This is a genomic window from Bradyrhizobium sp. S3.12.5 (genome assembly GCF_040548225.1).
Lineage (GTDB): Bacteria > Pseudomonadota > Alphaproteobacteria > Rhizobiales > Xanthobacteraceae > Bradyrhizobium > Bradyrhizobium cytisi.
The window spans coordinates 168,535-223,381 of the sequence record NZ_JBEPRF010000011.1; the positions used below are offsets into that span (position 1 = coordinate 168,535).

The 54,847-nt window shown below is 63.0% G+C and carries 58 protein-coding genes and 1 pseudogene (2 of these 59 running past the window's edge); 31 read left to right on the forward strand and 28 right to left on the reverse strand.

The features are described from left to right. Nucleotides 1–1,721 carry the 5' portion of a patatin-like phospholipase domain-containing protein gene (locus tag ABIC09_RS18180; protein WP_354110101.1) on the reverse strand. The gene continues 1,024 nt to the left of window position 1, outside the view, so only the first 1,721 of its 2,745 coding nucleotides appear in the window; it begins with the start codon at nt 1,719–1,721; its stop codon lies off the left edge, out of view. On the opposite strand from ABIC09_RS18180, the gene ABIC09_RS18185 reads away from it, so the two are divergent. The 4 genes from ABIC09_RS18185 to ABIC09_RS18200 are packed head-to-tail and all read left to right on the forward strand — an operon-like array spanning nt 1,693 to nt 4,652. Continuing rightward, nucleotides 1,693–2,166 (forward strand): TIR domain-containing protein, encoded by a 474-nt coding sequence (locus tag ABIC09_RS18185; protein ID WP_354110102.1) that lies wholly within the window; start codon nt 1,693–1,695, stop codon nt 2,164–2,166. The genes ABIC09_RS18180 and ABIC09_RS18185 overlap by 29 nt on opposite strands. 8 nt (nt 2,167–2,174) lie before the next feature. Beyond that, nucleotides 2,175–2,804, forward strand: a complete 630-nt coding sequence (locus ABIC09_RS18190) for an Nmad2 family putative nucleotide modification protein (protein ID WP_354110103.1) — start codon at nt 2,175–2,177, stop codon at nt 2,802–2,804. Between the two features lie 22 nt (nt 2,805–2,826). Then, complete coding sequence (locus tag ABIC09_RS18195) at nt 2,827–3,981, forward strand: nucleoside triphosphate pyrophosphohydrolase family protein (protein ID WP_354110104.1); 1,155 nt, start codon at nt 2,827–2,829, stop codon at nt 3,979–3,981. Continuing rightward, on the forward strand, nt 3,978–4,652 hold the full coding sequence (locus ABIC09_RS18200; RefSeq protein ID WP_354110105.1) for a uracil-DNA glycosylase: 675 nt from the start codon (nt 3,978–3,980) through the stop codon (nt 4,650–4,652). The genes ABIC09_RS18195 and ABIC09_RS18200 overlap by 4 nt, the downstream gene beginning before the upstream one ends. Before the next feature lie 55 nt (nt 4,653–4,707). Here the strand turns inward: ABIC09_RS18200 and ABIC09_RS18205 are convergent. Continuing rightward, nucleotides 4,708–4,827: pseudogene (locus tag ABIC09_RS18205) on the reverse strand (peptide deformylase); the annotation flags it as partial. Between the two features lie 482 nt (nt 4,828–5,309). On the opposite strand from ABIC09_RS18205, the gene ABIC09_RS18210 reads away from it, so the two are divergent. Beyond that, nucleotides 5,310–6,536 carry an MFS transporter gene (locus tag ABIC09_RS18210; RefSeq protein ID WP_354110106.1) on the forward strand — a complete coding sequence of 409 codons (1,227 nt, stop codon included), beginning with the start codon at nt 5,310–5,312 and terminating at the stop codon, nt 6,534–6,536. An 18-nt stretch (nt 6,537–6,554) separates the two neighbouring features. Here ABIC09_RS18210 and ABIC09_RS18215 read toward each other — a convergent pair whose 3' ends face one another. From ABIC09_RS18215 to ABIC09_RS18240, 6 genes are all read right to left on the reverse strand, one after another. Then, nucleotides 6,555–6,941, reverse strand: a complete 387-nt coding sequence (locus ABIC09_RS18215; RefSeq protein WP_354110107.1) for an ester cyclase — start codon at nt 6,939–6,941, stop codon at nt 6,555–6,557. Between the two features lie 56 nt (nt 6,942–6,997). Next, nucleotides 6,998–7,870, reverse strand: coding sequence for a GNAT family N-acetyltransferase (locus ABIC09_RS18220; RefSeq protein ID WP_354110108.1), 873 nt, complete (start codon nt 7,868–7,870; stop codon nt 6,998–7,000). 158 nt (nt 7,871–8,028) lie between these two features. Beyond that, the gene (locus ABIC09_RS18225) at nt 8,029–8,976 is read right to left on the reverse strand and encodes a hypothetical protein (RefSeq protein ID WP_354110109.1); all 948 of its coding nucleotides are present in this window, start codon (nt 8,974–8,976) and stop codon (nt 8,029–8,031) included. Between the two features lie 10 nt (nt 8,977–8,986). After that, the gene (locus ABIC09_RS18230) at nt 8,987–10,303 is read right to left on the reverse strand and encodes an HlyD family type I secretion periplasmic adaptor subunit (RefSeq protein WP_354110110.1); all 1,317 of its coding nucleotides are present in this window, start codon (nt 10,301–10,303) and stop codon (nt 8,987–8,989) included. Next, nucleotides 10,300–12,042 carry a type I secretion system permease/ATPase gene (locus ABIC09_RS18235; RefSeq protein WP_354110111.1) on the reverse strand — a complete coding sequence of 581 codons (1,743 nt, stop codon included), beginning with the start codon at nt 12,040–12,042 and terminating at the stop codon, nt 10,300–10,302. Before ABIC09_RS18235 ends, ABIC09_RS18230 begins: the two co-directional genes overlap by 4 nt. A 124-nt stretch (nt 12,043–12,166) precedes the next feature. Then, the gene (locus tag ABIC09_RS18240) at nt 12,167–12,469 is read right to left on the reverse strand and encodes a hypothetical protein (protein ID WP_148754233.1); all 303 of its coding nucleotides are present in this window, start codon (nt 12,467–12,469) and stop codon (nt 12,167–12,169) included. A 1,178-nt stretch (nt 12,470–13,647) separates the two neighbouring features. Between ABIC09_RS18240 and ABIC09_RS18245 the strand changes: the two genes are divergently transcribed. From ABIC09_RS18245 to ABIC09_RS18255, 3 genes are all read left to right on the forward strand, one after another. Continuing rightward, nucleotides 13,648–15,312: an acetolactate synthase large subunit gene (locus ABIC09_RS18245; protein ID WP_354110112.1), complete on the forward strand. Its 1,665-nt coding sequence runs from the start codon at nt 13,648–13,650 to the stop codon at nt 15,310–15,312. A gap of 208 nt (nt 15,313–15,520) precedes the next feature. Further along, nucleotides 15,521–15,868 carry a Lin0512 family protein gene (locus ABIC09_RS18250; RefSeq protein WP_148754235.1) on the forward strand — a complete coding sequence of 116 codons (348 nt, stop codon included), beginning with the start codon at nt 15,521–15,523 and terminating at the stop codon, nt 15,866–15,868. A gap of 4 nt (nt 15,869–15,872) precedes the next feature. Next, complete coding sequence (locus tag ABIC09_RS18255) at nt 15,873–16,565, forward strand: GNAT family N-acetyltransferase (RefSeq protein ID WP_354036023.1); 693 nt, start codon at nt 15,873–15,875, stop codon at nt 16,563–16,565. 31 nt (nt 16,566–16,596) lie between these two features. On the opposite strand, the gene ABIC09_RS18260 is transcribed toward ABIC09_RS18255, so the two are convergent. Continuing rightward, nucleotides 16,597–17,145 carry a hypothetical protein gene (locus ABIC09_RS18260; protein WP_148754237.1) on the reverse strand — a complete coding sequence of 183 codons (549 nt, stop codon included), beginning with the start codon at nt 17,143–17,145 and terminating at the stop codon, nt 16,597–16,599. A 245-nt stretch (nt 17,146–17,390) separates the two neighbouring features. On the opposite strand from ABIC09_RS18260, the gene ABIC09_RS18265 reads away from it, so the two are divergent. The 4 genes from ABIC09_RS18265 to ABIC09_RS18280 all read left to right on the forward strand — a co-directional run bounded on the left by ABIC09_RS18265 (nt 17,391) and on the right by ABIC09_RS18280 (nt 20,455). After that, nucleotides 17,391–18,581, forward strand: a complete 1,191-nt coding sequence (locus ABIC09_RS18265) for a serine hydrolase domain-containing protein (protein WP_354110113.1) — start codon at nt 17,391–17,393, stop codon at nt 18,579–18,581. Nucleotides 18,582–18,730: 149 nt separating this feature from the next. Then, nucleotides 18,731–19,396 (forward strand): DUF429 domain-containing protein, encoded by a 666-nt coding sequence (locus ABIC09_RS18270; RefSeq protein WP_354110114.1) that lies wholly within the window; start codon nt 18,731–18,733, stop codon nt 19,394–19,396. A gap of 108 nt (nt 19,397–19,504) precedes the next feature. Beyond that, complete coding sequence (locus ABIC09_RS18275) at nt 19,505–19,648, forward strand: hypothetical protein (RefSeq protein WP_187435202.1); 144 nt, start codon at nt 19,505–19,507, stop codon at nt 19,646–19,648. 102 nt (nt 19,649–19,750) lie between these two features. Continuing rightward, nucleotides 19,751–20,455 (forward strand): glutathione S-transferase family protein, encoded by a 705-nt coding sequence (locus ABIC09_RS18280; protein WP_354110115.1) that lies wholly within the window; start codon nt 19,751–19,753, stop codon nt 20,453–20,455. A gap of 101 nt (nt 20,456–20,556) precedes the next feature. Here the strand turns inward: ABIC09_RS18280 and ABIC09_RS18285 are convergent, their stop codons facing one another. After that, a complete protein-coding gene (locus ABIC09_RS18285) occupies nt 20,557–20,928 on the reverse strand; it encodes a tRNA-binding protein (protein ID WP_148754241.1) in 372 nt (123 codons plus the stop codon). 120 nt (nt 20,929–21,048) lie between these two features. On the opposite strand from ABIC09_RS18285, the gene ABIC09_RS18290 reads away from it, so the two are divergent. Then, entirely contained in the window at nt 21,049–21,408 is a 360-nt protein-coding gene (locus tag ABIC09_RS18290; protein WP_148754242.1) for an ArsC family reductase, read from the forward strand. A 3-nt stretch (nt 21,409–21,411) separates the two neighbouring features. Here the strand turns inward: ABIC09_RS18290 and ABIC09_RS18295 are convergent, their stop codons facing one another. Then, the gene (locus tag ABIC09_RS18295; RefSeq protein ID WP_354110116.1) at nt 21,412–22,062 is read right to left on the reverse strand and encodes a PAS domain-containing protein; all 651 of its coding nucleotides are present in this window, start codon (nt 22,060–22,062) and stop codon (nt 21,412–21,414) included. Between the two features lie 339 nt (nt 22,063–22,401). Between ABIC09_RS18295 and ABIC09_RS18300 the strand changes: the two genes are divergently transcribed. The 7 genes from ABIC09_RS18300 to ABIC09_RS18330 all read left to right on the forward strand — a co-directional run bounded on the left by ABIC09_RS18300 (nt 22,402) and on the right by ABIC09_RS18330 (nt 28,891). After that, entirely contained in the window at nt 22,402–23,157 is a 756-nt protein-coding gene (locus ABIC09_RS18300; RefSeq protein ID WP_354110117.1) for an ABC transporter ATP-binding protein, read from the forward strand. Then, entirely contained in the window at nt 23,150–23,896 is a 747-nt protein-coding gene (locus ABIC09_RS18305) for an ABC transporter ATP-binding protein (protein WP_354110118.1), read from the forward strand. Before ABIC09_RS18300 ends, ABIC09_RS18305 begins: the two co-directional genes overlap by 8 nt. 49 nt (nt 23,897–23,945) lie before the next feature. Continuing rightward, nucleotides 23,946–25,166, forward strand: coding sequence for an ABC transporter substrate-binding protein (locus tag ABIC09_RS18310; RefSeq protein WP_354110119.1), 1,221 nt, complete (start codon nt 23,946–23,948; stop codon nt 25,164–25,166). Nucleotides 25,167–25,237: 71 nt separating this feature from the next. Then, nucleotides 25,238–26,101 (forward strand): branched-chain amino acid ABC transporter permease, encoded by an 864-nt coding sequence (locus ABIC09_RS18315; protein ID WP_354085229.1) that lies wholly within the window; start codon nt 25,238–25,240, stop codon nt 26,099–26,101. A gap of 1 nt (nt 26,102) precedes the next feature. Continuing rightward, a complete protein-coding gene (locus ABIC09_RS18320) occupies nt 26,103–27,071 on the forward strand; it encodes a branched-chain amino acid ABC transporter permease (protein ID WP_148754248.1) in 969 nt (322 codons plus the stop codon). Between the two features lie 156 nt (nt 27,072–27,227). Continuing rightward, nucleotides 27,228–27,872 carry a DUF47 domain-containing protein gene (locus ABIC09_RS18325; RefSeq protein WP_148754249.1) on the forward strand — a complete coding sequence of 215 codons (645 nt, stop codon included), beginning with the start codon at nt 27,228–27,230 and terminating at the stop codon, nt 27,870–27,872. A 14-nt stretch (nt 27,873–27,886) separates the two neighbouring features. Further along, on the forward strand, nt 27,887–28,891 hold the full coding sequence (locus ABIC09_RS18330; protein WP_148754250.1) for an inorganic phosphate transporter: 1,005 nt from the start codon (nt 27,887–27,889) through the stop codon (nt 28,889–28,891). Here ABIC09_RS18330 and sugE read toward each other — a convergent pair. Next, nucleotides 28,884–29,198, reverse strand: coding sequence for a quaternary ammonium compound efflux SMR transporter SugE (sugE, locus tag ABIC09_RS18335; RefSeq protein WP_148754251.1), 315 nt, complete (start codon nt 29,196–29,198; stop codon nt 28,884–28,886). The two genes, ABIC09_RS18330 and sugE, sit on opposite strands and share 8 nt — an antisense overlap. A gap of 175 nt (nt 29,199–29,373) precedes the next feature. Between sugE and ABIC09_RS18340 the strand changes: the two genes are divergently transcribed. The 7 genes from ABIC09_RS18340 (at nt 29,374) to der (ending at nt 36,844) form a co-directional block, all read left to right on the forward strand. Next, a complete protein-coding gene (locus ABIC09_RS18340; protein WP_354110120.1) occupies nt 29,374–30,993 on the forward strand; it encodes a peptide chain release factor 3 in 1,620 nt (539 codons plus the stop codon). Nucleotides 30,994–31,109: 116 nt separating this feature from the next. After that, nucleotides 31,110–31,688, forward strand: coding sequence for a UCP034077 family protein (locus tag ABIC09_RS18345; protein WP_354110121.1), 579 nt, complete (start codon nt 31,110–31,112; stop codon nt 31,686–31,688). Nucleotides 31,689–31,757: 69 nt separating this feature from the next. Then, on the forward strand, nt 31,758–32,342 hold the full coding sequence (locus tag ABIC09_RS18350; protein ID WP_354110122.1) for an NnrU family protein: 585 nt from the start codon (nt 31,758–31,760) through the stop codon (nt 32,340–32,342). A 73-nt stretch (nt 32,343–32,415) separates the two neighbouring features. Then, entirely contained in the window at nt 32,416–34,011 is a 1,596-nt protein-coding gene (locus ABIC09_RS18355; protein ID WP_354110123.1) for a class I adenylate-forming enzyme family protein, read from the forward strand. A gap of 173 nt (nt 34,012–34,184) precedes the next feature. Further along, complete coding sequence (locus ABIC09_RS18360) at nt 34,185–34,838, forward strand: tetratricopeptide repeat protein (protein WP_354110124.1); 654 nt, start codon at nt 34,185–34,187, stop codon at nt 34,836–34,838. A gap of 30 nt (nt 34,839–34,868) precedes the next feature. Further along, nucleotides 34,869–35,411 carry a hypothetical protein gene (locus ABIC09_RS18365; protein WP_354110125.1) on the forward strand — a complete coding sequence of 181 codons (543 nt, stop codon included), beginning with the start codon at nt 34,869–34,871 and terminating at the stop codon, nt 35,409–35,411. Between the two features lie 50 nt (nt 35,412–35,461). Further along, on the forward strand, nt 35,462–36,844 hold the full coding sequence (gene der / locus ABIC09_RS18370; protein ID WP_354085222.1) for a ribosome biogenesis GTPase Der: 1,383 nt from the start codon (nt 35,462–35,464) through the stop codon (nt 36,842–36,844). 188 nt (nt 36,845–37,032) lie between these two features. Here der and ABIC09_RS18375 read toward each other — a convergent pair whose 3' ends face one another. From ABIC09_RS18375 to ABIC09_RS18405, 7 genes are all read right to left on the reverse strand, one after another. Then, nucleotides 37,033–38,271 (reverse strand): ABC transporter substrate-binding protein, encoded by a 1,239-nt coding sequence (locus tag ABIC09_RS18375; protein ID WP_354085221.1) that lies wholly within the window; start codon nt 38,269–38,271, stop codon nt 37,033–37,035. 163 nt (nt 38,272–38,434) lie between these two features. Continuing rightward, entirely contained in the window at nt 38,435–39,613 is a 1,179-nt protein-coding gene (locus tag ABIC09_RS18380) for an NHL repeat-containing protein (RefSeq protein ID WP_354110126.1), read from the reverse strand. 78 nt (nt 39,614–39,691) lie between these two features. Beyond that, entirely contained in the window at nt 39,692–40,435 is a 744-nt protein-coding gene (locus ABIC09_RS18385) for an SDR family NAD(P)-dependent oxidoreductase (protein WP_354110127.1), read from the reverse strand. 159 nt (nt 40,436–40,594) lie between these two features. Continuing rightward, nucleotides 40,595–42,106: an amidophosphoribosyltransferase gene (purF, locus tag ABIC09_RS18390; RefSeq protein WP_354085219.1), complete on the reverse strand. Its 1,512-nt coding sequence runs from the start codon at nt 42,104–42,106 to the stop codon at nt 40,595–40,597. A 27-nt stretch (nt 42,107–42,133) separates the two neighbouring features. Further along, complete coding sequence (locus ABIC09_RS18395) at nt 42,134–42,763, reverse strand: CvpA family protein (protein WP_148752913.1); 630 nt, start codon at nt 42,761–42,763, stop codon at nt 42,134–42,136. A gap of 168 nt (nt 42,764–42,931) precedes the next feature. Continuing rightward, nucleotides 42,932–44,380 (reverse strand): DNA repair protein RadA, encoded by a 1,449-nt coding sequence (gene radA / locus ABIC09_RS18400; RefSeq protein WP_354110128.1) that lies wholly within the window; start codon nt 44,378–44,380, stop codon nt 42,932–42,934. 345 nt (nt 44,381–44,725) lie between these two features. Further along, complete coding sequence (locus tag ABIC09_RS18405; RefSeq protein WP_354110129.1) at nt 44,726–45,637, reverse strand: LysR family transcriptional regulator; 912 nt, start codon at nt 45,635–45,637, stop codon at nt 44,726–44,728. 131 nt (nt 45,638–45,768) lie between these two features. Between ABIC09_RS18405 and ABIC09_RS18410 the strand changes: the two genes are divergently transcribed. Next, a complete protein-coding gene (locus tag ABIC09_RS18410; protein ID WP_354110130.1) occupies nt 45,769–46,560 on the forward strand; it encodes an alpha/beta fold hydrolase in 792 nt (263 codons plus the stop codon). Nucleotides 46,561–46,595: 35 nt separating this feature from the next. On the opposite strand, the gene ABIC09_RS18415 is transcribed toward ABIC09_RS18410, so the two are convergent. The 9 genes from ABIC09_RS18415 to ABIC09_RS18455 form a co-directional block, all read right to left on the reverse strand. After that, complete coding sequence (locus ABIC09_RS18415; protein ID WP_354085216.1) at nt 46,596–47,063, reverse strand: metallophosphoesterase family protein; 468 nt, start codon at nt 47,061–47,063, stop codon at nt 46,596–46,598. Between the two features lie 36 nt (nt 47,064–47,099). After that, nucleotides 47,100–47,825 carry a sulfite exporter TauE/SafE family protein gene (locus ABIC09_RS18420; protein WP_148752918.1) on the reverse strand — a complete coding sequence of 242 codons (726 nt, stop codon included), beginning with the start codon at nt 47,823–47,825 and terminating at the stop codon, nt 47,100–47,102. A gap of 100 nt (nt 47,826–47,925) precedes the next feature. After that, nucleotides 47,926–48,372, reverse strand: a complete 447-nt coding sequence (gene rpiB / locus ABIC09_RS18425; protein WP_148752919.1) for a ribose 5-phosphate isomerase B — start codon at nt 48,370–48,372, stop codon at nt 47,926–47,928. A 67-nt stretch (nt 48,373–48,439) separates the two neighbouring features. Beyond that, nucleotides 48,440–49,234, reverse strand: coding sequence for a transporter substrate-binding domain-containing protein (locus ABIC09_RS18430; protein ID WP_354110131.1), 795 nt, complete (start codon nt 49,232–49,234; stop codon nt 48,440–48,442). Nucleotides 49,235–49,254: 20 nt separating this feature from the next. Beyond that, a complete protein-coding gene (locus ABIC09_RS18435) occupies nt 49,255–50,013 on the reverse strand; it encodes an amino acid ABC transporter ATP-binding protein (protein WP_354085214.1) in 759 nt (252 codons plus the stop codon). Between the two features lies 1 nt (nt 50,014). Next, nucleotides 50,015–50,683: an amino acid ABC transporter permease gene (locus tag ABIC09_RS18440; protein WP_354110132.1), complete on the reverse strand. Its 669-nt coding sequence runs from the start codon at nt 50,681–50,683 to the stop codon at nt 50,015–50,017. Between the two features lie 7 nt (nt 50,684–50,690). Then, the gene (locus tag ABIC09_RS18445; RefSeq protein WP_354110133.1) at nt 50,691–51,374 is read right to left on the reverse strand and encodes an amino acid ABC transporter permease; all 684 of its coding nucleotides are present in this window, start codon (nt 51,372–51,374) and stop codon (nt 50,691–50,693) included. A 10-nt stretch (nt 51,375–51,384) separates the two neighbouring features. Further along, nucleotides 51,385–52,323: an NAD(P)-dependent oxidoreductase gene (locus ABIC09_RS18450; RefSeq protein ID WP_502917678.1), complete on the reverse strand. Its 939-nt coding sequence runs from the start codon at nt 52,321–52,323 to the stop codon at nt 51,385–51,387. After that, nucleotides 52,320–53,060, reverse strand: a complete 741-nt coding sequence (locus ABIC09_RS18455) for a FadR/GntR family transcriptional regulator (protein ID WP_354036065.1) — start codon at nt 53,058–53,060, stop codon at nt 52,320–52,322. Before ABIC09_RS18455 ends, ABIC09_RS18450 begins: the two co-directional genes overlap by 4 nt. Before the next feature lie 179 nt (nt 53,061–53,239). Here ABIC09_RS18455 and ABIC09_RS18460 point away from each other — a divergent pair, with 179 nt between their 5' ends. The 3 genes from ABIC09_RS18460 to ABIC09_RS18470 form a co-directional block, all read left to right on the forward strand. After that, the gene (locus ABIC09_RS18460) at nt 53,240–53,548 is read left to right on the forward strand and encodes a hypothetical protein (RefSeq protein WP_148752926.1); all 309 of its coding nucleotides are present in this window, start codon (nt 53,240–53,242) and stop codon (nt 53,546–53,548) included. A gap of 88 nt (nt 53,549–53,636) precedes the next feature. Continuing rightward, nucleotides 53,637–54,005 (forward strand): GFA family protein, encoded by a 369-nt coding sequence (locus ABIC09_RS18465; RefSeq protein ID WP_354036066.1) that lies wholly within the window; start codon nt 53,637–53,639, stop codon nt 54,003–54,005. A gap of 96 nt (nt 54,006–54,101) precedes the next feature. Continuing rightward, a protein-coding gene (locus ABIC09_RS18470) for a DUF4886 domain-containing protein (RefSeq protein WP_354036177.1) crosses the window boundary here: on the forward strand, nt 54,102–54,847 show its 5' portion. Its footprint extends 70 nt past the window's final position; the window shows 746 of its 816 coding nt (coding positions 1–746); its start codon is at nt 54,102–54,104; its stop codon lies beyond the right edge, outside the window.

Sequence of the window (54,847 nt, forward strand, 5' to 3'; positions counted from 1 at the left end):
TTGTGCAACGATGTTGAGTTGACGTCTAACGCCGCGGACAGGACGGTTGCCAGCGCAACGACGAAGAATACGAAGCATGCGGCATAAACAACGCCAGCGATCTGAAATTGATGGTAGGCGACGGTTTCTGCGAGAGCCAGCGCGAGAATGCAGAGGGTCGACAAAATGATTGGCCTAGAAAGTGCGATACGCGCAAAAGCTGCGGCGAGAATAACGAGCAATGAGCCGAAGACTGTCCACTCCACGACCAGTTGCGCGATGGCAGGTTGTGCATCAGAACGAAATGGCGTTAGGAAGGCCTCAAACAGGGTGTGGATGCCGCCTACCGCGACCCACAACGGAGGAACAACGAGCACGGCGCCAACTGAAGCCATCCAGCGTCCCTCACTCGCCAAGGCTCTTCCTCGCCAACCTCGGATGAGCGGTATCGCGAGAAACAACGCAACAAGTAATATTGACGAGTACAGAGCTAGGTTGTTCCAAGTTGAATCGGGGATGAAAAAGCGGAGCAAATAATCAACGAAGGCGATAAGTGAGATGGTGGATAGAACGATGAAGAGATTTATGAATATCCCCTGCGCCTGCGCTATACCGAGTGTAAAGCGCTCCCAGGCAACGCCTGAGAGATAGCTCGCGCCCTGCCTGAACCGCCGAAGAATCTCTGACTCGCCTTCCCCCCGCTTGAAGGGCAGTTCTGTTCTACGAAGACCCAAGTTCCTTCTCAGTGTTCCTGCGCCAAGCAACTGAGTTATAAGCGAGCCCGCATACCCTCCACCGGAGACGGTCGAGAGGTAATCGAATTGTTGAAGCAAGTTTCGCTTTGAAAGCGCAACCATGACGCCCATTGCGAAAGTTGCACTCCTAATGCCTCCGCCAGAAAGGGCCAGACCGACGGCCCATCCTCTCGCGTCGACATCATAAAATCGCCTTCGGTCCTTGACTTTCCGTTCCTCGTCGCTGCTCAACTCGGAGCGAATTACGTCCTGAGCTTCTCCCAGTGGACGCCAGGCTACGCCACGGGTCATTTCGTCCCGAATCGATTGAGCGATAGCATCGCTGGCGACGGAAGCCGGAAATCCTTCGCGATCGCGGATTAAGTTTAGGACCCTGTCGAGTGAAATTAGTCGCTCTTGTAGTGGCTGAAGCTCGGCGCGAAAAACGTCGCTATTGTCAAGCGCGGCCAACTCGCCAGTAGTGCTCTTGACGTGCCATTTTGCCGTGAACGGCCTGACGTGTGTATTCAATACGTGCCACACGATAACTTCGAAAGTCTGGCAGTCGGGCTCCTTTTGTGTCAGCGCCCTGGCAATGCCGAATAGTTCAAAGATGCTTGTCAGTGCGCGCTGCTCTACGCCACTTGAGTAGCCCAAAGGTTGCGTGGCTACGCGCGAGATCAGTTCAACGTGGAGAGCATGCGCGGCAAATTTGTCTCCACCTGATGGATTCCAAGCCCAATCGCCGAACCGAGCGAAAAACGTCTGGTCCAATATGAGCGAGGAATTGCTGCCCAGCCCAGCGAGACGGTCCCGCCAAGTATCAGTGGAAATCGATGTACTCAATCGAGGCTCTCCAACGACGCGATTGTTGCGTTGCATCAATTTTAGTGTGCAACTTATTCTTGTGTAACCCAAAAATTGTGCGAAATTCGAGTAATTTCCAACGGAAGAATCATTTGAGAGGCGATTTTCAACAATGGCAAACGTCACAAAGAATGTCTTCATCAGCCACATCCACGAGGACGATGCAGGCCTTGGCAACTTGAAAGAGTTGCTCGCAAAGAATGGGATGGATATTCGAGATTCTTCGATTAATTCTAGTAATCCGAATAATGCCCAAGATCCGGACTACATCAAGAATAAAATCCTGGCCCCGCAAATTCAGTGGGCGGGCACCCTCGTGGTTTATGTATCTCCCCAGACCAAGGACAGTGAGTGGGTCAACTGGGAGATCGAATATGCGGCTCAGCTGGGCAAGCGGATTGTGGGTGTTTGGGAGCAGGGCGCCCAAGACTGCACTTTGCCGGAAGCATTAGACGAGTATGGCGACGCTATGGTTGGATGGAATGGCAGCTCGATTGTCGATGCAATCATTTCAGGCAACGACGAATGGGAAAAGCCAGACGGTAGTCCATCGGCGCCGGTCTCTCTGAAGCGCCATCCATGCTGAGTCCCTAGATGTCGATTTATTCCTATGTCGTTAGATACGACAGCGGTTTCGCGCCGAATCCATTCTACGAATTTTGCACGCTCGCAACTTGCAAGCCGGGTATCCGTCAACATGCAAAAGTGGGTGACTGGGTAATCGGGGGTGGTAGCGGCAACAAGAGCATTCAGAGAGCAGGATATCTTGTCTACGCTATGCGAGTGTCTGAGACGTTGTCTTTCGACGAGTACGATAGCGATCCGCGCTTCATTAAAAAGAAGCCGTATCGTAACGGTAGTAGGAAGCAAAGCTGCGGAGACAATATCTATTCTCGTAGCAAGGTCCCGGGGCCTTGGTGTCAGAGGGATTCATTTCACAGCTTGCTGGATGGCAGTACCAATTCAAAGCACGTAGGGCGTGACACGAGAGTCAATCGAATTCTGGTCAGCAACGATTTTATCTATTTTGGAGGCGCTGGCCCGTTTGTGCCGCTAAATCTGAAAGACCTGCATGGTAGGCAGGTTGTGCACAAGGGCGTGGGGCAGTCTCGTTTTGACGATGCTCAACTCGTCGGGCAATTTGAGTGTTGGGTTCGCTCGCTCGGCGATATGGGATACCGGGGGGCCCCATATGAGTGGCTTACAATCCGCAATCACAGATAAGGTCCGGCTGCTGGAGCAGAGCATGCAAACTTTCGCGAAGTTGGGGTTGGACGAATATCAGCTGCGCACGGTAGAGACCGACAGACTTCCGCGACAGGATTTGAACCTCCCAACACTTGGTCTTATCGGCGAGATCGGTAGCTTATCAAGCGAAGTAAAGAAAAAGCAGCGCGACAGTTCTGCGTATGTCAACTACGAGAGCGCTGTTCTGGAGGAATTTGGAGATTCGCTCTGGTATCTCGCCACTATCGCTCGGATCGCTGGAGTATCGCTTGCCTCGCTCTTCCCTGAACATGCGAATTCGGCCAACGGCGAGGTGTCGTTTTCGGACCTTCAGCCTCAGCATGAGTTCCAGCTAAATACTCCAGTCGCACAGTTCGAACGAACGCTTCTTCGTCTTGCAGCTGCGGCGGGAACATTGGCGGGTGGAATTGAGGAGGGCTGGTACGCTTCTGATAAGCAGGCGCTTGCAGCGCAGCTGCGTAAAATCTGTGCCCTCTTGATTGTGGCCTCGAACGAAGCTGGTGTGACCTTAGACAAGGCCGCGTCGATGAGTCTTAAGAAGTCCGCCGATCGGTGGCCTAAAGAGAGGAACTATCCGGCACTCTTTGATGGCGAATTTCCTGTGGAGGAGCAGCTTCCGAGATTTCTGTCCATCGATATTTATGAGCGAGAGGCGAAGAACGGGAAACATTATGTCCTCCAGCGTTGCAATGATATCTTTATCGGTGACAGGTTGACCGACAACATTATGGCCGCTGACGACTATCGGTTTCACGACGCATTTCACTATGCCTATGCAGCCGTGTTGGGTTGGTCGCCGGTTACACGTGCGCTGTTGCGTCGGAAGCGAAAGAGCGACGCCCGCGTTGACGAGGGCCAGGACGGTGCTCGCGCAGTCCTTATTGAGGAAGGAGTAGCCACCTACATCTTTGGCATTGCCAAGGAGTTTGACTTTTTCGAAGGACAAAATCCAGGAGAGCTGAGTTTTACGTTTTTGAAGAATGTCCGGCAGTTCGTGCGTGGCTACGAGGTCGATCAATCTCCGTTGTGGTTGTGGGAAGAAGCGATTTTGCAGGGAAATCGTGCGTTCAGGTTCCTGCGGGAACGTCGGCGTGGTACTTTGAAGGTTGATTTGGGGAATCGCACGATGCAGATCGAGGAGTTGGCGAAATGAATTCGACCAGCTTTGTGAAAAGGCTTGCCAAGTTGCAGTTCAAAGACACGTTCAATCCCTACACTGACGGTTGCGAGGAGTTTGATCGAGGCGACGCGCCGCGTATTCGCAAAGCAAACCTTGAGCTGGTCATCGATGCGGCCTTGGATGTCTCGGTGGATTCTTTGTGGATTGCACGAGACCTGGGATATCGCGGGGGACGTCGGACGGGCCTTGCGTTGACAGACGAGGCCCATCTAACCGACCATGCCCATCTTTACGGCAGCCTTCCGTTGAGGCGGGCGACGCGGGGGCCGGCTGTCTCTGAAAGGACGGCTAGGGTTGTCTGGCAGACCATTAAAGAGATCAATCAGCCGATCTTTTTGTGGAATGTGTTTCCTCTCCATCCGCATGAGCCGAATGATCCCTTATCCAACAGATGCCACACTCGTTCTGAACGCGAAGCTTGCCGTCCGCTGTTGACCTGGTTGATTGCAAATCTGCAGCCAAAATTGATCGTGGCGATAGGTCGGGACGCTGCAGGCGCCTTAGCAGATATGGGGGTTACGGCGGAGCAGGTTCGCCATCCGAGCTACGGTGGCCAAGGAGAGTTCATTCAAGGGATTCGTTCCCTTTATGGGCTGTCGCGCACAGACGGCGCTGTCGCACAGTTGTCGATGTTCTCAGATTGACTCGGAGTGCCCTTGGGAAGAGTTGTACTAACTCGATGTTCCGTGTTGGTTGGATTCACTCAATCCGCGACAACTTCTCGAACCTCTTCACCAGCCGCTCGCGCTTCAGCCGCGACAACCGCTGGATCCAGAACATGCCGTCGAGCTGATCGGTCCCACGCTGGTGGCAAACGGCACGCTAGGCGGATGTAGCAGGGGTGATGCGACGTTGTTTGCGGAATGATGGCATCATGCCGGTGTTTTGCCCGACGTGTCAAATTGAGAGCTAGCTCCCTTTGGATCAGTTCACGTCCGACACGCTTCGGCGGTTCGTTCCGCAGCACGATTGCGGTGGTGACCGAACTTCTTGATCCACGGTCTCCTGCGTTTCCTGCCGGGGCCGGGGGGCGGCCGTACCGGAAGAGCGCTTCCGCTTTCCGTCGCTGATCGTGGCCAGCACCAATGATCCCTACGCATCTCTGCCATACGGAATGATACTTCCGGTGCACCGCCAGTAAGTCATTGATCCCGCAACGGCCGGCTACTGTGCATGGGGTTGTTTTCGACGTTTTGCTTTGGCGGCACATCATCCGCACGGCATAATTTAATCGCGCCGCCCTGTCTGCTTTCGCCGGTTCCATTCGTCTTCCACCCAGACAGACCTGACGGGAGACAAAGATGACTGCTTCCCCTTATCGCTGGGTGATCGTCGCCGCCGGCGGCCTGCTTGGCTGCGTCGCGATCGGCGGCATGTTTTCGTTACCGGTGTTCCTGCAGCCGATCGCCAGGGACACCGGCTGGTCGATGACCGGCATCTCCAGTGCGATGACGATCGGCTTCCTCGCGATGGCCTTCACCAGCATGGCCTGGGGCACGGTGACTGATAGGTTCGGGCCGCTGCCGGTGGTGCTGACGGGATCGATCGTGCTGGCGCTGAGCCTGTTCGCCGCGAGCCACGCGACCTCGCTCATCGTGTTCCAGTTCGTGTTCGGCCTCCTGGTCGGCGCCTCCTGCGCCGCGATCTTCGCGCCGATGATGGCGACGGTCACGGGCTGGTTCGAAACCCAGCGCGGCCTCGCAGTCTCGCTGGTGTCGGCCGGCATGGGCGTGGCGCCGATGACGATGGCGCCGCTCGCCGCCTGGCTGGTTTCCCATCATGACTGGCGCACCGCGATGCAGATCGTGGCGCTGGTCGTCGCTGCCATCATGATCCCGGTCGCGCTCCTGGTCCGCCGTCCGCCAGCGCTCGCGCATCCGCCGGTCGCGGTAGCCGGTCAAGGCGGCCCGCAATCCGAGATGACGGTGGGCGAAGCGTTGCGCTCGCCGCAATTCCTGATCCTGCTCGCCGCCAATTTCTTCTGCTGCGCCACCCATTCCGGCCCGATCATCCACACCGTCAGCTATGCCGTGAGCTGCGGCATTCCGCTGATCTCGGCGGTGACGATCTACAGCGTCGAGGGGCTGGCCGGCCTCGGCGGCCGCATCGCCTTCGGCGTGATGGGCGATCGGCTCGGCGCCAAGCGCGTGCTGGTCTCGGGCCTGCTCGCGCAAGCCTTTGGCGCGCTCGGCTATGTCTTCGCCCATGAGCTCACGACCTTCTACATGGTCGCGACGGTGTTCGGCTTCATCTATGCCGGCACCATGCCGCTCTATGCGGTGATCGTCCGCGAAAACTTTCCGCTCAAGATGATGGGCACCGTGATCGGCGGCACGGCGATGGCCGGCAGCCTCGGCATGGCGACCGGCCCGCTCGCCGGCGGCCTGATCTACGACGCGTTCTCCAGCTATGCCTGGCTCTATATCGGCTCCTGGGCAATGGGCCTCGGCGCCTTCCTGATCGCGATGACGTTCCGGCCGTTCCCTAAGCCGCAAGCCGAACCGACGCCGGCACCGGTGGCCGCATGACGAGAATGAGGCGCAGCCTCAGAGCTGCGCCTCAATCGCCGCCTTGTCGACGATCGACCACACCTGGTGGATCTTTCCGTCGCGAAATTCGTAGAACACGTTTTCGCAGAAGCAGACGCGCCTGCCGTTGACGGCCAGCCCAAGGAATGTCCCGACCGGCGCGCACTCGAATTTGAGCCGGGCAGCGACGTTGGGCGGCTCGGAGATCACCATCTCGATGTTGAAGCGCAGATCCGGAATCTCGCGAAAATCCTGCTCCAGCATCGTGCGGTAGCCCGCGAGCCCGAGCGGCCGCGCATTGTGGGCGACCTCGTCGTGCACGAACCGGCCGAGCGCGGGCCAATCCTGCCGATTCAGGCAAGCGATGTAGTTGCGATAGATATTGGCGAGTTCGGCTGGCGTCATGTCGATATTCCCTCGTCTTCCAGCCTAACGCGGCAGCAGGGGAATCGACGCGCCGCTCACAGGCGTTTTTCGAAGAACAGATCCGGATACGGGTCATCGTTGAAACGCGGGATCTCGCGCCAGCCGGTGGTGCGGTAGAGCCGGCCGGCTTCCGGCAGCGCGCTGTTGGTGTCGAGCCGCAGCAGCGCAATGGCGAGCCTGCGCGCGGCATCCTCGGCGGCATCCATCAGGCGCTTGCCGAGGCCCAATCCGCGCGCCGAGGGCGCGACCCACAGCCGCTTGATTTCGGCATAGCCATGATCCGTTCCCTTCAGGCCGACGCAGCCGATCGGCAGCGTGTCCGACATCGCGACGATGAAGCTGCCGCGCGGCCGGCGCATGTCCTTGGCATCAGGGTCGCGCGACAGCGAGACGTCGAAGCCCTGCTTGAAGCGCCGGCCGAGCTCGGCGTAATATTCGCCAAGACAATAGCGCGCCTCGTCGCTGCGCGGATCCATTTCGGCGAGCGCGATGCGATCGCGCGTCAGCGCGGAGGCGACCAGATCCATCGCCGCGAGCAGCGCCTCGGCTTGCGCATTCCGGGCGAGAAAGCTTTCGGCCTGTGTGTTCGACAGCGCCTCATAGGCCGCGAATTCGCGCTTGCCGGCGCGGGTCAGGCTGGCCACGCGGCGGCGCGCATCGTCCTCGTGCGCTTGCGTCTCGATCAGGCCTTCGTCTTCCAGGCTGCGCAACAGCCGGCTCATCAGCCCGGAATCGAGGCCGAGATAGTCGCGGACCTCGCCGACGTCCGAGCGTCCCTGTCCGATCGCATTGAGCACGCGCGCCGCGCCCAGCGGCCGGCCGCGCCCGAGGAATGAATTATCGAGCGCGCCGACGGCGGAGGTCACGGCACGGTTGAAGCGGCGGACGCGGGAGACGGGATCGAGCATTATCTGACTTTAGTCAGATATAAATCTGCCGTCAATCGCCGCGGGGATCGATCATCGAGAAACGGTCGGTACCTCGCCTTCATCCGCGATCCCAGCAACGGCTTCGTCTCGATGACGCCGCCGCTCAAGCGCGGCACGGAGCTGTCGCTGAAGGTCGCTTAGAAGTGATGCACGCCGAGCGCCGAGAACGCGCCGTCGTGCAGATCGTGGCTATCAGTCGGTTGGCCGAGAAAGCCAAGATGCAGCGTCACCGGCGGCAGCGTTGCCATCGGCACCGCGCCGGCGGTGTCGATGCCGCCGATATCGACGTGCGTCGCCGCGCTGTCATGAGGCGACGCCAGCGGTGTGCTGATGATATCCGTGACCAGCGCGCTGAACAAATCGGGGGAGGACGCCTCATGCCCGTCACCTCCGACGGAATGCAGCAGGCCGCCGACGAGGCCGGTGACGCTGTCAGTGAGCTGTCCGATTGTTCCGGTTACCGTGGATGTCAGCTGCGACACCGTCGTGCTCAGGCTGTCGAGCGTGTGCGAGACGGCGGACAGCGAGGTGTCGACAAAGTTCGTGATCGTGCTGCCGAGATCGTGCAGCGATGGTGGCGGATCGATCGACGCGGACGTCGCGGCATGGGCGTGAGTGGGGCCGCCGACGGCTACTGCCGCATGATCGGACGCGACGGGAGCGTGGCTGTCAATCGGGGCGGTCGCGCTGACCGAGCTGTCCGTCATGGCAACGACGCCGGTATTTCCGTCGGCATGCGAGACGCCGCCACCGGTCCCATCCATATGAAGCGTCGTCGAGGTCTCGTTCGTCGGCGGCACGCTCACATAGGAATGCTGATCGCCTGAGACTGGCTGGTGATCGCCCGGCGTTACTTCGGCCGGAGCCGGATCAGCGGCATGCGCCGGATCAGAGGCATGCGACGGCGTGGGTGGCACGTCGGACGGCAGCGGCTGCGCATCGTTGCCACCATGATATCCGGCGGCCTCGGCATCCTTCAGGAAGGCGATCAGCGCGGTCATGAACGCAATCGTCTCTTCCGTCGTGATGTGGCGGGCGATCTCGGCTTTTTCGGCGCGGCGGTTGTTCTGCTCGGATGCAGCCATTGGCTCCTCCTCAGCGTTCGCGGAAGGCGCGGGTCAGCTCGTCGCGCAGCGGACCAAACAGATATTCGAATAGCGTGCGCGGCCGCGTCGGCACGATCACCTCGGCCGGCATGCCCGACTGCAATTCGATGCGCGACTTCTTGACGTCCTCCGGCTCAAGAGAGACCTCGACCGCGTAATAGCCGGGGCCGCCGGCCTTGTCGTTGGTGACGCGGTCGGCCGAGACCGTTCGCACGGTGCCGTAAAGGCGGGGACGCTCAACATAGTTGACGCCGGTCAGCCGGATCTCGGCGCGGCGGCCGACGGTGACGTCGTTGATGTCGGACAGCTTGAGTTGCGCATCGACGATCAGCGGATTGTCCGACGGCACGATGTCCATGAGCTTTGCACCGGGCTGGATCACGCCGCCTTCGGTGAACACGTCGAGCCCGACCACTGACCCGGTCGCCGGCGCCCTGATCTGCGTGTGCGTCACGACATCCGTCGCAGCGTCAACTTTCGGGGCGAGCTCCGCGAGCTTGTTCTCGGTGGAGCGGAGCTGGTCGGTGATCTCGCTCATCCGGGCGCGCTCGGCCTTGGCGATCTCTGCCTCATTCTGCGAAATCTGCTGCTGCATGCCGGCGATGTTGGCGCGCTGCGCGCCGATATCGGCCTGGAGCTTGGCGTCCTCGCGCTGCAGCGCCAGGATCCGCGTCTTCGGCGTATAGCCCTGTTCGTACAGACGCTGCGCTCCGTTCATCTCGTCGGCCAGGAGCTCGCGCTGCTTTTCAGTGCCGGTGAGCTGTGCCTGCGTGCCGCCGATCTGCGCATTCAGCTCGGCGATCTTGCCCTTGAGCACGGATGTCTCCGCCTCGAACTGGTGTTTTCGCGCGGCCATCATCGCGGTCTCGTTCGCGATCGCCTGGCGCAAAGCGGGCTTTGCGTCCTTCGGATCGATGCCAAAGTCCATGGCATGGTCGTCGCGCTCGGCCATCAGCCGCGCCTCCGCCGCGCGGGCGGCATCGCGATCGGCAACCAGCACGTCGAGCTTGGCGCGCGGATCGCTGTCGTCGAGCACCAGCAGAAGCTGTCCTTTTTCGACATGGGCGCCATCGCGCGCCAGAAGCTGGCGGACGACGCCGCCATAGGGATGCTGCACGCTCTGGCGCCGGCCCTCGACCTGGAGGTTGCCGCTGGCGATCGCGGCCCCCGAGATCGGGGCGAGCGTGCCCCACAGCGTCATGGCCGACGCGAACGCGCCGACCATGATGGCGCCGACCAGTGCGGGCCGTCCCGGCCGCGCATAATAGGCGCGCTCGCGATCGGCGACATAGGTTGCGGTGCTCATGACGCGGCCGCCCGTGCGGTGGCCTGCTGCTGCAAGGCCTGATAGACCTCGCCGGGCGGGCCGAGCATGTCGAGCATGCCGTCGCGGATCACCATCATGACGTCGACGATGTCGAGGATCGTGGTGCGGTGGGTGATGACGATGACAGCGGCGCCGTCGGCCTTGGCCTTGAGCAACGCGGCCTTCAGCGCCTCCTCGCCGGGTGCGTCGAGATTGGCGTTGGGCTCGTCGAGCACGAGCAGCGGCGGGCGGCCGAGTAGAGCGCGCGCCAGGCCAAGCCGCTGGCGTTGTCCACCCGACAGGCCGACGCCGCCGCCGCCGAGCCGTGTGTCGTATTGCCGGGGCAGATCGAGCACCATGTCGTGGATGCCGGCGCGGATGGCGGCATCGATGATCTCGTCGGTCGAGGCATCGCCGAAGCGCGCGATGTTCTCGCGCACGGTGCCGGCGAACAGCCCGACATCCTGCGGGAGGTACCCGACATGACGGCCGAATTCGACGGGGTCCCAGTGATTGTAGTCGAGGCCGCCGAAGCGCAAGCGACCGGCGGCGGGCGACATGGCGCCGACCAGCAGGCGTGCCAACGTGCTCTTGCCCGAACCGCTGGGCCCGACGATGCCGAGCGCCTGGCCGCCGGCGAGCTCGAAGGACAGGCCTTTCAGCACCGGCTCGGGTCGCGACGGCAATTCGCAGACTAGCTCGCGCACCTCGACTGTATTGCGCTGCTTCGGCACGATGGTCTGCGGCACGGTCAGGTCGACGGTCGCCAGCAGGTTGCGCACCTCTGTGTAGGAATCGCGTGCGCCGATGAACTGCTTCCAGGTACCGACCGCCTGTTCGACCGGAACCAGCGCACGGCCCATGACGATGCTGGCGGCGAAAATCGTTGCGGGCGTGATGGCGTGGTCGATCGCGAGCCACGCGCCGGTGCCGAGCATCAGGGATTGCAGTAGCAGGCGGAAGAAGCGGATCGACGACGTCATCACCGCGTTCTTGTCGCTGGCGATTGCCTGCTGCACCAGCATCGCCGAGCGCTGGGTCTGCCAGTTGCGCTCGACCGCCGGCTGCATGCCCATGGCGCGGATCACGTCGGCATGGCGCAGGACATTCTCGGTGAATACGTAGGACTGGTTGCCGGAGGACTCGGCCTGCTTCATCGGCGAGCGGGTCAGGACTTCGTTCACGCCCGCAAGTCCGAGCAGCAGCAGCGCGCCGATGGTGGCGACGAGGCCGAGCAGGGGGTGGATGAGGAACAGCAGCAGCAGATAGATCGGAATCCAGGGCAGGTCGAACGCGAAATAGATTCCGGGCCCTGTGACAAAGGTGCGGAATTGATCGAGATCGCGCAAATGCTGCGCGCCGCGCGAAGCGCCGCGCTCGGCCGACCGCACCACCAGCGCTTCGAACACGCGCGTCGACAGCTCCATGTCGAGCCGGATGCCGCAGCGGATCAGGATCCATGCGCGCACCGCGTCGAGCGCGGCCATGGTCAGGAGCGCGATGGCGAGGATGAGGGTGAGAAGGACGAGGGTGGAGATGTTTTCGTTGAGCAGGACGCGATTATAGACCTGCATCAGATAGAGCGGCGAGGACAGATAGAGCAGGTTGATCGCGCTTGAGAACAGTCCGGCCCACAGGAAATGCGGCCAGAGTTTCAGCAGCGCTTCGCGGACGTCGTCGCCGCGCCGATACGGCGGCTCTGCCGCCTCGTCTGCGACCGTCGAAAGGGCTGCCGCCATCTGGATGTCCTTAATGTGTCGAAATGTGTCGAACGAATCTGCGCCGGGACGCTGGCAGGCTCACGCATGGCGTGACGTGGGGCGGATCGCCCCACGTCACCTGTCGTCATCAGCGAACTAGGGCTCAGACCAGACCGTGGAGGAGACCACCAACGTCGAGATGGCCGACATCCGCACTAAGGCCGACGGCGGTCGGCGCGGAGATCGAGGCGTCGATGCCACCGGTTCCTGCAAGGCCCGACGTGGAGACGTCGATGCTCGGGTTGGTTTCGATCAGCGCTCCCACATCGAGCGTGTGAGACAGATCGACCGAGCCGCTGGCGCCGGCCGTTGCACTTCCACCTGCATTGGCGCTGCCCGACAGCGCACCTGTTGCTGTTCCAAGCAGGCCGTCGACCGTGCCGAGCAGGTTTCCGAGAAGAGCCATGTGTACTCCTTTGGGTTGGCAGTTGAGATCGCGACAGAAAAGTCGCTGCCCGAGAAGTCGCCCCGACGCCGAAGGTTGCGGACTCACATGCGGCCATTTGGTGCTGATTTGTTGGGCGAGGAACTTCGGGTGCGGGAAGGGCAGTGCGGTTGACTCGGTTGGACGAAGATTCTTTGCGATGATGCGCAGCCCGGATGGAGCGCGGCGAAATCCGGGACCGCTGCATCCGCCGGCGAAAACCCTGGATGACGTTGCGCTCCATTCGGGATACGAGAGCTTGCGTTGCCCGACGGGCAAAACACCCAAACCCTCGGTCAATCCGCACCGTCAAAAATATACCACTTTACCGAAATTCGGAAACAGCGTATGTGTCGCGCAACCCGGCCCAAGGAAGAGGGCGTATCGCGATCGTCACGAACGCGGGCCGGATGGCGGTGGACGTGGGTCACGTCGGCGCGAAGGGTTTTGCAGGGCGGGCAACCGTGAGCAAAACCATCGCGCACACGACCGGTGTGATCTGCGTACGGCGAAATCGTGTGGTCCTGGCGCCCGGAGCCTGTGCGCCAAGTCTTGCGGTGATGCGTGTGGCCCAACCGGGCCCTCACATCAGTCATCCGCGAGGCGACGGGGGCAATAGTGCATCGCTCCCCGGGGAGAGCACGACATAAGCCGTAAAGCCACTGCGCAGGGAAGGCCGGTTGTTTGGCTTCACCTGTATGCCGCTGTGCAGATTTTTATAGCGCAATCATCGCACAGTGGACCGCGGGTGCCAGCCGGCACTCGGTCTTCCCTGCGCCCTCTTTCAATTGAGGGCAAGGCGACGAAGCAAAGCTCGGGCGAAATGAGCCGCGAGGATGCGAAGGCGTGTCTAACGTCGAGCAAAGGTCTCGTGCCCCGGACGCTGCGCAGCGCTCCTTCAGCGGTGCGCTGCAGAGCCGGGGCCCATGCATCAGCGAGTACGCGGCCTGCTGGGTCCCGGCTCTGCGCAGCAGCGTACGAACGCTGCAGCGCGTCCGGGACACGAGGGGGGCGAATGTCGTCTCTCCATACGCCATCATTGCGCTCGCAATAACGGAGTTGATGGAGCTGTGCGCCTCTTTGTGAGTTGTGCCCGCGGCGCCAGCCGCTACCATGCGCCTGCTCCCGGAACATGGGAGCCGGCAACAAGCGGAGGCGACATGAGCGAGCAGGAACGCAAGGTGAAGGGATCGGACCTGTTCGTCGCTGCGCTCGAGAACGAAGGCGTCGATCGCATCTTCGGCGTGCCCGGCGAGGAAAACCTCGACCTCGTCGAATCGCTGCGCACCTCCACAATCGAGCTGGTCCTGACCCGCCACGAGCAGGCGGCCGCCTTCATGGCAGCGACCCACGGCCGGTTGACAGGAAAGCCCGGCGTCTGCCTCTCCACGCTTGGCCCGGGCGCGCTCAATCTGTCGACCGGCGCGGCTTACGCACATCTCGGCGCGATGCCGATGATCCTCATCACGGGGCAGAAGCCGATCATGAGCAGCCGGCAGGCGCGCTTCCAGATCGTGGACGTGGTCGCGACCATGAAGCCGCTGACCAAGCTCTCCCGGCAGATCATCAGCGCCTCCAGCATCCCCACCGTGGTGCGCGACGCGTTCCGGGTGGCGACGGAGGAGCGGCCGGGTCCGGTGCATCTGGAGCTGCCCGAAGACATTGCGGGCGATGAGGTGCCGGCCGTCCCCGTGATCCCGATCCATCCGATCGAGATTCCCGTTGCGCACCGCGCCGCGCTCGACCGAGCCGCCGGGATGATTTTGGCCGCGAAGCGCCCGCTGGTGATGATGGGCGCGGCGACCAGCCGGCCGCGCTCGACCCACGGCATCGCGAGCTTCGTGCGCCGGACCGGCATTCCGTTCTTCACCACGCAGATGGGCAAGGGCACCGTTCCCGGCGGCACCAATCTCTACATGGGCACCGCGGCGCTGTCCGAGCGCGATTATGTCCACGATGCCATCGACGCCGCCGACCTGATCGTGGCGATCGGCCATGATCCGATCGAGAAGCCGCCCTTCATCATGGGACCATCGGGGCCGAAGGTAATTCACGTCAGCTACACCTCGGCGAGTGTCGAGCTGGTCTATTTTCCGGATGCCGAGGTCGTTGGCGACGTCGGCCCGAGCCTGGAGCTTCTGGCAGACCGGCTCGAAGGCAAGCTGCCGCAGGCGGCGGCGCTGCTGCCGCTGCGCGAAGAGATCCTCAACCACATTGCCGATCGCGCCACCGAGGCGCGCTGGCCGCCGACGCCGCAGCGCATCGTGCACGACATCCGCCAGGTCATCCCGGAGAACGGCATCGTCGCGCTCGACAACGGCATGTACAAGATCTGGTTCGCGCGCAACTACCGTACCCGCGTCGCCAACACGCTGCTGCTCGACAATGCGCTGGCAACGATGGGGGCCGGCCTGCCGTCGGCGATGATGGCTGCGATGCTCTATCCCGATCGCCGCGTGCTCGCGGTCGCCGGCGACGGCGGCTTCATGATGAACAGCCAGGAGATGGAGACCGCCGTCCGGCTCAAGCTCAACCTCGTCGTGCTGGTGCTGGAGGACCACGCCTACGGCATGATCCGCTGGAAGCAGGCCGTCGATCACTTTGCCGATTATGGCATGACCTTCGGCAATCCCGACTTTGCCATGTACGCCAAGGCTTACGGCGCCAAGGGCCACCGCATCGCAAGCATCGACAGCTTTGGCCCGACGCTGGATGCTGCCTTCAAGGAAGGCGGCGTGCACTTGATCTCGATCCCGATCGATTATTCGGAGAACGTGCGGGTGCTCGTCGACGAGCTGCGGGCCCATGAGAAATCGAAGGCCTGATGTGATGGGGCGAAGCTATTTCCACATGGTCATTGCGAGCGCAGCGAAGCAATCCAGAGTCCCTCCGTGGAAAGATTCCGGATTGCGTCGCTGCGCTCGCAATGATGGAGCTTGTGGCGGAGATCACGCCTGAATACGACAACGCACTTGTGTCGCGACCACCGATCGCCGACACTCCCAATCATCCAATCAGCCACAGGAATAAGACATGACTCGCGTTCGCTGTATCACCGAGATGGGCATGGGCGTCGACGTTCACGGCAGGGACGCCACCAAGGCGGCGAAGCGGGCGGTGTCGGATGCGATCCGGCATTCGAGCCTCGGTTTCTTTCGGATGATCGGCAAGACCGCGAACGACATGTTCGTCGACGTCACGATCGGCGTGCCCAATCCCGAGGCCGTCGACAAGGAGGCGGTTGCGAAGGAGCTTCCCTATGGCACCGTGACCGTCAACGCGGTCAAGGGCGGGCTGGAGATTGCGTCGGCCACCGAGCAGGCCAACGACCCCATCCTCATTGCCAATGCGGCCGTGATCGTTAGCTTCGACAAGGATTGAGCCGGTGTCCGACAACGATGTGCGGCTACTGGATCGTCCGATCTGGAGCGCGCTGACGACGAGCCATAAGCATCTGGCCGAAGGCGGCCCGCGCGCGCTGCGCTATCCCTTGGACATGACGCCGTTCGCCGACATGGTCGACATGTCGGCAGCAAGCTTTGCCGCGCTCGGTGATCTCATGTCCGGCTCGCAGGTCGCCGCGCTGTTCACGCCGGAGCCGGTCGATGTTCCCTCGGGCTTCAAGGTCGTGCTGACGGAGTCCGGCGAGCAGATGATTGGATCGCCCGCCGATAGTCCGCTTCGCGACGCCGAGATCGTGAGGCTCGGCGAGGCTGATGTGCCTGCCATGATGGCGCTGACGGCGCTGACCAAGCCCGGACCGTTCGCGTTGCGAACGCATGAGCTCGGCACGTTCCTCGGCATTCGCGCCGGCAGCGAGCTGGTCGCGATGACCGGCGAGCGCATGAAGCCGGGCAAGTTCGTCGAGATGACGGCCGTCTGCGTCCATCCCGACTATCGCGGGCGCGGCTACGCGCAGGCGCTGCTCGCCGCGGTCGCGCGCCAGATCGAGGCGCGCGGCGAGATTCCGTTCCTGCACGTGTTTTCGAACAACACATCCGCCATCGCGCTCTATCAGCGCCAGGGCATGCGCATCCGCCGTCGTCTGCACGTGACGGCGCTGATGAAGCAGGGGTGACGGCCCGGCGGAGTGCGCCGGGCCGCAGCTCTTATGTCGAATAGTCGACGAGCAGCGCGCTCGATGCGTTGGAGGACGCCGAGTTGCCGCTGGAGCTATAGGAGGTCGACTGGTTGGTCGCGTTCTGGAGCAGCGAGATCAACTCCTTCATCAGCTCTGCGGTGGTGGCCGAAGACGAGCTGGACGAGGAATCGGACGAGGAGGTCGAATCCGTGCTGCTCGTGCTCGATGAGTCGCTGCTGCCATCGGGCGGCGGCGGTCCGCCGGCGCTGCCGGAGAAGGTGTTGGCGAACACGTTTTTCAGTTCGCTGGCCTGGTCGCTGGTCAGCTTGCCGCTCGATACCTCGTTCTGGATGAGGTCGTCGATCTTGGACTGCATCTCGTCAGCCGAAGGCGGCGACGAGGAGCTCGCGCTCGATGCGCCGCTCTTGAGCGATGAATCGATGTCGTCGAGCGCGGACGAGAGCGCGGACTCATCGCTCGAGCTGATGGTGCCCGCCGAGACTTCCTTGGTGAGCTCGCTCTTGAGGCGGTCGAGTGGGGAGTAGGAATTGGTGGTCGTTGCGGAGATCGAGGTCATTGACGGTCACCCTTGATGGAATTGAAGATACGCTGAACATGACCGTGAGGCTAAAGGTCGCGCGCTTAATGAGGTCTTGCCGCAAGGATTGCTGGCGTTTTCGTTGTGTTGCTCGCGCGGGTGCGAACACGCGGTGAAACAAAAATGCGGGTGTTGCCGGCGCCGTCCGCGCCTCGCGCGAACGGGCTTCCCCGCGGCCGATTCGTTGCTATATCCATCGCAACCAATTCGGGGAGAGCCCATCCATGGACGCCAGGACAGCAAATCCAGATTATTCCGCTGTGCGGACGGCGATGCAGCGCTATGTCGATCAGGAGATCGTCCCCGGCGCGTCCTGGGCGGTGCTGCGCGGACGCGAACTGGTCGACCAGCAATGCGTCGGGTTTGCCGATCGCGAGGCACAGACGGCGCTGCGGCCGGACCATATCTTCCGCGCGTTCTCCAATACCAAGATTTTCGTCACCTCTGCGATCATGCTGCTGGTCGAGGAGGGCCGCATCGGGCTCGATGACGCGATCGAAAAATTGCTGCCGCAGCTTGCCAATCGCAAGGTACTGAAGCAGGGCGCGGCAAATCTTGCTGATGTCGAGCCGGCGAAAAGCCCGATCACGATCCGGCAGCTTCTGACCCATACGTCGGGCCTCAGCTACGGCATCTTCGATCCCGGTACGGTGCTGTTCAAAGGCTACAACGAGGCGCGCGTGCTCAATCCGCTGACGCCGCTGACGGACTTGATCGACAAGCTGGCCGATCTGCCGCTGTCCTATCATCCCGGCACCAGCTGGGAATATTCGGTGGCGACCGACGTGCTCGGTCGCGTCGTCGAGGTCGTCTCGGGCAAGCCGCTCGATGCCTTCCTCAAGGCGCGCATCTTCGATCCGCTCGGCATGACCGATACCGGCTTCTCCGTGCCTGAAGCGCAGCAGGGCAGGCTGGTTACGCACTATACCGGCGCCGACGTGCTTGATCCGACCAAGCCGGGCCTCACCCGCGCCGACAATCTGCCTTACCCGCAGGCCTATCGACGGCCGTTCCCGCGGCTGTCGGGCGGTGGCGGGCTGGTCTCGACGCTACCGGACATGCTCGCGCTGGTGCGTGCCCTGGTGCCCGGGCCGGAGGCGCTGCTGAAGCCGGAGACGCTGCGGCAGATGATGACCAACCAATTGCCGGCGGGCGAGACGATTCGCTTCGCCAATCTCGGGCCGATGCCTGGCAAGGGTTTTGGCCTTGGCGGCGCCGTCACCTTCGCGCCGACGCAGTTCGATCCCCCGAATTCCACCGGCGAATTCCAGTGGGGCGGGCTCGCCGGCACCCATTGGTGGATTTGCCCTGAGGCCAATACCGCCGGCGTCCTGATGACCCAGCGCCACATGGGCTTCTGGAATCCGTTTTTCTTCGAGTTCAAGCGCCTGGCCTACCAGGCCGTTGGAGGCTGACCGCGAAAAAATTGCAGGCGCCCGCGAACCCTTTTGCGCGATCGCGCCCGCCGGCGGCACGCTCGGCGATGCGCTGCTGGCGCAACGGCTGTTCGAGGGTCATCGGGGCGAAGGATGAACAAACGTTGGTAGGAGGCGCAACCGGACGCGTGAAAACCTATCTTGGTCTCGACGGATTTCGTTTCGGCTGGGTCGCCGCGTGGATCGACGAGTGTGGCCAGCACGGCTTCGACCATTCGCCGGGCCTCACGCGGCTGCTCGCGATGCCGCATGCGCGCGCAATGATCGACATGCCGATTGGGTTGAAGACCGAAGGTTATCGAACATGCGACTTGCGTGCGCGTGAAATGGTGGGCCCCGCCGTGTTTCTCGGGGCCCGCCGCGATCTCTGGAGGTTTCCCGATATTGCCGCAGCCAACCGGCACTATTGGGAGCACGAAGGCAAGGGGAGGGGCGTCTCGGCGCAGCTCTGGAATATCAGGGACAAGATCAGGGAGGTCGACGAGATCATGACACCGGTGCGGCAGGCGACGATCGGCGAAGCGCATCCGGAGCTGATCTTGTGGAATCTTGTGAGGGGAGTTCGGCTTGCGAAGAAGACATCGGCGGAAGGTCGCGAGCTGCGCATTGCACTGTTGGCGCAGCGCGGCTTCACGAAGCTCTCGAAATGGCTGATGCAGCGCCACGGCACCGGCATCGACCGCGACGATCTGATCGATGCCTGCGCATGTGCAGTCGCGGCGCGGGACAGCAAGCAGCGCGTCGGCGGGGATGAGATCGATCCGCGCGGTCTGCGGATGGAGATCAATTATTGAGCCAGCTCGCTGCATCGGGAAAAAGCGGCAATTTATTTGAAGTGTGGAGGAACTGCCAAGGGCAACCCTGCGTTCCCTGTGCGAACCAAATACAGGGAAACGCTTGCGATGAATGATGTCAGTCAGTTTGCGACCGCAATGCTCGCACTTTTTTTCGTCGGAGCGCTGCTCGTGACCGGGCAGCTCTTCATCGAGCAACGCGCACAGCGCGACGCAGTGTACGCCACAAGTCATTTGCTGCGGCCATTGTGATCGAGTCTCGGCACCGAGACAGTTGAGATGGTAGCTCGGCCTTGCGCCGTTCGATGGCTCGCCTAGATTAAGCGGCAGCTCGCGAACGAAGCCGGGGTCTCGATGTCTGATTTGTCCGCCTTTCCGATCACCAAGCGCTGGCCTGCCAGGCATCCGGAGTTGCTTCAGCTCTATTCGCTGCCGACGCCGAACGGCGTCAAGGTTTCGATCATGCTGGAGGAGATCGGGCTGCCTTACGAAGTCCATCTCGTCGATTTCGGCAAGGACGACCAGAAGACGCCGGAATTCCTCTCGCTCAATCCCAACGGCAAGATCCCGGCGATCCTCGATCCCGATGGCCCCGGTGGCATGCCGCTGCCGCTGTTCGAGTCCGGTGCGATCCTGCAATATCTCGCGGAGAAGACCGGCAAGCTGTTGCCGCAGGACGCCGCGCGGCGCTACCAGACCATCCAGTGGGTGCACTTCCAGATGGGCGGCATCGGGCCGATGTTCGGCCAGGTCGGCTTCTTCCACAAATTCGCCGGCAAGGATTTTGAGGACAAGCGGCCGCTCGAGCGTTACGTGGGCGAGTCCAGGCGCCTGCTCGGCGTGATGGAGACGCATCTTTCCGGCCGGCAATGGTTCATGGATGACGACTACACCATCGCCGACGTCTCCATGCTCGGCTGGGTGCGCAACCTCATCGGCTTCTACGGCGCCGGCGATCTCGTCGCATTCAGCCAGTTCAAGTCGGTTGCCGCCTGGCTCGAACGCGGACTGGCGCGTCCTGCCGTGGAGCGCGGGCTCAACATCCCGAAGCGGCCGTGAAACTGGCTCAGAGCTTTGTAGCGCCGCCCGCGCCGCGGGAAGAAATCCGATGCCGATCCTGAGGATCCATGGCAAGGGGCTGCGGTTGCCGCTCCCCCACGCTAGAACAGCCGCCCGCCGTTCGGCACCGGCTTGCTCGGTTGCATCAGCACGACCTTGCCGTCGGCATCGGGGAAGCCGAGCGTCAGCACCTCCGAGACGACAGGTCCGATCTGGCGCGGGGGGAAATTGACGACGGCCGCGACCTGCTGTCCGACCAGCGTCTCGAGCGGATGGTTCTCGGTGATCTGCGCCGAGCTCTTGCGCACGCCGATGGCCGGGCCGAAGTCGATCCACAACCGCCAGGCCGGCTTGCGCGCCTCGGGAAACGGTTTTGCGTCGACGATGGTGCCGACGCGGATATCGACCGCGAGGAACGTGTTGAAGTCGATGGTCGGCGAGGCGGACGCGACTGGATCGTGGGTGACGTGCATGGTGTGTCCGTTCGGGTAGAGGTCGAAAGCGTCGTTGGCAATATTGTCGCGCGAAGCGGAGTTTCGTACAACGCCAAGGCCATGACCACGGCACGTCACGACGCATGCGCGAGGACCGTCTTGCCCAACATCATCTACGGCATCAAGAACTGCGACACCATGAAGAAGGCGCGCGCCTGGCTTGACACCCATGGCGTCACCTACGAGTTCCACGATTACAAGGCCGCCGGCGTCGAGAAGGACAAGCTCAAGCAATGGAGCGACAAGCTCGGCTGGGAAACGCTGCTCAATCGCGCCGGCACCACCTTCAAGAAGCTGCCGGACACCGACAAGGAAGGCCTGACCGAGAAGAAGGCGCTGGCCCTGATGCTAGCGCAACCATCGATGATCAAGCGGCCGGTGCTCGAAATCGGCGGCAAGCTCCTGGTCGGCTTCAAGCCGGATATCTACGACAAGGAAGTCAGGGCCAAATCGCGCTAAGTGTCAGTTCAGCTCGATGATCTCGGCGGTGACGCTCGGATCGCCGGGCTGATCGGCGAATTCGACGACGTCGGCGGCCGCAATGCGTCCTGGGGCGCGGTGAAACAGATCGCGGTCGATCACCGTGCGCAGTTTCGGCCGCGGCAGCGCGTCATTTCCGCGCAGCAGATTCTTGATCTCGAAGCCGCCGTCCTCGCAGAAGGTCTTGAGCGAAGCGATGACGTGGCTGACCTTGTCGTCGGTCAGGAAAGGCAGCAGCAGCCGTTCATAGGCAACGACGCGGCCATAGATGTCGTCGACGTCGGCAACGCTGTAGACCGGAAGCGCGCGCGCGATGCATTCGCGATAGACCGGCATGACAAAGGGCGCGAGCCGCGGCCCGACATAATCCTCCAGCAGGATTCCCTTACCGGTATGGCCGTAGGCGCGCGATATCCGTGTGCCCTCGCTCTGAATGGTCAGGCCCGGCGTCGACGTCGAATTGTCCACCGTGTAGTAGATGAGATCGGACAGCTCCTCCTCGAGTCGCGCGGGCTGGTACTCCCAGATCGCCGGCGCCGTATGGTGGCGCGCATAAAGTCGCAGCCACGTGTTGAGCAGGTCACGCTGCTTGATCGACTTGACGACGGAGGGAGCGGCGCTGGCGAAATCCAAAGCAATATTCCCGGCGAATGAAACCCGCCCATGATCGCCGCGGCGGGAAAATTTTTGATGAAGGCTGGCGCGCGGGACCAAAGACCGTTAACGACGGCTTGATGACCGGTGCCTTGCGAACCGGAAGGCCGGCGGGCGCGACATCACAAACCTCCAACTAAGGGAGCATAAGCCTCCCGGCCGGAGGTCTGACCTGCTCAGCTTTCCGCCTTGCCTAACCCCCGTCACCTCCGGCATATTCCGCGCCCGGAGGCAGCGTTCCGGGAAGGCTCCAAGGCCTCCGGAAAGCCGAAGCAACAAGGACAGCCACGCGCATTGCGCGGGCAGGGGGAAATCTGTTTGGCCGATGAGTTCATTCTCGAAACGGAAGGCTTGACCAAGGAGTTCGCGGGCTTCTTTGCCGTCCGCGACGTTGCGCTTAGGGTTCGCCGTGGGAGTATTCACGCGTTGATCGGCCCGAACGGGGCCGGCAAGACGACGTGCTTCAATCTTCTGACCAAGTTCCTCAAACCGTCTGCCGGAAAAATCCTGTACAAGGGACAGGACATCACCGCCATGCCGCCCGCCGACGTGGCGCGCATGGGGCTGGTACGTTCTTTCCAGATCTCGGCGGTGTTTCCGCACATGACCGCTCTGGAAAACGTCCGTGTTGCGCTCCAGCGTCAGCACGGCAGCTCCTTTGATTTCTGGCGTTCGAAATCGGCGCTCAACCGTTTCAACAACCGCGCGCTCGAATTGTTGAACGATGTCGGCCTCAGCGAGTTTGCCAATACGCCGGCGGTCGAAATGCCTTACGGGCGCAAGCGCGCGCTCGAGATCGCGACCACGCTGGCGCTCGATCCGGAGATGATGTTGCTGGACGAGCCGATGGCCGGCATGGGCCACGAGGACATCGATAAGATCGCAGCGCTGATCAAGCGCATCTCGGCGAAATACACCATCCTGATGGTCGAGCACAATTTGAGCGTCGTGGCCAATCTCTCTGACATCATCACCGTGCTGACGCGCGGGCAGGTGCTCGCGCAGGGCAATTACGCCGATCTGACCAAGGACGAGCGCGTCAAGGAAGCCTATCTGGGAGCCGGTCATGCCTGAGACTGCAATGGCCGACGCTCCGGCGAAGGCCGCAACCGGCGGCACCATCCTCCAGGTCCGCAACCTCGAAGCCTGGTACGGCGAGTCCCACATCCTGCACGGGATCGACTTCGACGTGAACGCGGGCGAGGTCGTCACGCTGCTCGGGCGCAACGGCGCCGGCAAGACGACCACGCTGAAGTCGATCATGGGCATCATCGGCAAGCGTGCCGGCTCGATCAAATTCAACAACCAGGACATCATCCGCGCGACCTCCGACAAGATCGCGCGCATGGGCATCGCGTTCTGCCCGGAGGAGCGGGGGATTTTCTCCAGTCTCGACGTGCGCGAGAATTTGTTGCTGCCGCCGGTGGTGCGCCCGGGCGGACTGCCGCTCGAACAGATATTCGATCTGTTTCCGAACCTGAAGGAGCGGCTCAACAGCCAGGGCACCAAGCTGTCCGGCGGCGAGCAGCAGATGCTTGCGATCGCGCGCATCCTGCGCACCGGCGCCAGGTTCCTGATGCTGGACGAGCCGACCGAAGGTCTTGCGCCTGTCATCATTCAGCAGATCGGTCACACCATTGCGCGGCTGAAGAAGGAAGGTTTCACGATCCTTCTGGTCGAGCAGAACTTCCGGTTCGGATCGACCGTCGCCGACCGCTATTACGTCGTCGAGCACGGCAAGATCATTGACGGATTTTCCAATGCGGAGCTTGCCGCCAACATGGACAAGCTCCACACCTATCTCGGCGTCTAGTACGGCCAAAGGGTCGGACGGTCACGAGAAGATTCACGAGGGAAGTAGCATGAAAAAGTCGATTGCATCGTTGTTGCTTGGCACGGCGTTGGCCGTGACCGCTGCCGGCGCAGCCTTCGCGCAGGACAAGACGGTCAAGATCGGTGCGCTGTCCGATCAGTCCGGTCTCTATGCCGACCTCGGTGGGCCCGGCTCGACGCTTGCCGCGCAGATGGCGGTGGAAGACTCAGGCCTCGCTGCGAAGGGCTGGAAGATCGACATCATCTCCGGCGATCACCAGAACAAGCCAGATATCGGCACCGCGATCGCGCGGCAGTGGTTCGACGTCGACAAGGTCGACATCATCGTCGACGTGCCGAATTCCGGCGTAGCGCTCGCGGTCAACAACGTCGTGAAGGAAAAGAACGGCGTCTACATCAACTCGGGTGCGGCGACCTCCGACCTCACCAACGCGCAGTGCTCGCCCAACACCGTGCACTGGACCTACGACACCTACATGCTGGCCCACACCACGGGCCAGGCGCTGGTGAAGGCCGGTGGTGACACCTGGTTCTTCCTGACCGCGGACTACGCCTTCGGTGCGGCGCTCGAGCGCGATACCACCGCCGTTATCACCGCCAACGGCGGCAAGGTCGTCGGCGGCGTCAAGCATCCGCTCAACACTCCGGACTTCTCGTCCTTCCTGCTCCAGGCGCAAGCCTCCAAGGCCAAGATCATCGGCCTTGCCAATGCCGGCGGCGACACCACCAACACGATCAAGCAGGCCGCCGAGTTCGGCATCGTCAAGGGCGGCCAGAAGCTCGCGGCGCTGCTCTTGTTCCTAACCGACGTCAAGGCGATCGGTCTGGAAACCGCGCAGGGCCTGAACTTCACCGAGACCTTCTACTGGGACATGAACGATCAGACCCGGGCTTTCTCCAAGCGGTTCTCGGAGAAGATGAAGAGCGGCGCGATGCCGACCATGGTGCAGGCGGGTGTCTATGCGGGCGTGCGCCACTATCTCAAGGCGCTGGACGCGCTCGGCGGCAATCCTCATGACGGCGTCAAGGTCGTCGAGAAGATGAAGTCGATACCGACGGAAGACGAACTGTTCGGCAAGGGCGAGATCCAGCCCAACGGCCGCACCATCCACAACGCCTATCTGTTCGAGGTGAAGAAACCCTCCGAGTCCAAGGGACCGTGGGACTTCTACAAGCTCGTCGGCACCGTGCCGGGCGATCAGGCCTTCACGCCGCTCTCCGAGAGCAAGTGCGCGCTGCTTAAGAAATAAGACCGAAGCCCGCCGGCGACGAGCCGGCGGGCGCTACTTTGGGAACGCCGAAGGGACTGGGTGCTGGATCGATGCAGGCTCTCTACGCACAGCTACTGGTGGGACTGATCAACGGCTCATTCTATGCGCTGCTCAGTCTCGGGCTCGCCGTCATTTTCGGCATGCTCAACATCATCAATTTCGCCCATGGCGCACTCTACATGATGGGCGCCTTCGTCGCCTATTTCCTGCTGAACCTCGGTGGCATCAATTACTGGTGGGCGCTGCTGCTTGCGCCGATCATCGTCGGCATCTTCGGCATGATCCTGGAACGGACCATGCTGAAATTCCTGACCGGGCTCGACCATCTCTACGGTCTGCTGCTGACCTTCGGCATCGCGCTGATCGTCCAGGGCGTGTTCCAGAACTATTTCGGTTCATCAGGCCTGCCTTACTCTATTCCGGACCAGCTCAAGGGCGGCATGAATCTCGGCTTCATGTTCCTGCCGATCTATCGCGGCTGGGTCGTCATCTTCTCGCTGGTGGTGTGCCTTGCGACCTGGTTCCTGATCGAGAAGACGCGGCTTGGGGCCAACTTGCGCGCCGCCACTGAAAATCCGACGCTGGTGCGTGCCTTCGGCATCAACGTGCCCCGCATGATCACGTTGACCTACGGTCTCGGCGTCGGTCTGGCGGCGCTCGCCGGCGTGCTCTCGGCGCCGATCAACCAGGTCCGGCCGCTGATGGGCGCCGACCTCATCATCGTGGTTTTCGCGGTGGTGGTGATCGGCGGCATGGGATCGATCATGGGCTCCATCATCACCGGCTTCGCGCTCGGCGTGATCGAGGGCCTGACCAAATATTTCTACCCCGAGGCCTCCAACACCGTCGTGTTCGTGCTGATGGTGCTGGTGCTCTTGGTGAAACCAACCGGATTGACGGGAAGGGCAGCCTGATATGACAGCCTTGACGGACGACACGCTGCCGATGAGCCCCCGCGCGATGCGTGACGAGATGATCGTATTCGCGGTGATGGCGCTGCTGCTGGCCTCGGTGCCGTTCAGCGGCATCTATCCGTTCTTCGTGATGCAGGCGTTGTGCTTCGCTCTGCTCGCCTGCGCCTTCAACCTTCTGATCGGCTATGGCGGGCTGCTGTCGTTCGGCCATGCGATGTTCATGGGCACGGCCGGCTATTGCAGCGCGCACGCGCTGAAGGTGTGGGCGCTGCCGCCTGAGCTCGGCATTCTCGTCGGCATCGCTGCGGCGTTCGGGTTGTCGCTCATCACCGGCTACATCTCGATCCGCCGCCAGGGCATCTATTTCTCGATGATCACGCTGGCGCTGTCGCAGCTGCTGTACTTCATCTACCTCCAGGCGCCGTTCACCCACGGTGAGGACGGCATCCAGGGCATTCCGCAGGGGCACATGTTCGGCGTGCTCGACCTGTCGAAGCCGACGGTGCTCTATTACGTCGTGCTGGTCGGCTTCCTCGCGGGCTTCCTGCTGATCTATCGCATCATCAACTCGCCGTTCGGCGAGGTCCTGAAGTCGATCCGCGAGAACGAGCCGCGCGCCATCTCGCTCGGCTACCGGACTGACCAGTACAAGTTCCTGGCGTTTGTCCTGTCGGGAACGCTGGCGGGCTTTGCCGGCGCGCTGAAAGTGTTCGTGGCGCAGAACGCCTCGCTCACCGATGTGCACTGGTCGATGTCGGGCGAAGTCGTGCTGATGACGCTGGTCGGCGGTCTCGGCACCGTTTTCGGTCCCGTGGTCGGCGCCTTCGCGATCATCGCCATGCAGCAATATCTGGCCGGTTTCGGCCAATGGGTGACGGTGATCCAGGGCTCGATCTTCGTGATCTGCGTGCTCACCTTCCGCCGTGGCGTCGTTGGTGAAGTTGCGCACTACTTTCGGCGGTCGCTCTAAATAATTGATATCGCACCAGTTTCATTGGTGCGCGAATCCGGTGGATGATCCGGCTCCGCGGGCGCGAGATGACACGCGCGCGAAGCGAAAATGGTCTATGACGGTTTTACGACGGTCCGTTCGGGCCGGGCCATGTCCAACCGGTAGACTATTCCCATGATGCGTTGGTTTCGCGCTTTCCTGCCCAAGGAAGAACGGTTCTTCGACCTGTTCGACCGCCACGCCCAGACCGTGATCCAGGGCTCCGTCGCGTTGCAGGGCATGCTGAACGGGGGGGAGGAGACGCCGGTCTACTGTCAGCGGGTCAATCAGTTCGAGAACGATGCCGACAACATCACCCGTGAGGTGCTGACGGCGGTGCGCCGCACCTTCATCACGCCGTTCGACCGCGGCGACATCAAGAACCTCATTACCTCGATGGACGATGCCATCGACCAGATGCAGCAGACCGCCAAGGCGGTGATGCTGTTCGAGGTCCGCACCTTCGAGCCGCCAATGCGCGAGATCGGCGCGCTCCTGATCGAGTGCGCCAATCTGGTGGGACGCGCGCTGCCGCTGATGCAGTCAATCGGGCCCAACGTCGCAATGCTGACCGCGATCACGGAGGAATTGGGCAAGCTAGAAGGCCGCGTCGATGATCTCCACGACATCGGCCTGAAGGAGCTGTTCCTCAAGCACCGCAACGGCAGCGCGATGGACTTCATCGTCGGCGTCGAAATCTACGACCATCTCGAGAAGGTGGCCGATCGCTTCGACGACGTCGCGAACGAGATCAACAGCATCGTCATCGAGCAAGTTTAGGGCAGGGCCGCGCCGTGGATGCTGCGTTGGGTCTTCCCGTCCTGGTCGGATTGATCGCCGTCGCGCTGCTGTTCGACTTCCTGAACGGCCTGCACGACGCCGCCAATTCGATCGCGACCATCGTCTCGACCCGCGTGCTGAGGCCGCAATTCGCGGTGATCTGGGCCGCGTTCTTCAATTTCGTCGCCTTCATGGTGTTCGGCCTTCACGTCGCCCAGACCATCGGCACCGGCATCATCGATCCCGCGATTGTCGATGCCCAGGTGATCTTCGCAGCGCTTGTCGGCGCCATCGTCTGGAATCTCGTGACCTGGGCGTTAGGCATCCCGTCTTCCTCCTCGCATGCGCTGATCGGCGGCCTCGTCGGCGGCGGCATGGCCAAGGCCGGACTATCGGCGGCGGTCTGGAGTGGGCTGACCAAGGCCGTACTGGCGATCGTGCTGTCGCCGCTGGTCGGCTTCCTGCTTGCGATGATGCTGGTCGCCATCGTGTCCTGGCTCTCGGTGCGTTCGACGCCGTTCGCGGTCGACCGCGCCTTCCGTATCCTGCAATTCGCCTCCGCCTCGCTCTATTCGCTTGGCCATGGCGGCAATGATGCGCAGAAGACGATGGGCATCATCGCCGTGCTGCTCTATTCGCAGGGCCATCTCGGCGGCGAATTCACCGTGCCGTTCTGGGTGGTGCTGTCGTGCCAGGCGGCGATGGCGCTGGGCACGCTGATGGGCGGCTGGCGGATCGTCCGCACCATGGGCTTGCGCATTACCAAGCTGACGCCGATGCAGGGTTTCTGCGCCGAGACCGGCGGGGCGGCGACCCTGTTCATGGCCACCTTCCTCGGCGTCCCCGTCTCGACCACCCACACCATCACCGGCGCCATCGTCGGCGTCGGCGCGGCCCGCCGCGTCTCGGCGGTGCGCTGGAACGTGGCGAGCTCGATCGTCTATGCCTGGGTGATCACGATCCCGGCCTCGGCCATCGTCGCGGCACTGAGCTGGTGGGCGGTCCAGATCTTCAAGTAACGAGCTTCAGCCCGACAATGCCGGCGACGATCAGCCCGATGCTGGCGAGGCGAAGCGCGGTCGCGGGTTCGCCGAACAGGATGATGCCCAGCGTCGCGGTGCCGACCGCCCCGATGCCGGTCCATACCGCATAGGCGGTTCCGACGGGCAGTGACTTGAGCGCGAGCCCGAGCAGGATCACGCTGCCCGCCATCGCCGCGAGCGTGATGACGGAAGGAACCGCCCTGCTGAAACCTTCGGTATATTTCAGGCCAATCGCCCAGGTGATCTCGAGAAGACCGGCGACGAACAGGATGCTCCAGGCCATGACGACCCTCCATTCATGGCAGGGTCGTCCCCGCAGGCTGATAGGCTGATGAGCAGGAAGGTCGTCCTCCCGCAAAGATCTGTCTGATCGAAGCCGATATGGGGCTGGCCAAAGGGCTCCGCAATCACCAAATGAGGCTTGCTCAGGCCCATTTTCCCTGCCAAACGCTCCCGCTATGTCCGACATCGCCACCACAGCCGAATCGCCGGCCCGTTCGCCGCTTGCCGCAGAAGTGTCGCGGCGGCGCACTTTTGCGATCATTTCGCACCCGGACGCCGGCAAGACCACGCTGACCGAAAAGCTGCTGCTGTTCGGCGGCGCCATCAATCTGGCCGGCCAGGTCAAGGCCAAGGGCGAACGGCGCAACACCCGCTCGGACTGGATGAAGATCGAGCGCGAGCGCGGCATCTCGGTCGTGACCTCGGTCATGACCTTCGAGTTCGAGGGCCTCGTCTTCAATCTTCTGGACACGCCGGGCCACGAAGACTTTTCGGAAGACACCTACCGCACGCTGACTGCCGTCGACTCTGCTGTCATGGTGATCGATGCCGCCAAGGGCATCGAGGCGCGGACGCGAAAGCTGTTCGAGGTGTGTCGTCTTCGAGATATCCCGATCATTACCTTCATCAATAAAATGGATCGCGAGAGCCGCGATGTTTTCGAGCTGCTCGACGAGATCGAGAAGACACTGGCGCTCGACACGACGCCGATGACCTGGCCGGTCGGCCGCGGCCGCGACTTTCTCGGCACCTATGACGTCGCTAATGGCGGCGTGCGCCTGCTCGAAGGTGGAGGCGCCAAGACCGGCGCCGCGCAGCAGATCGAGATCGCGGAACTCGCCAAGCTCAATGCCAATCTCGACATCTCGGCGGTGAAGGATGAGCTCGAGCTTGTCACTGAGGCCTCAAAGCCATTCGAGCTCGACGCGTTCCGCGAGGGCCATCTGACGCCGGTCTATTTCGGCAGCGCGCTGCGCAATTTCGGCGTCGGTGACTTGCTGGAAGGCCTCGGCAAGTTCGCTCCCGAACCGCGCGCGCAGGACAGCGACCAGCGCAAGGTCGAGGCGACCGATCCGCGCATGAGCGCCTTCGTGTTCAAGATCCAGGCGAACATGGATCCGAACCATCGGGACCGCATCGCCTTTGCGCGGCTCTGCTCCGGCAAGCTCAGCCGCGGCATGAAGGCGAAGCTGGTGCGCACTGGCAAGAGCATGCCGCTGTCGAGCCCGCAATTCTTCTTTGCCCAGGACCGTTCGGTCGCGGACGAGGCTTTTGCCGGCGACGTCGTCGGCATTCCCAATCACGGCACGCTGCGCATCGGCGATACCCTGACCGAGGGCGAGGATTTCAATTTCGTTGGTGTGCCGAGCTTCGCGCCTGAAATCGTCCGCCGGGTCCGTCTCACCGACGCGATGAAGGCGAAGAAGCTGAAGGAAGCGCTTCAGCAGATGTCGGAAGAGGGCGTTGTGCAGGTGTTCCGTCCGCGCGACGGCGCACCAGCGCTGGTCGGCGTGGTGGGCGCGCTGCAGCTCGACGTGCTCAAGGCGCGGCTCGAGGCGGAATATTCGCTGCCGGTCGAGTTCGAGGTGAGCGAGTTCCAGCTCGCGCGCTGGGTCTCCTCGGAGGACCGCAAGAAGCTCGACACGTTCCTCGCGGCCAACACCTCCAGCATCGCCGACGATGTCGACGGCGATCCCGTGTACCTCGCCCGGAACGAGTTCTATCTCGGCTACACCAGGGAACGCGCCGAGGGCATCGAGTTCACGAACGTCAAGGACGTCAAGAAGAAGGGGTAAGCGAAGCCCCGCCACTTAAGCGCGACCATGTGAACGCCCGTGGGCTTGACGCCTTCACAGGCGGTGCCACGTTTCATCACGTGACTTCTCATTACGTGATTTCGCGAGCTCAAGGCATGTGGCGCGCTATCCTCGTTCTTATTCTGCTGGCGATATCGACTGTCGCCGCCGACGCGCGGCGTCGGCAGATCAATCCGATCCCGTTCTCGCATTCGCCGTGCAGCGTGCTCGACAATCGGCCCTGCACGCCGTCTTATTGCAGCGTACTCGATCACGGGCCCTGCATTCCCGAGATCGATTATCCCTACGGCGAGAACCTCCAGCTCACGATCGAGAGCGTCCCGTCAGACGCCGACCGCGCCAAATACCAGAAGCCGGATCACGATCTCGATACGATCGGCGACCTCTTCGCTGAGCTGCGTACCTGCTGGTCGCCGCCGTCGGACAATGCGCGGATGGGGATGCAGATGTCGGTGCGCTTCAGCTTCAACAAGGCCGGCGGCCTGATCGGCCCGCCGCGCCTGACATACGCGACCGCAGGCGTCCCGGCTGATACAAGGACGACCTATCTCAATGCGATCAGTTCGTCGCTGAACGCCTGCCTGCCGCTGAAATTCACCAGCGGTCTCGGCGGTGCCCTGGCCGGGCGTCCGATCGCGATCCGGTACGTCGATAACCGCGGGGCCGGCAAGTAGCGCATCAGTTGCGACCCGCGGCCAATCGATGATACGCCATGGCCTGGGGCTGGTTGAGGGGAGGATGTCGTGGGTCTGCTGATCATGATCCTGGGGCTGGTGCTGTTTTTTGCCGCCCATATTTTCACAACGAAACGAGACGCGCGCGCGCAGGCGATCGAACGGCTGGGCGAGGGGACCTACAAGATCCTCTATTCGGTCGTCTCGCTCGCGGGACTGGCGCTGATCGTCTGGGGCTTTGGCCATTATCGCGCGACCGGCTGGATCGATGTCTGGTACCCGCCGAAGGCGATGAAGCACATCACGGTCGCGCTGATGCTGCCTGCCGTCATCCTGGTGGTCGCGTCATATTTGCGCGGGCGCATCTATGCGACGCTGAAGCATCCGATGCTCGCCGGCATCAAGCTGTGGGCGGCGGCGCATTTGCTCGCCAATGGCGATCTCGGCTCCATCATCCTGTTCGGCTCGTTTTTGGGTTGGGGGGTCTATGACCGCATTTCATTCAAGCATCGCACCGATAGCGGCGGCCCGCCGATTCCGTTAGGGGGCGTCACCAACGACCTGATTGCGATAGCAGTCGGCGTCGTTGCCTATCTGGCGCTCGCGTTTGCGTTCCATCCTGTCGTGATCGGTGTTCCCGTCATGGGCGGCTAGCCGATCAGCGCAAGACAGGATCCGCGTGCCCATGCGCGGAAGGTGACAAAAGCAACAAGCCGAGGGCCCTCCGATGGACTGGTCGCAATCTCAGATTCCGCCGATGCGGTTCGAGGCGCGTTTTGGCGATCGGGTGGTCCCGGCCTTCACCGATCGACCGGCCAGTCTCTGGGCGATGATTGCCGAGGCTTCCGCGCGCAACGGCGATGGCGAAGCGCTGGTCTGCGGCAATGTCCGGCTCAGTTGGCGGCAGGCGGTGGAGCAGGCCGCGCGGATTGCATCGGGCTTTCGCAAGCTTGGCCTGCGGCGCGGCGACCGCGTTGCGATCCTGCTCGGTAACCGCATCGAATTCCCACTGTTGCTGTTTGCCGCAGCGCATGAGGGGCTGGTCACCGTGCTGCTCAGCACGCGCCAGCAGAAGCCGGAGATCGCCTATGTCCTGACCGATTGCGGCGCCAAAATCCTGATCCACGAAGCGGGTCTCGCCGAGCGGCTGCCCGATGCGCAGGATGTGCCCGATGTGATCCATCGCGTCGCCATCGACGGCGATCCGGCTCTGTCGCGCTTCGCGGTGCTCGCCGACAACGCACGGGCCGCGGCACCGGTCGAAGTCAGCGAGGAGGATACCGCGATGATCCTCTACACCTCGGGCACGACAGGCAAGCCGAAGGGCGCGATGCTCGCCCATTGCAACATCGTGCATTCCTCGATGGTGTTCGTGTCCTGCCTGCAATTGACGGCAGCCGACCGCTCGATCGCGGCCGTGCCGCTCGGGCACGTCACGGGCGTCGTCGCCAACATCACCACCATGATCCGCTGCGGCGGCGCGCTGATCATCATGCCGGAGTTCAAGGCGGCGGATTATCTCAAGCTCGCGGCGCGCGAGCGTGTCACCTACACGGTGATGGTGCCGGCGATGTACAATCTCTGCCTGCTGCAGCCGGATTTCGGCAGCTACGATCTCTCGAGCTGGCGCGTCGGCGGTTTTGGCGGCGCCCCGATGCCGGTCGCGACCATCGAGAAGCTCAAGGCGACAATTCCGGGCCTGAAGCTTGCAAATTGCTATGGCTCGACCGAGACGACGTCGCCGTCCACCATCATGCCGGGCGAGCTGACGGCGAGCCATATCGACAGCGTCGGCCTGTCGTGTCCGGGCGCGCGCATCATCGTGATGGGGACGGACGGGCGCGAGCTGCCGCCCGGCGAGATCGGCGAGCTCTGGATCCAGGGCTCCTCCGTCATCAAGGGTTACTGGAACAACCCGAAGGCCACGGCCGAGAGCTTCTCCGGCGGCTTCTGGCATTCGGGCGACCTCGGCTCGGTCGATGCCGAAGGATTCGTCCGTGTGTTCGACCGCCAGAAGGACATGATCAACCGCGGCGGCCTGAAGATCTATTCGGCCGAGGTCGAATCCGTGCTGGCCGGCCACCCCGCCGTGGTCGAGAGCGCGATCATTGCAAAGCCATGCCCGGTGCTGGGCGAGCGCGTCCATGCGGTCGTGGTCACACGTATCCAGGTCGGCAGCGACGACCTACGGGCCTGGTGCGCCGAGCGGCTGTCCGATTACAAGGTGCCGGAGACCATGACAGTCACGGGGGAGCCCCTGCCGCGCAACGCCAATGGCAAGGTGGTGAAGCGCCAGCTGCGGGAGCTGCTGGTCGGGGCCTGATCGGGCTGGGGTAGGGGCACCGGGATATCCCGGATCGCGCGTTAACGCCTTGATCGGCCTTGCTTTGCCTTGCCACCGCCATATCGATAGGGTATCGCCGCCGCGACGTGGGGACGGGCTTTGGACGCGCACGATCTGGCGCGCGCTCCCGGCCGGGCATGGGATTGGCATAAGTGTCTGAATTATTTGACGAAGTCGACGAGGAAGTACGTCGCGAGCAGCTTAAAAGGCTGTGGGACAAATATTCGCTCTACTTCATCGCCCTCATGGTGCTGGTGGTGGCGGCCGTGGGCGGCTGGCGCGGCTATCAGTATCTGGAGGCCAAGAAGGCCGCCGAGGCCGGCGCGATCTTCGAGAAGGCCGTTGAGCTGTCGGAGCAGGGCAAGCACGCGGAAGCCGAGACGGCCTTTGCCGATCTCGCCGCCAAGGCACCGTCCGGCTACCGCACCCTGGCGCGGCTTCGCGCTGCAGCCGAGGCATCGGCCCGCGATCCCAAGGCTGCGGCCAAGATGTACGACGACATCGCTGCCGACTCCGGTGTCGGCAGCGAGTGGCGGGATCTTGCAAAGGTCCGCGCCGCCGGCCTGCTGGTGGACAGCGCGAGCTACGCCGACATCCAGCAGCGGCTGGAGACCTCTGCCGAGCCTAAATCGACCTTCCGCCACAGCGCTCGCGAGATGCTGGCGCTGTCGGCCTGGCGCAACAACGACATGACCGCGGCCCGCAAATGGCTCGATGCGATCGCCGAGGACGGCGAAACGCCGCCGGGCCTGCGTTCGCGCGCCGAGGCGCTCCAGGCCTTGCTGCCGCCCGTCGCCAAGAGCTGACGGCCCCGAGAGCTGAGACGAGATAGTAATATGCGCAGCATGCCCCGCTTGATCGCAGCCGCCGTCCTGATCGCCTTCACAGGTGTTCTGGGCGGTTGCTCCAGCTTCGATCCGAGCGATCTGCTCGACTTCCTCGATACCAAGAAGAAGCTGCCGGGCGACCGCAAGCCGGTATTCCCCGAGGGCGTTCCGGGTCTCGAGCAGGGCGTACCGAAGGACATGTACAAGGGCGCGCAGCAACAGCAGGATCCCAACGCGCCTGCCGTCGCGGCACTGCCGGCCGAGCCGCCGCCCGCCGAGCCCGCGAAACCGTCGAAATCCGCCAAGGGCAAGAAGACCAGGCAGCCGGCCGCGACCGCAGCCGCACCGGCCGAAGCGCCGGCCGGCGAGGTCGATGGCGAGGTCCAGCCCGAGGCGGCGCCGGCGCCTGCCGCGCCGCCGCCCAAGCAGAAGATCGTCCGCAAGCGCACCACCGCGCCGCCGCCGGACCAGCAACCCGCACAGCAGCCGGCACAATCGGCACAGCAGGGGGCGTTCCCGGCGCCGATGCCCAGCGGCAGTTTCTCCCGCTGATATTTTTCACCGAATTGACAGGCGCTACCTCCACGGCGCACGAATGACTGATGTCCTTTACGATTGCCATTATCGGCCGACCCAATGTCGGCAAGTCGACGCTTTTCAACCGCCTGGTTGGACAGAAGCTCGCGCTTGTCGATGATTTGCCCGGCGTCACCCGCGACCGCCGCGAAGGCGAGGCCAGGCTCGGCGATCTCGAATTCACCATCATCGACACCGCCGGCCTCGATGAGGGCGCCAAGGGCTCGCTGACGGCGCGCATGCAGGAGCAGACCGAGACCGCGATCGCGCTGGCCGATGCGCTGTTCTTCGTGATCGATGCCCGCATAGGCCTCACACCCACCGACCGTGCCTTCGCCGATTTCGCCCGCAAGGCCAACAAGCCGGTGCTGCTGGTCGCCAACAAGAGCGAGGGCAAGCACGGTGACGCCGGCGCAATGGAATCCTTTGCGCTCGGCCTCGGTGATCCCATCCAGATCTCGGCCGAGCACGGCGAGGGTATGGGCGAGCTCTACGACGAGCTCGCCAAGCTGATGCCGGAGCCCGTCGACGAGGATGAGGCCGAGGACGACGAGCCGCTCACCGAGGAAGAGGCCGCGACGCGCCCGATCCGGGTTGCCATCGTCGGCCGGCCCAATGCCGGCAAGTCGACCATGATCAACCATCTGCTCGGCGAGGAACGCCTGCTGACGAGCCCGGAGGCCGGCACCACGCGCGATTCGATCGCGGTCGAGCTCAACTGGAAAGGCCGCGAATTCCGCGTGTTCGACACCGCCGGCCTGCGCCGGCGTTCGCGCATCGAGGAGAAGCTGGAAAAGCTCTCGGTTGCTGATGCGTTGCGCGCGGTGCGCTTTGCCGAAGTCGTCGTGATGATGATGGATTCGCAGAATCGCTTCGAAGAGCAGGATCTGCGCATCGCCGATCTGATCGAGCGCGAGGGACGCGCGGTCGTCCTCGCCGTCAACAAATGGGACTTGATGGAGACCAAGGGCGGCGGCGCGATCTCGACGTTGCGCCGCGACGCCGACCATTGGCTGCCGCAGATCAAGGGCGTGCCGATCGTCGCCGTCTCCGGCCTGATGGGCGAGGGCATCGATCGCCTGATGCAGGCGATCCAGGACGCCTATGCGCTCTGGAACAGGCGCGTCTCGACGTCGGCATTGAACCGTTGGTTCGAGGAGGCGGTTCAGGCCAATCCGCCGCCGGCCGTGTCCGGCCGCCGGCTGAAGCTGAACTACATCACCCAGACCAAGGCGCGCCCGCCGAGCTTCGTCTTGTTCTGCTCGCGTGCGGACGCAGTTCCGCAGTCTTATCTGCGCTACCTCATCAACTCGATGCGCGAGGCTTTCGAGCTGCCGGGCACGCCGGTGCGCATCACCTTGCGCGAAAAGGCCAACCCCTTCGCCCACAAGCGCAAGCGGCCCTCGTGAGCGCGACGCTGGTGACAAAACAGGTTTCGTAGGGTAGGCAAAGCGAAGCGTGCCCACCGCGTCTTGCAGTCTCGGAGAGATGGTGGGCACGGCGCTTTGCGCCTTTGCCCACCCTACGATAGCATCAGATGCCGTGCGAGATCCCGGGTTCGCTGCTGCGCATCGCCCCGGGGATGACCGCTACGCGGTCACTTCTTCACCAGCGGACACTCGCTGTCCTTGAGCGGCCTGGCGGCATCTTCGGCCGGGATGTTCGCGACCAACTTGTAATAGTCCCACGGTCCCTTCGACTCCTCGGGCTTCTTCACCTCGAACAGATAGGCCGGGATGATACGGCGGCCGTCCTCGCGCAGCGGGCCCTTGCCGAATAGCGGATCGTCGGTCGGGATTTCCTTCATCTTGGCGACGACCTTGACGCCGTCGTGCGGATTGCCGCCGAGCGCCTCGAGCGCCTTGAGGTAATGTATCACGCCGGCATAGTTGCCCGCCTGCGTCATCGACGGCATCGCCTTGTTGGCGGTCTTTTCCTGGAAGCGCTTGGACCAGGTGCGGGTGTTGTCATTCAGATCCCAGTAGAAGGATTCGGTGAAGGTCAGGCCGTGCGCGGTCTTGAGGCCGAGCGAGTGGACGTCGTTGATGAAGAGCAGCAGCGCTGCGAGCTTCTGGCCGCCTTCGACGATGCCGAACTCGGCCGCCTGCTTGATCGCGTTGGTGGTGTCGCCGCCGGCGTTGGCAAGCCCGACGATCTTCGCCTTGGAGTTCTGCGCCTGGAGCAGGAAGGACGAGAAGTCCGAGGTGTTGAGCGGGTGCTTGACGCCGCCGAGCACCTTGCCGCCGTTTGCGGTCACGACCGCGCTGGTGTCGCGCTCTAGCGCGGCGCCGAAGGCATAGTCGGCGGTCAGGAAGAACCAGCTATCGCCACCGGCCTTGGTCAGCGCCTTGCCGGTGCCGTTGGCGAGCATGTAGGTGTCATAGGTGTAGGAGATGGTGTTGGCGTTGCAGGCCTTGCCGGTGAGGTCGGCGCTGGCGCCGCCATTGTTGAGCAGGACCGCGTTCTTTTCCTTGGCGACGTTGCTGACTGCCAGCGCCACGCCGGAGTTCGGCGTGTCGGTGATCATGTCGACCTTCTGGGTGTCGATCCACTGCCGCGCGATGTTGACCCCGATGTCCGGCTTGTTCTGGTGATCGCCGCTGAGGACCTCGATCTTCCAGCCTTTGGCGCGGAGACCGGAATCCTCCACCGCCATGTTGACGGCCAGCACGGAGCCCGGACCGCCGATGTCGGCGTAGAGACTGGACATGTCGTTGAGCACGCCGATTGTGACGGTCTTGTCTTGTCCTTTTTCCTGGGCGTAGGCGGATGTGGCAAAACCGAAAGCGGCGCAGGCAAGAAGGGCCGCAGAGCGGCGCGCGAACGTCGTCGTCATAAAAGGTTTCCTCCATTGTCAAATATGCGGACGGCTCTCTTGGATGAAGCCTTGGTCCGGCCGATTCCGTAGCCTGTCCCGGGGACGGCGGCAATGCGCCTAAAGCCGGATGACGCCGTGTCGTGGCGCCATCCGTCGGTTAACCTTTGGGCAAAATGCGTTGCTATTTGAGCGCGTCCGAGGTCAGCTTGAATTTCTGGATGCGCTTTCCGGTGTCGACCTCGGCGGTATAGACGTTACCCTCGGCATCGACCGCCATGGCATGCACCCAGTGGAATTGCCCGGCATTGCGCCCATTGTGGCCGAAGCTGCCGACGACGCTGCCGTCCTCGCGCTTGAGCACCCTGATCTCGTTGTTCTCGCCATCGGCGCTGAGCAGCCAGGTCTGCTTCGGATCGGGCCAGATCGCGATGTCCCACACCGCGCCGTTGCCGAGCGTGTTCTTCTCGAAGAAGAACTCCTTGACGAAAGTACCGTCCTTTTTGAACACCTGGATGCGGTTGTTGATGCGGTCGCAGACGTAGACGATGCCGTCATTGGCAATCTTCACGCAGTGCACGGGATTGCCGAATTGCTGCGAGATCGGGGCCTTGGGATCATAGGCTGCCTGCTTGCTGTCGTCGGGCTTGTTGCCGTAGGCGCCCCAGTGCCGCTTGTAGGCGAGCGTGGTCGCATCGAACACGATGACGCGGCGGTTGCCATAGCCGTCGGCGACGTAGATTTCGTTGGCGTCCTTGTCGAGCGCGGTTTCGGCGGGCTTACCGAGCTGCGTCGTGTCGTTACTCCCGAGGCTCGGCGCGATCTTGCCGATCTGGGCCACGAACTTGCCGTCGAGCGTGAATTTCAGGATCGCGTTGTCGTTGTCGGCATTGCCGCCGATCCAGACGAAGCCTGCCGGATCGACCTCGATGCCGTGCTCGCGGCCGACCCATTCATAGCCGGTGCCGGGCCCGCCCCAGGACCGCAGCAGATTGCCGTCGGCATCAAATTCGAGCACGGGCGGCGCCGAGACGCAGCACTTCGAACGAGGTGGGTTGAGGCTTGCGCCTTTCTCGTCGTCAGTGAGCGAGCGCGGGCGATGGATCATCCAGATATGGCCCTGCCAGTCGACGGTAATGCCGCCGACCTGGCCGAGGATCCAGTTGTTCGGGAGTTGCTTCGGCCAGGACGCATCGACCGCGAAGGTCGGCACGTCGCCGGCTTTGGCAACGTTCGGAAACGCCAATGCGATGGCTGCAATCAGGATGGAGAAAGCGTGAGAGACGCGTGCAACCGCATGGTTGAGGCCTGCACGATCAAGCCCCGTGCGATGAAGCCCTGCGCGATCATGCCATGGCGCCATGGCAACCTCCCTTTTTGGGCTTGCGGCTTGCTGCCGCTTGAGCGCGGGCAGTCAATCGCGGGGAGGTGATCAAGTCAATCAGGCCGGTGCACGGAAGCTCATCAGGCTGCGCGTCTTGTAGTCGTAGAATTTGCCGGTCTCGGTCCAGCTGGGCGCGCACAGCGGGACGATGAACGCGGCGACCTGCTCGGGGGTCTCAAGCGTCGTGGGATCTTCGCCCGGCATCAGGGTTGCGCGCATGCGGGTGCGGATCGGGCCCGGGTTGAACAGGTTGACGCGCAGGGGCGTGTTCGCGGTCTCCTGCGCCCAGGCGCGCGCCAGCGTCTCCAGCGCGGCCTTGGAGGCGGCGTAGGGGCTGACATAGGCGGTCGCCTTGTTGGCGGCGCCCGAGGTGATGAAGACGGCGCGGCCGGCATCGGACCGCCTCAGCAGCGGCTCCATGCAGCGGATCAGCTGGAAGTTGGCGGAGACGTTGACGGCCATGACGTCGTTGAACGTCTTGAGCTCGATATGGCCGACCGGCGAGGAGGGACCGAGCACGCCGGCATTGCCGACGAGGATGTCGAGCTTGCCATAGCGCTCGTGCAGGCCTGCCCCCAGCCGCGCGATGCCGTCGGAATCGGTGAGGTTGAGCGGAACCAGCGTGGCGCCGTCGCCGCCTGCCTTGCGGATCTCGTCGTCGAGCTCCTCGAGCCCGCCCTGGGTGCGTGCGGTTGCAACGATATGCGCACCGGCCTTCGCCAGCGCGAGCGCCGTGGCAAAACCGATGCCGCGCGAGGCGCCGGTGACGAGAGCGATGCGGTTGGCGAGGGGAAGTGTCATGGCGGGGGTTTTACAGGCGTGGGTGGCCGGGACAAGCCCCCACCACGACGTCATTCCGGGGCGGTCCGCAGGACCGAACCCGGAATCTCGAGATCCTCAGGTGCGCAATTGCGCACCATAGTTCGCGCTATCGCACGCCCCGGGATGACGCCTTCGCCGTCAGCTCGCCTCCGCCAGCAACGACAGCTGCCGCGGTTGCGGCTCGGTCTGGGTCTGGTCGGTGAGGTGGGTCGGATAGGCGCCGGTAAAGCAGTGATCCGAGAACTTCGGATTGGCGGGATCGCGGCCTGGCTCGCCCATGGCGCGGTACATGCCGTCGATCGACAGGAACGCGAGCGAGTCGGCTCCGATGATCTCGCGCATCTCCTCCAGCGAATGCGTCGCGGCCAGCAGGCCACCGCGGTCGGGCAGATCGATGCCGTAATAATCGGGATAGAGGATCGGCGGCGAGGCGAGGCGGAAATGCACCTCCTTCGCGCCGGCATCGCGCATCATGCGCACGATCTTCTTCGAGGTGGTGCCGCGCACCAGCGAGTCGTCGATCAGGATGATGCGCTTGCCTTCGATCGCGGCGCGGTTGGCCGAATGCTTCATGCGCACGCCGGATTCGCGGATCGCCTGCGTCGGCTGGATGAAGGTGCGGCCGACATAGTGGTTGCGGATGATGCCGAGCTCGAACGGCACGCCGGAATGCTGGCTGTAGCCGATCGCAGCGGGCACGCCGGAATCCGGCACCGGCACGACGACGTCGATCGGCACATGGCTTTCGCGCGCGAGCTGCGCGCCAAAGGCCTTGCGCACCTCGTAGACCGAGCGGCCGTGGACGATGGAATCCGGACGCGAGAAATAGATGTATTCGAAGATGCAGGGACGTGGCGCGATCGGCGGGAACGGCTTGTGGATGTCCTGGCCGTTCTCGTCGAACACGATGACTTCGCCGGCCTCGATGTCGCGGACGAAGCGGGCGCCGATGATGTCGAGCGCGCAGGTCTCGGACGTCAGGATCGGGCAGCCGTCGAGCTCGCCAAGCACCAGCGGACGGATGCCGCGCGGGTCGCGCGCGCCGACCAGCTTCTTGTTGGTGAGCGAGACCAGCGCGTAGGCGCCCTCGATCTCGCGCAGCGCATCGATGTAGCGCTCGATGAAGCGGGCGCGCCTGGAGCGTGCGACCAGATGCAGGATCACCTCGGTGTCGGTGGTCGACTGCATCATCGCGCCGTGCATCACGAGCTCGCGGCGCAGCGTCAGGCCGTTGGTGAGGTTGCCGTTGTGGGCGACCGCGAGGCCGCCGGCATTGAGCTCGGCGAACAGCGGCTGCACGTTGCGCAGGATGGTTGCGCCCGTCGTGGAATAACGGACATGGCCGACCGCCATGTTGCCGGGCAGGCGGTCGATCACCTCGCGGCGGGAGAAGGTGTCGCCGACCAGGCCGAGGCGGCGTTCTGAGTGAAAGCGGCTGCCGTCGTAGGAGACGATGCCGGCGGCTTCCTGGCCGCGGTGCTGAAGGGCGTGAAGGCCGAGCGCCGTGATGGCGGCGGCGTCCGGGTGTCCATAGATGCCGAAGACGCCGCATTCCTCGCGCAGCGTATCTCCCTCCAGGTCGTCCTGAAGCTCTAGCGCGGCCGGGCCGGTATCGAGATCAAGTTGGGCGTCCTGGTCAGGGTGTCGCATCTCGTCCGCGCCTCTCTGTTGGCTCAATCAACGCGCCGCAGGTTTCTCGATCAGCTTCTTCATGCTGTCACGAGCAGGTTTACTGTATCCGTCGCCACTGCCCGAAGGCTGCTGCTCGGTATCAGCTTGATCATCATCTGGTTTGTTTTTCTTGAATCTCTTCAAGATGGTGTTCTCGGGGTCATCCGGCAAGAGGGACATCAGCCAATCCCCGGTTCCCTGGAGCACCACGCGGGATTTGGCCCCCGTGACCCAATCCGGGCGCTGCTTGTCCGGCACCAGCCAGGTGAAGAACAGGAAGGCCACCACGACAATTAAGAGCCCGCGAGCCAGGCCGAACAGGAAGCCGAGGGTGCGATCCAGCGCGCCAATGCGCGAATCCAGGATCATGTCGGAGATCCGGACCGTGATCACGGAGACGACGACCAGGGTACCGACGAACACACCGGCGACCACGACCACGCTCGCGACGGTGTCGTTGTTGAAATAGGTCTTGGCGGTCGGCAGCAGCTTGGAGAAAGAGTACAGAGTCACGATTGCCGCCGTGCCCCAGGCTGCGATCGAGAGGATTTCGCGCATGAAGCCGCGAACCATCGCGAGCAGGCCCGAGATCAGCATCACACCGAGCAGGATCAGGTCGAGGAGTGTAACTGGCATCGGCTGGTCTGGTCCGCTCGTACTCTCAAAGGATGCTCAGCGAATCGGTGTTTGGCCGCCGCCCTAAAAGAGGGGCAGACGGCGCTTCCGGCAAGGCCGCAACCACGCAATCCCATGCTGCTTTTGTGACGGCTGTATAGCTGTGGGGGCGCTTGACGTCACCTCTAGCTACCCCTCTCCACGGCGGAATCTTGCCGGTGTGGCATTTTTCTCCGCTGGCGGGCTCGAGTCGCCGCGGCGGGAGCCCTTGGCGGCGATTTCGGCGACCAGCGTGGTCAGGCTGTTGACCGCGTTCAGGGTCAACCCCGCGTCACCGCTGGCCTCGGCGCCCCGGGCCGATTCGGGCAGCACGGCGCGTTTGAAGCCGAGCTTGACCGCTTCCTTGAGCCGGGCCGGGGTCTGTGCCACCGGGCGGATGACGCCGGAGAGTGAAATCTCGCCGAAATAAACGGCATCGGTGGGTAACTGCGCATTAACCAGGGATGAAACCAGCGCGGCCGCAGCGGCCATATCAGCTGCCGGCTCGTGAATGCGCAGGCCGCCCGCGACGTTCAGATAGACGTCGTGGCCGGACAGCTTGACCCCGCAATGCGCTTCCAGCACCGCCAGCACCATCGAGAGCCGGCTCTGATCCCAGCCGACCACGGCGCGGCGCGGGGTGCCGAGCGAGGTCGGGGCCACCAGCGCCTGCAATTCGACCAGAACGGGCCGCGTGCCCTCGATGCCCGCGAAGACTGCGGTGCCGGGCGTGCCGAGGTCACGCTCGGACAGGAACAGCTCGGAGGGGTTGGTGACCTCGCGCAGGCCGAGCCCGGTCATCTCGAACACGCCGATCTCGTCGGTCGGGCCGAAGCGGTTCTTGACGGCGCGTAAGATTCGGAATTGCTGCGAGCCTTCGCCTTCGAACGACATCACGGCATCGACCATGTGCTCGACGACGCGAGGGCCGGCGATCTGGCCGTCCTTGGTGACGTGCCCAACCAGGATGATCGCCGCGCCGGACTTCTTGGCGAACCGAATCAGCGCCTGCGCCGAGGCGCGCACCTGCGTGACCGTGCCGGGCGCCGATTCCACCGTGTCGGTCCACATCGTCTGGATCGAGTCGATGACGATCAGCCGGGGGACGGCGCCTTCCGACAATGTCGAGACGATGTCCTCGACCGAGGTCTCGGCCGCGAGCTGCACGGGCGCATCCGACAGCCCGAGCCGTTCGGCGCGCAGCCGCACCTGGGCGATGGCTTCTTCGCCGGAGATGTAGACGATGCGGTGACCGGCGCGCGCCATCAGACTGGTCGCTTGTGTCAGCAACGTCGACTTGCCAATGCCGGGATCGCCGCCGACGAGCAGCACCGAGCCGCGGACGAAGCCGCCGCCGGTGACGCGGTCGAGCTCGGTCATGCCCGAGGACAGGCGCGGTGCGTCAGGGCTTTTTCCCGCGAGGCTCTCCAGCGCAAACGTGCGACCCTTGCGCTTGGAGCGGATCGAGACCGGCACGCTGCCGGTCGCGTCCTCCTCGGCCAGCGTATTCCACTCGCCGCAGGACTCGCACTTGCCCTGCCAGCGGTTATAGGCCGCGCCGCAGTTCTGGCAGACAAAGGAAAGCGTGTTCTTGGCCATGGGATTGGTGAGTCGAGGGTGTCGGGGCTGCTGATAGCACGGAACGGCCGGCCGCGAGGGGGCAATTCATTGCGACATCCGCGTTGCGGACCCCCTGCGTTAGGAAACGCCGCTTCAAATCCGGAGTCCTGGTTTGCAATGCCAATGCACGGCGCGGGAGAGCTCGTCGCTGATCGGTGGTCCGTCCTCGACGCAACTCATGCAACACCGGAGCCGGGGCGAATATGGCCGACGATCAATCTCTGACGGCCATTGGGACGGGGAGGCCGGGCGGGCAGCTTTCGACCCAGTTACGCGTACAGCGTCTCTGGGGAGAGCCTATCGGATTGTCTGAAACCTCCGGTCCTAAAGCATGAGATCCCAGGGTGGCATGTCTCCCAAACTGGCGCTCAGATGCTCGATAAACCGACGAAGTTTCAAGGACACGTGCCGTTTGGTTGGGTAGACGGCATGTATCGCCAGTTCCGGCGTCTTGTGGTCTGACATCAAGACTTGCAGGGTTCCCGCGGCGACAGACTCTCCGAACACGAAGCTGGGTCCGTAGGCCACGCCCGTTCCCGCCAATGCCGCAGCCAGTAGCATTTGCATGTTGTTCGCGGCCAGCCGCACCGGGCCGTTGATGACATGAGTGTTGCCGCAAGGATCTGTAACCGTCCAATCGCCGGCTGAAACAGCTTCAGTGAATGCGAGTCGTGGAGCTTGGCGGAGTTGCTCAACGTCTTTCGGCGCGCCGTGCCACGACACAAAAGATGGCGCTGCGCAGAATACCATGCGGCATGGGGCAAGCCGTCGGGCCACAAGATCGGAATCTTCCAACAGCCCGATGCGAATGGCCACATCGATACGATCCGCCAGCAAGTCGACATAGCGGTCGCTAAGCACGGTCTCAACCGCGACGTCGGGATATGCGGCCAGATAGCTCGCCACAACGCTGCCGAGATGCATGGTTCCGAAGGTGGTCGGTGCGGCAACGCGCAGCATTCCGCGCACTGTCTGCTGCGCATCCCGAGCCTCCCTATTCGCATCCTCGTATTCTTCGAGTATGTGCTTGCACCGTGTGTAATAGGACCGTCCCACGTCGGTCAGCGTCAGCATGCGCGTGCTCCGCTGAAGCAGCCGCACCTTCAATTGCTCCTCGATCGCAGAAACATGCTTACCTGCCATTGAAGGCGACAGGCCGAAGCGCCCGGCAGCACCTACAAGACTGCCCTCTTCGACCGCGGCGACGAATACCGCCATGCTGATGAACCGATCCATGAAAGCTCCGATCTGATAATCCCATTATCAGGTGCCGATAAAATTAGGCCGATTATCGATCGATCCAACGGCAATTATCTTCGTTCCTCGTCCGACCGATCCCCGGTTGGCTCGGAAAAAAGGAGATCACGATGAAAGTCGCTTCGAATGGCTTGGAACTGAACGTTGAAGAGCGCGGCGGCGGCAATCTGTCACTTGTGTTTTTGCATTACTGGGGCGGCTCATCCCGCACCTGGAAGCACGTCACTGCCAAGCTGGCGCCGCACTTTCGCACCGTCGCTATCGATCATCGCGGCTGGGGCGAGTCCGATCCGCCAAGCGATGGATATGCTTTGGCCGATCTTGCGGCTGATGCCGAAGGAGTGATCCAGGCACTCCAGCTGAAGCGCTATGTGCTCATCGGGCATTCCATGGGCGGCAAGGTTGCCCAGCTCATGGCATCCCGTCGGCCCGCTGGGCTGGCCGGCCTCATTCTCGTAGCGCCGTCTCCGCCTCAACCCATGACGATGCCGGCGGACGCGCGCGAGATGATGGCTGGGTCGTACGCCTCGCGCCAAGCCGTGGAGGCGGCCATAGACAATGTGTTGACAGCCAAACCGCTCTCCGCCGCGGATCGCGAACAGGTGATAACGGACAGTCTGCGCGGCGCGGCTCCGGCGAAGATTGCCTGGCCGAGAGCCACCAGCTTGGAAGACATCACGGCTCAGGTCGGCGCGATCAGCGTTCCCACGATTGTGGTTGCTGGTGAATTGGACCGTGTGGATAGCCCCGACTTGCTAAGAGCAGAATTGCTCTCCCGAGTTCCGCGAGCCGTCATGCGTGAGCTGCCCGGCACGGGGCACTTGTCGATGCTGGAATCGCCTGATGCCCTGGTCTCGATTATCGAGGATTTCTGCCTTTCATTGGGCGGCTCCACGCGGTGATGATCCAAGCTTGCATCGGCTATACCCCATCGCTCTCACCTGTCGAGGTCATGAATCTCAGGCCGCAGAACGCCGGCGTCATCCAGATCGAGCGTTGCCAATGTGACCGGCAATTTGAAGCGCCTCGGGCCGGCGCTTCCCGGGTTCAAGAACAGCATTCCGTTGATCCTGTTGATCTGCACCCGATGCGAGTGACCGGAAATCACGGCGTCAATGTCGTGAGCCGCCGGGTCGATCTGTAGAGCCTTGAGATCGTGCAAGAGATAGAAGCAGCGGCCGCCGAGGAGGAGCGTTTCGGTTTCAGGATAGTGCTTCGCCCAGTTGCCGACATCGACATTTCCTCTAATCGCGGTGACGGGCGCAATTCGCCGGAGCCGTTCCAGAACGTCCGGCGCGCCGATATCGCCGGCGTGGATGATGTGCGACACTCCGGCAAGGCATTGTTCTGCCTCCGGCCTCAGGAGACCGTGCGTGTCTGAGATCACTCCGATCCTCAACGACATCTCGGGCCGAAACTCCAGTGCGAGGGTGCGTAACCCTCACGTTTGAATAGCGGTCCACAGCATCGAGAGTCCGGCTGCGATCATGATCGCGTCCATCACCAGGCGGAACATCTCGGGCTTCAGGTGCAGCACGAAGCGTTTTGCGATGAAAGCGCCGGCCATCAGTGACGAGCCCGCGACCAGACCCTTGATGAAGACCTCCTGCGTGAGGGCGCCGAAACGTTCGAACGTCACGGATTTGGCGAAGTAGAGACCAAGCGAGGCGGCGGCCTCGGTCGCGAGAAAGGCGCCTTTGGAAAGGCCGTAGAACAGGAACAGCGGTACGCTGAGCGGACCGGTCGAGACCACGATGCCGGTGAGATAGCCGATGATCGCGCCGCCGATCGCGAGATGCCAGAGATTGGCCTTGAGGTCGTGCCGCGCCAGCCAGTGCCGCACCGGCACCATCGCGATCAGGAACATGCCGATGGCGAGATCGACGGCATGCGAGGGCAGGGCGAGCAGCGTCCGTGCGCCCAGCACCGCAGCCGGAATGCCCGTGACCGAATAGGCCAGACAGGCCCGCCAGTCCACCTCGCGCCACCACGCCAGGATCCGCGAAAAATTCGCCATCACGGAGGCGACCGCCATGATCGGCACGGCTTCCTTCGGCCCATAGGCATAGACCAGCACCGGCATCAGCATGATCGACGAGCCCGTGCCGACGATGCCTGAGATGGTGCCGGCGACGAGGCCGACGGCGAGGACGAAAAGAAAGGCCAAATGACTCTCCACGAATCGGAGGAGTTTAGCCGCGGCCAGCGATGTGGGCGATCCATGTCAGGCGGGGGAACCGATCGCTTTGCGCATGGCAGGCAGGCCGTCAGCCTTGTTCGTCCATGACGCGCAGCTTCTCGACGCGGCGGCGGAAATCCTCGTCGGTCGAGAATTCCGCGGACAGGTAGGAGGAGACGAGATCGACGGCGAGCCATGCCCCGACGATCTGCGCGCCGATGCACATCACGTTTACGTCGTCGTGCTCGACGCTCTGATGGGCGGAGTGGATATCATGGCAGACCGCGGCGCGGATGCCCTTCATCTTGTTGGCTGCGATCGAGGCGCCGACGCCGGTGCCGCAGACCATGATGCCGCGCGCGGCTTCGCCCGACGTCACCTTCTGTGCTACCGCGCGTGCGATGTCGGGGAAGTCGACCGGCTTGTCGTCGTAGGAACCGATGTCGACGATGTCGTGGCCAAGCTTGCGGATATGGTCGATGACGGTCTGCTTGAGCGGCCAGCCGGCGTGGTCGGATCCGATGACGAGACGCATGTGATGTCCTTCTTGATTTTGCATAGGTCGTGACAGCCGCGAGTGGCCGTCACGACTGTTTCTGGTCCTAGCTACGCATGTCGGGCGGCAGTTCGACGCCGTGGAATTTCTTGTAGATCGCGTTGAGCTTGCCGTTCTTGACGTTCTCGGTGATCCAGACGTTGAGCTTGTCCATCAGGCGCTGCTCGCCCTTCTTCAGGCCGATGGCGAGATCGAAGGTTGCCAGCGGAATCCTGGACTCGAACACGCGCGCGGGGTTCTTCACGCCGATCTGGTTGATGATCGTCGCGGACGAGGCGACGCAGTCGACCTGGCCCGAGACGGCGGCCGTCACCATGGTGGCGTCGTCGTCGTAGCGGGCGATTTTGAGTTCCTTGTCCTTCATGTTGGACAGGGTGGTGTCCTGCGTGGTGCCGCGCGAAACGCCGATCGACTTGTCCTTGAGGTCGGGCCAGTCCTTGATATTCAGCGACTTCAGGCAGCCAATGTCGGACTGCAGCGTGGCGTAACGCTTGGTGAAATCGATGACCTTGGCACGCTCGGGTGTCACCGACAGGGTCGAGATGATGATGTCGGCCTTGCCGGTCAGGACGTTCGGAATACGCGTCGCGCCCGTGGTCTGGACAAATTCGAGCTCGAGCCCCCAGTCCTTGGCAAGCAGCTGCGCCACTTCGACATCGGAGCCGGTCGGCTTCATGCTGGAATCCATCATGCCCGACGGCGGAATGGCGACGTCCGTCGAAATGCGGATCTTCTTGGCCTGCATGATGTCGTCGAGCAGGTCGGCTGATGCGGGCGTTGCTGATATCATGACGAGGCCGCATAGCGCGGCAGCAGCGGCCAGCAATGTTTTATTGGTCATCCCTAGTTCTCCTCTCCCTGTTATGATTTTAAGTTTCCCGTGCCCACGAATTGCGTGAGCTCGGGGGTCGTCGGCGACGTCAGGATCGAGGCGGGTCCGGTCTCGTGGACCTTGCCGCGATGCATGAACACGATCCGGTCGGCGATGCCTTTGGCAAACCCCATCTCGTGGGTGACCATCACCATGGTCATGCCGTCGGCCGCGAGCTGCTCGATCACCCTCAGCACTTCGGCGGTGAGCTCCGGATCGAGCGCGGAGGTGACTTCGTCGAACAGCATGACCTTCGGCTGCATCGCCAGCGAGCGGGCGATCGCGGCGCGCTGCTGCTGGCCGCCCGAGAGCTGCTCGGGATAAGCGAGCAGCTTCTCTTCGAGCCCGACCTGCGCCAGCACCTTGCGCGCGAGGTCCTTCGCTTGCGACGTTGCCATGCCCTTCACCGCGCAAGGCGCAAGCGTGATGTTCTGCTCGATCGTCAGGTGCGGAAACAGATTGTAGCTCTGGAACACGATGCCGACGTCCTGTCGCAGCGCGCGGAGGTCGACGTCGGGCCGGTCGACCCGGTGTCCGCAGACCACGATCTCGCCGCCATCGACCTTTTCAAAGCGATCAATGCAGCGCAGCGCCGTGCTCTTGCCGGAGCCGGAGCGGCCGATCAGCGCCAGCACCTCGCCGCGCTCGACGGCGAAGCTGACGCCATCGAGCACCCGGAGCGGGCCAAAGCTCTTCTGCACGTCGCGGAGCGACACGATGGGTTCGGGCGAGGGGGTGTTTTGCTGCATGTCAGGCTGGCGCGAGGTTGGACCTGCCACGTCCCATGCGCCGTTCGAGCTTCTGGCTGAACAGCGACAGGGGATAACACATGGCGAAATAGACGACGGCGATGATCGCGTAGATGGCGAACGGTTCGAACAGCGAGTTGTTGACGATCTGGCCGGAGCGCATCAGCTCGACGAAGCCGACGACGGAGGCGAGCGAGGTGTTCTTGATGATTTGCACCATGAATCCGACGGTCGGAGGCGTCGCGATGCGGATGGCCTGCGGCAGGATCACCTTCATCATGCGCTGGGTCCGGCTCAGCGCCAGGCCTTCAGCCGCCTCCCATTGCGGCTTCGGCACGGACTGGATGCAGCCGCGCCAGATCTCGCCGAGATAGGCGGCGACATACAGCGTCAGCGAGGCGCCGGCGGCGGTGAGTGACGAGACCTTGAGGCCGATCGCGGCGAGGCCAAAATAGCCGAGGAACAGGATGACCAGCAGCGGCGTGCCCTGGATCAGCTGGACATAGACGGCGCTGGCGAGCCGCACGGATTTGAGCGGCGATATCCGCGCGAGCGCGATTGCAAAGCCGACGATGCCGCCGCCGATCAGCGCGATCACGGATAGACCAATCGTCCACAGCGCGCCTTGGCCGAGGAACGTCAGATGATTGATGTTGAGATGTCCGCCCATGGTCATCTCACAGCGGCGTGCCGAGCCGGCGCCGGCGCGGAAACAGCACGAGCCCGAGACCCCAGAAACCCGCGCGCATGACCAGCGACAGGGCGATGTAGAGCACGGCGACGATGATGTAGGTCTCGAAAGCGCGGTAGGTGTCGGACTGGATGTAGTTGGCGACCGCGGTGAGTTCTTCGGCCGAGATCTGCGAACAGACCGAGGAGGCCAGCATCAACAGCACGAACTGGCTGGTGAGGGCCGGATAAACCTTCTCGATCGCCGGCAGCAGGATGATGTGCCAGTAGATCTGGAGGCGCGATAGCGCCAGCCCCTCGGCCGCCTCGATCTGCCCGCGCGGGATGGCCTCGAAGCCGGCGCGCATGATCTCGGCGGTATAGGCGCCGACGTTGATGGTCAGCGCCGCGACTGCCACCGTGAAGGCCGAAAGTTTCAACCCCAGGCTGGCGAGGCCGAAATAGACCAGGAAGATCTGCACCAGCAGTGGCGTGTTGCGGATGGACTCGACATAGACCTTGCAGGCGCCCGCGATCAGCGAGCTCTGCGAGCTGCGGCCGACGGCTGCGAGCGTGCCGAACAGGGCGCCGAGCACAGTCGCAAAGAAAGCCAGCTCCAGCGTCAACGCGGCACCGCCGAGCAAGCTCGGCCATCGCTCCAGCACAGCGGGGAAGTCGAATTGGAGGCTCATCGTCGTCGGGTCAACCCGTCACCTGGTTGGTCATGCGGTCGTAGACGCGAAACAGCGCCTGGTTGCCGTTGCTTCCTTCGCCGTGCGCGCGTGCATCGACATATTGGCTGGTGACGAGCGCAGTGCCGGGCAGGGGGACGTTCAGCGCCTGCGCATGCTCCTGCACCAGGCGGAGGTCCTTCAGCATCAGGTCGATGCGAAAGCCGGCGCCGGTATCGCCCGCGATCATGGACGGGCCGAGCTTGTCGAGCATCCAGGATGCAGCGGAGCCACCGAGCAGCACCCGGCGCAGCAGATCGAGATCGACGCCCGAGGCGCGCCCGAGCGCGAGCGCTTCGCAGATCGCCTGGATGTTGATGCCGCAGATGAGCTGATTGCAGAGTTTGACGGTCTGGCCGGCGCCGCTGTCGCCGGCATGCGTGATGGTGGTGCCCATCGCGCGGAAGAACGGTTCGGCCTTGGCAAAGGCGTCAGCCTCGCCGCCGGCCATGATGGAGAGCGCGGCGTTCTTGGCGCCCAGCGGCCCGCCGGAGACGGGCGCGTCGATGAAGCTCACGCCAACCTTTTGCAGGTCGGCATGGATGCGGCGCACGGCGACCGGTGAGATCGTGCTCATGTCGACGATCAGTTTGCCGGGCGGTGGTGATTTCAAAAGACCGTTCTCGCCGTAAACGGTCGCTTCGACGTGAGGCGTGTCGGGCAGCATCGTTATGACGATGTCGGCGCGCTGCGCGGCGTCTGCCGGAGTTCTCGCGCGGCTCGCGCCTTCCTTGACGATATCGGCCACAGCGGCTTCGTTGAGATCGAAGGCGCTGACCGTGTGCCCGGCCTTCAACAGGTTGCGCACCATCTCAAGGCCCATCGTGCCAACGCCGATGAAGCCGACGCTGCCCTTGTCATCCCGTCCCATGTTGCCCGTCCGTTTCTTGATTGGTCTGTTCGCGGTCAGCGCGAGGCGCTGGTCTTGTCCATGTCGCCGACGACGGCGCGCCGCCGGTATTCGTCGCCGATGGCAAAATGCTTGCGCAGCGTTGCATCTGCGCGCTCGGGATCGCGCGCGATGACTGCTTCGAAGATGCGGCGGTGGTCGTCGATCAGATAAGTCTTCATCGACGGGAAGGCCTGCACCAGCTCGCGGCGGCTGCGATGCGAATGCGTCAGCAGACCGGCCATCGAATTGTGCAGGACGGTCAGCGTTTCCGAGTGCGAGGACAGGACGATGGAACGATGGAATTCGAAGTCGGCCATGCCGCCGGCGTCCGCCTCGTCGATGGTCTCCTCGATCTTCGCAAGCGAGCGCTGGAGGCGCTCGAAATCGGCAATGTTGGCGCGCTCGCAGGCGAGCCGGATCGCCTGACACTCGATCGCGACGCGCGCCTGCATGACGTCGTCGACCATGTCCGCCTGCTGGGCGAGGGCGAAGGTGAAGAAGTCGTTGAGCACCGAGACGTCAGGCCGTGTCACCACGGTGCCGATGCGGTCGCGGATTTCGACGATGCCGAGCACGGTGAGAGCGCGCAGCGCCTCGCGGACGATGGGGCGGCTGACGCCGAGGAGGCTGGCGAGCTCGCGTTCGGAGATCAGGCGGTCGCCGGGCTTTAGCGAGCCTGCGAGCAGTTGCTCCCGCAAGAAGGCAAACACCTTCTCGAAGCCCTTTTCGCCTTCGGCGGCCCGCTTGAGTTCCATTCCCGTCTCGTCTTGAGCTGACCTTGGTTAGACCAGTAGGATGACCAGATCGCGACGTCAAGGGCATTGGTTAATCGCGCGTGTCGCAGGCATCCACAATGCGAGCGGGTCGCCGGCCTGATCCTTAGAATTTGAAGCGTATTGATCGGAGTGCTCGCTCAAAGAATTTGAGGTCCGCGATGCCCGATCACCATTGCTTCTCCGCCCTCGACCGCCATGCGGTGCTCGGCGGATCCGACAACGGCTTTCCCTGGTATGCCGGCGCGATGCTTGCGGTCGAGGCCAGCGAGGTGGTGCGGCTGCGCTGCGAGAGGCTCAGTCATGGCGACGAGGCGGCCGGGCAGGAGGCCGTGCTGATGGTGAGCGAGAAAATCGCTGCCGCTTTCGAAGCGTTTGCGAGCCTGCTTGCGGGCGCGACGCCGGCCTCGGTCGTCCAGCGCTATCGCGAGCACGTGGCCGCGAACGCCAAGCGGCTGTCCGCAAACTAGACCCTTCGGCCGGGCGGCTCGCTGCTGACAGCATGTTGGCAGCAGTGGCGGGCTATGACCACCTCCTGACAAAGGGAGGATGCGGGACATGCCGATCGAGGCAAGCTGTCATTGCGGTGAGACGGTGTTCGAGGTGACAGAGGCGCCATCGAGCGTAACGCGTTGCACCTGTTCCCTCTGCGCCAAGCGAGGGGCGCTGTGGGCCTATTACAAGCCGGCGCAATTTCGACTGCTGTCACCGCCGGAGAACGTGGCGACCTATCTCTGGGGCAGCCGCACCGTCAAACATCATTTCTGCGCAAACTGTGGCTGCGGCACATACTCGGAATCGCCGGATTGGTCGACGGGCAAGCCCGATTTCGACAATCCCAAGGTCGGCGTCAATGCGCGCCTGTTCGACGATTTCGATCTCGAAGCGGTGCCGGTGAATGTGATCGACGGCAAGAACCTGTGGTAAGGGCGCAGTCCCGCGCATAGCTCCTGCACGATCGTCCTCTTGAGGCCGTCCAGGAAAGCTGATTTGTTTCCGGCCCAAGAAAAAGGGGAGGAAGCTATCATGCGTCTCTTTGCGCGAGTGATGCTCGCGATTTGTCTGGCCTTTGCAGCCGGCTTCGATGCGCAAGCGCAGACGAAGCCGAAGGTCACGACCCTCGGACCGGACTTTCCAAAGGCCGCACTGTTCGTCGGCAACAGCTTCTTCTATTACAACAACGGCATGCCCGGGCATCTCTCCTTCATGGAGCGGGCTGCGGATGATGCCAACAAGGGTGCCTATCGCAACACCATGGCCACGATCGGCGGCTCCGGCCTCGACTGGCATGACATGGACAATCTGCTGCGGCCGGGCGGTCTCGGTGCTTATTCCTTCGACGACCAGAACGTTGTCGTCTTCAACAAGCCGGGCAAACAGTTCGATGCCGTCGTGATGATGGATTGCAGCCAATGTCCGATCCATCCGCAACTGAAGGACGCGTTCACGACCTTCGCCAGGAAGGACAGCGAGATTGTTCGCGGCCACGGCATGCGGCCGGTGCTGTTCATGTCCTGGGCCTATCTCGACAAGCCGGAAATGACGGAGGGGCTGGCCGAGGCCTATACGATCGCCGGCAATGCCAATGATATGCTGGTCATTCCCGCGGGCCTCGCGTTTGCGCGCGTGCGCAAGCTGCAGCCGGAGCTCAATCTCTATGCGCCGGACAAGCGGCATCCGAGTCCCGCCGGCACCTATCTCGCGGCCTGCGTGACGCTGGCCGCGCTGACCGGCCGCTCGCCGGTCGGCAATTCCTACACGATGGGGAT

Excerpts from the sequence above, each read along its gene's own strand:
- ABIC09_RS18185 (WP_354110102.1), top strand. The coding sequence starts at position 1,693 with ATGGCAAACGTCACAAAGAATGTCTTCATCAGCCACATCCACGAGGAC.
- ABIC09_RS18190 (WP_354110103.1), top strand. The coding sequence starts at position 2,175 with ATGTCGATTTATTCCTATGTCGTTAGATACGACAGCGGTTTCGCGCCG.
- ABIC09_RS18195 (WP_354110104.1), top strand. The coding sequence starts at position 2,827 with ATGCAAACTTTCGCGAAGTTGGGGTTGGACGAATATCAGCTGCGCACG.
- ABIC09_RS18200 (WP_354110105.1), top strand. The coding sequence starts at position 3,978 with ATGAATTCGACCAGCTTTGTGAAAAGGCTTGCCAAGTTGCAGTTCAAA.
- ABIC09_RS18210 (WP_354110106.1), top strand. The coding sequence starts at position 5,310 with ATGACTGCTTCCCCTTATCGCTGGGTGATCGTCGCCGCCGGCGGCCTG.
- ABIC09_RS18215 (WP_354110107.1), bottom strand. The coding sequence starts at position 6,941 with ATGACGCCAGCCGAACTCGCCAATATCTATCGCAACTACATCGCTTGC.
- ABIC09_RS18220 (WP_354110108.1), bottom strand. The coding sequence starts at position 7,870 with ATGCTCGATCCCGTCTCCCGCGTCCGCCGCTTCAACCGTGCCGTGACC.
- ABIC09_RS18225 (WP_354110109.1), bottom strand. The coding sequence starts at position 8,976 with ATGGCTGCATCCGAGCAGAACAACCGCCGCGCCGAAAAAGCCGAGATC.
- ABIC09_RS18230 (WP_354110110.1), bottom strand. The coding sequence starts at position 10,303 with ATGAGCACCGCAACCTATGTCGCCGATCGCGAGCGCGCCTATTATGCG.
- ABIC09_RS18235 (WP_354110111.1), bottom strand. The coding sequence starts at position 12,042 with ATGGCGGCAGCCCTTTCGACGGTCGCAGACGAGGCGGCAGAGCCGCCG.
- ABIC09_RS18240 (WP_148754233.1), bottom strand. The coding sequence starts at position 12,469 with ATGGCTCTTCTCGGAAACCTGCTCGGCACGGTCGACGGCCTGCTTGGA.
- ABIC09_RS18245 (WP_354110112.1), top strand. The coding sequence starts at position 13,648 with ATGAGCGAGCAGGAACGCAAGGTGAAGGGATCGGACCTGTTCGTCGCT.
- ABIC09_RS18250 (WP_148754235.1), top strand. The coding sequence starts at position 15,521 with ATGACTCGCGTTCGCTGTATCACCGAGATGGGCATGGGCGTCGACGTT.
- ABIC09_RS18260 (WP_148754237.1), bottom strand. The coding sequence starts at position 17,145 with ATGACCTCGATCTCCGCAACGACCACCAATTCCTACTCCCCACTCGAC.
- ABIC09_RS18265 (WP_354110113.1), top strand. The coding sequence starts at position 17,391 with ATGGACGCCAGGACAGCAAATCCAGATTATTCCGCTGTGCGGACGGCG.
- ABIC09_RS18275 (WP_187435202.1), top strand. The coding sequence starts at position 19,505 with ATGAATGATGTCAGTCAGTTTGCGACCGCAATGCTCGCACTTTTTTTC.
- ABIC09_RS18280 (WP_354110115.1), top strand. The coding sequence starts at position 19,751 with ATGTCTGATTTGTCCGCCTTTCCGATCACCAAGCGCTGGCCTGCCAGG.
- ABIC09_RS18285 (WP_148754241.1), bottom strand. The coding sequence starts at position 20,928 with ATGCACGTCACCCACGATCCAGTCGCGTCCGCCTCGCCGACCATCGAC.
- ABIC09_RS18305 (WP_354110118.1), top strand. The coding sequence starts at position 23,150 with ATGCCTGAGACTGCAATGGCCGACGCTCCGGCGAAGGCCGCAACCGGC.
- ABIC09_RS18310 (WP_354110119.1), top strand. The coding sequence starts at position 23,946 with ATGAAAAAGTCGATTGCATCGTTGTTGCTTGGCACGGCGTTGGCCGTG.
- ABIC09_RS18315 (WP_354085229.1), top strand. The coding sequence starts at position 25,238 with ATGCAGGCTCTCTACGCACAGCTACTGGTGGGACTGATCAACGGCTCA.
- ABIC09_RS18320 (WP_148754248.1), top strand. The coding sequence starts at position 26,103 with ATGACAGCCTTGACGGACGACACGCTGCCGATGAGCCCCCGCGCGATG.
- ABIC09_RS18325 (WP_148754249.1), top strand. The coding sequence starts at position 27,228 with ATGATGCGTTGGTTTCGCGCTTTCCTGCCCAAGGAAGAACGGTTCTTC.
- sugE (WP_148754251.1), bottom strand. The coding sequence starts at position 29,198 with ATGGCCTGGAGCATCCTGTTCGTCGCCGGTCTTCTCGAGATCACCTGG.
- ABIC09_RS18340 (WP_354110120.1), top strand. The coding sequence starts at position 29,374 with ATGTCCGACATCGCCACCACAGCCGAATCGCCGGCCCGTTCGCCGCTT.
- ABIC09_RS18345 (WP_354110121.1), top strand. The coding sequence starts at position 31,110 with ATGTGGCGCGCTATCCTCGTTCTTATTCTGCTGGCGATATCGACTGTC.
- ABIC09_RS18355 (WP_354110123.1), top strand. The coding sequence starts at position 32,416 with ATGGACTGGTCGCAATCTCAGATTCCGCCGATGCGGTTCGAGGCGCGT.
- ABIC09_RS18365 (WP_354110125.1), top strand. The coding sequence starts at position 34,869 with ATGCGCAGCATGCCCCGCTTGATCGCAGCCGCCGTCCTGATCGCCTTC.
- der (WP_354085222.1), top strand. The coding sequence starts at position 35,462 with ATGTCCTTTACGATTGCCATTATCGGCCGACCCAATGTCGGCAAGTCG.
- ABIC09_RS18375 (WP_354085221.1), bottom strand. The coding sequence starts at position 38,271 with ATGACGACGACGTTCGCGCGCCGCTCTGCGGCCCTTCTTGCCTGCGCC.
- ABIC09_RS18380 (WP_354110126.1), bottom strand. The coding sequence starts at position 39,613 with ATGGCGCCATGGCATGATCGCGCAGGGCTTCATCGCACGGGGCTTGAT.
- ABIC09_RS18385 (WP_354110127.1), bottom strand. The coding sequence starts at position 40,435 with ATGACACTTCCCCTCGCCAACCGCATCGCTCTCGTCACCGGCGCCTCG.
- purF (WP_354085219.1), bottom strand. The coding sequence starts at position 42,106 with ATGCGACACCCTGACCAGGACGCCCAACTTGATCTCGATACCGGCCCG.
- ABIC09_RS18395 (WP_148752913.1), bottom strand. The coding sequence starts at position 42,763 with ATGCCAGTTACACTCCTCGACCTGATCCTGCTCGGTGTGATGCTGATC.
- radA (WP_354110128.1), bottom strand. The coding sequence starts at position 44,380 with ATGGCCAAGAACACGCTTTCCTTTGTCTGCCAGAACTGCGGCGCGGCC.
- ABIC09_RS18405 (WP_354110129.1), bottom strand. The coding sequence starts at position 45,637 with ATGGATCGGTTCATCAGCATGGCGGTATTCGTCGCCGCGGTCGAAGAG.
- ABIC09_RS18410 (WP_354110130.1), top strand. The coding sequence starts at position 45,769 with ATGAAAGTCGCTTCGAATGGCTTGGAACTGAACGTTGAAGAGCGCGGC.
- ABIC09_RS18415 (WP_354085216.1), bottom strand. The coding sequence starts at position 47,063 with ATGTCGTTGAGGATCGGAGTGATCTCAGACACGCACGGTCTCCTGAGG.
- rpiB (WP_148752919.1), bottom strand. The coding sequence starts at position 48,372 with ATGCGTCTCGTCATCGGATCCGACCACGCCGGCTGGCCGCTCAAGCAG.
- ABIC09_RS18430 (WP_354110131.1), bottom strand. The coding sequence starts at position 49,234 with ATGACCAATAAAACATTGCTGGCCGCTGCTGCCGCGCTATGCGGCCTC.
- ABIC09_RS18435 (WP_354085214.1), bottom strand. The coding sequence starts at position 50,013 with ATGCAGCAAAACACCCCCTCGCCCGAACCCATCGTGTCGCTCCGCGAC.
- ABIC09_RS18440 (WP_354110132.1), bottom strand. The coding sequence starts at position 50,683 with ATGGGCGGACATCTCAACATCAATCATCTGACGTTCCTCGGCCAAGGC.
- ABIC09_RS18445 (WP_354110133.1), bottom strand. The coding sequence starts at position 51,374 with ATGAGCCTCCAATTCGACTTCCCCGCTGTGCTGGAGCGATGGCCGAGC.
- ABIC09_RS18455 (WP_354036065.1), bottom strand. The coding sequence starts at position 53,060 with ATGGAACTCAAGCGGGCCGCCGAAGGCGAAAAGGGCTTCGAGAAGGTG.
- ABIC09_RS18460 (WP_148752926.1), top strand. The coding sequence starts at position 53,240 with ATGCCCGATCACCATTGCTTCTCCGCCCTCGACCGCCATGCGGTGCTC.
- ABIC09_RS18465 (WP_354036066.1), top strand. The coding sequence starts at position 53,637 with ATGCCGATCGAGGCAAGCTGTCATTGCGGTGAGACGGTGTTCGAGGTG.